Annotated in this window: 46 protein-coding genes and 1 tRNA gene (1 of these 47 cut by a window edge); 30 read left to right on the top strand and 17 right to left on the bottom strand. The window is 71.9% G+C overall.

What is annotated here, in order from left to right:
• Both ACWCRA_RS17080 and ACWCRA_RS17075 read left to right on the top strand, forming a co-directional pair.
• A protein-coding gene (locus tag ACWCRA_RS17080; protein WP_451067950.1) for a restriction endonuclease subunit S crosses the window boundary here: on the top strand, positions 1 to 232 show its 3' end. The gene continues 971 nt to the left of window position 1, outside the view; the window shows 232 of its 1203 coding nt (coding positions 972-1203); its start codon lies beyond the left edge, outside the window; its stop codon occupies positions 230 to 232.
• 61 nt (positions 233 to 293) lie between these two features.
• The gene (locus ACWCRA_RS17075) at positions 294 to 3905 is read left to right on the top strand and encodes a DEAD/DEAH box helicase family protein (protein ID WP_451067949.1); all 3612 of its coding nucleotides are present in this window, start codon (positions 294 to 296) and stop codon (positions 3903 to 3905) included.
• A gap of 157 nt (positions 3906 to 4062) precedes the next feature.
• Here the strand turns inward: ACWCRA_RS17075 and ACWCRA_RS17070 are convergent, their stop codons facing one another.
• Positions 4063 to 4548 carry an NUDIX hydrolase gene (locus ACWCRA_RS17070; RefSeq protein WP_451067948.1) on the bottom strand — a complete coding sequence of 162 codons (486 nt, stop codon included), beginning with the start codon at positions 4546 to 4548 and terminating at the stop codon, positions 4063 to 4065.
• 501 nt (positions 4549 to 5049) lie between these two features.
• On the opposite strand from ACWCRA_RS17070, the gene ACWCRA_RS17065 reads away from it, so the two are divergent.
• On the top strand, positions 5050 to 5181 hold the full coding sequence (locus tag ACWCRA_RS17065; protein ID WP_451067947.1) for a hypothetical protein: 132 nt from the start codon (positions 5050 to 5052) through the stop codon (positions 5179 to 5181).
• Here ACWCRA_RS17065 and ACWCRA_RS17060 read toward each other — a convergent pair.
• From ACWCRA_RS17060 to ACWCRA_RS17050, 3 genes are all read right to left on the bottom strand, one after another.
• Positions 5169 to 6026, bottom strand: a complete 858-nt coding sequence (locus tag ACWCRA_RS17060) for a hypothetical protein (RefSeq protein WP_451067946.1) — start codon at positions 6024 to 6026, stop codon at positions 5169 to 5171. The two genes, ACWCRA_RS17065 and ACWCRA_RS17060, sit on opposite strands and share 13 nt — an antisense overlap.
• Before the next feature lie 445 nt (positions 6027 to 6471).
• Positions 6472 to 6545 (bottom strand) — tRNA-Pro (locus ACWCRA_RS17055).
• A gap of 97 nt (positions 6546 to 6642) precedes the next feature.
• Entirely contained in the window at positions 6643 to 7569 is a 927-nt protein-coding gene (locus ACWCRA_RS17050; RefSeq protein ID WP_351548081.1) for a metallophosphoesterase, read from the bottom strand.
• Between the two features lie 164 nt (positions 7570 to 7733).
• Between ACWCRA_RS17050 and ACWCRA_RS17045 the strand changes: the two genes are divergently transcribed.
• The gene (locus tag ACWCRA_RS17045; protein WP_351548084.1) at positions 7734 to 8201 is read left to right on the top strand and encodes a GatB/YqeY domain-containing protein; all 468 of its coding nucleotides are present in this window, start codon (positions 7734 to 7736) and stop codon (positions 8199 to 8201) included.
• Positions 8202 to 8542: 341 nt separating this feature from the next.
• Here the strand turns inward: ACWCRA_RS17045 and ACWCRA_RS17040 are convergent, their stop codons facing one another.
• Entirely contained in the window at positions 8543 to 10885 is a 2343-nt protein-coding gene (locus ACWCRA_RS17040) for a transglycosylase domain-containing protein (protein ID WP_451067945.1), read from the bottom strand.
• Positions 10886 to 11378: 493 nt separating this feature from the next.
• Between ACWCRA_RS17040 and ACWCRA_RS17035 the strand changes: the two genes are divergently transcribed.
• Positions 11379 to 11723, top strand: coding sequence for a WhiB family transcriptional regulator (locus tag ACWCRA_RS17035; RefSeq protein ID WP_351548179.1), 345 nt, complete (start codon positions 11379 to 11381; stop codon positions 11721 to 11723).
• 208 nt (positions 11724 to 11931) lie between these two features.
• On the opposite strand, the gene ACWCRA_RS17030 is transcribed toward ACWCRA_RS17035, so the two are convergent.
• Together ACWCRA_RS17030 and ACWCRA_RS17025 are read right to left on the bottom strand one after the other, a co-directional pair.
• Positions 11932 to 13455, bottom strand: a complete 1524-nt coding sequence (locus ACWCRA_RS17030; protein ID WP_451067944.1) for an ArsA-related P-loop ATPase — start codon at positions 13453 to 13455, stop codon at positions 11932 to 11934.
• Positions 13452 to 14414, bottom strand: coding sequence for an ArsA family ATPase (locus ACWCRA_RS17025; RefSeq protein WP_351548093.1), 963 nt, complete (start codon positions 14412 to 14414; stop codon positions 13452 to 13454). The genes ACWCRA_RS17030 and ACWCRA_RS17025 overlap by 4 nt, the downstream gene beginning before the upstream one ends.
• A gap of 138 nt (positions 14415 to 14552) precedes the next feature.
• Between ACWCRA_RS17025 and ACWCRA_RS17020 the strand changes: the two genes are divergently transcribed.
• From ACWCRA_RS17020 to ACWCRA_RS16995, 6 genes are all read left to right on the top strand, one after another.
• The gene (locus tag ACWCRA_RS17020) at positions 14553 to 14717 is read left to right on the top strand and encodes a DUF4177 domain-containing protein (protein ID WP_190120869.1); all 165 of its coding nucleotides are present in this window, start codon (positions 14553 to 14555) and stop codon (positions 14715 to 14717) included.
• Positions 14714 to 15202, top strand: a complete 489-nt coding sequence (locus ACWCRA_RS17015) for a RidA family protein (RefSeq protein WP_451067943.1) — start codon at positions 14714 to 14716, stop codon at positions 15200 to 15202. Before ACWCRA_RS17020 ends, ACWCRA_RS17015 begins: the two co-directional genes overlap by 4 nt.
• Before the next feature lie 657 nt (positions 15203 to 15859).
• Positions 15860 to 18766, top strand: a complete 2907-nt coding sequence (locus ACWCRA_RS17010) for a PQQ-dependent sugar dehydrogenase (RefSeq protein WP_451067970.1) — start codon at positions 15860 to 15862, stop codon at positions 18764 to 18766.
• 333 nt (positions 18767 to 19099) lie between these two features.
• Positions 19100 to 19966, top strand: coding sequence for an NUDIX hydrolase (locus tag ACWCRA_RS17005; protein WP_351548101.1), 867 nt, complete (start codon positions 19100 to 19102; stop codon positions 19964 to 19966).
• A complete protein-coding gene (locus tag ACWCRA_RS17000; RefSeq protein ID WP_351548104.1) occupies positions 19963 to 20793 on the top strand; it encodes an MBL fold metallo-hydrolase in 831 nt (276 codons plus the stop codon). The genes ACWCRA_RS17005 and ACWCRA_RS17000 overlap by 4 nt, the downstream gene beginning before the upstream one ends.
• A gap of 272 nt (positions 20794 to 21065) precedes the next feature.
• Positions 21066 to 21956, top strand: a complete 891-nt coding sequence (locus tag ACWCRA_RS16995; protein ID WP_351548107.1) for an SPFH domain-containing protein — start codon at positions 21066 to 21068, stop codon at positions 21954 to 21956.
• Positions 21957 to 22049: 93 nt separating this feature from the next.
• Here ACWCRA_RS16995 and ACWCRA_RS16990 read toward each other — a convergent pair whose 3' ends face one another.
• Positions 22050 to 22724, bottom strand: a complete 675-nt coding sequence (locus ACWCRA_RS16990) for a Crp/Fnr family transcriptional regulator (protein ID WP_351548110.1) — start codon at positions 22722 to 22724, stop codon at positions 22050 to 22052.
• A gap of 314 nt (positions 22725 to 23038) precedes the next feature.
• Here ACWCRA_RS16990 and nth point away from each other — a divergent pair, with 314 nt between their 5' ends.
• The 3 genes from nth to ACWCRA_RS16975 all read left to right on the top strand — a co-directional run bounded on the left by nth (position 23039) and on the right by ACWCRA_RS16975 (position 26125).
• Positions 23039 to 23959, top strand: a complete 921-nt coding sequence (gene nth / locus ACWCRA_RS16985) for an endonuclease III (RefSeq protein WP_451067969.1) — start codon at positions 23039 to 23041, stop codon at positions 23957 to 23959.
• 46 nt (positions 23960 to 24005) lie between these two features.
• A complete protein-coding gene (locus ACWCRA_RS16980; RefSeq protein WP_451067942.1) occupies positions 24006 to 24800 on the top strand; it encodes an NUDIX hydrolase in 795 nt (264 codons plus the stop codon).
• A 125-nt stretch (positions 24801 to 24925) separates the two neighbouring features.
• Complete coding sequence (locus ACWCRA_RS16975) at positions 24926 to 26125, top strand: MarP family serine protease (RefSeq protein ID WP_351548182.1); 1200 nt, start codon at positions 24926 to 24928, stop codon at positions 26123 to 26125.
• Positions 26126 to 26233: 108 nt separating this feature from the next.
• Here the strand turns inward: ACWCRA_RS16975 and ACWCRA_RS16970 are convergent, their stop codons facing one another.
• The 6 genes from ACWCRA_RS16970 to ACWCRA_RS16945 form a co-directional block, all read right to left on the bottom strand.
• The gene (locus ACWCRA_RS16970) at positions 26234 to 26422 is read right to left on the bottom strand and encodes a hypothetical protein (RefSeq protein WP_351548117.1); all 189 of its coding nucleotides are present in this window, start codon (positions 26420 to 26422) and stop codon (positions 26234 to 26236) included.
• 128 nt (positions 26423 to 26550) lie between these two features.
• The gene (locus tag ACWCRA_RS16965) at positions 26551 to 27483 is read right to left on the bottom strand and encodes an alpha/beta fold hydrolase (protein ID WP_351548120.1); all 933 of its coding nucleotides are present in this window, start codon (positions 27481 to 27483) and stop codon (positions 26551 to 26553) included.
• A gap of 272 nt (positions 27484 to 27755) precedes the next feature.
• The gene (locus tag ACWCRA_RS16960) at positions 27756 to 28223 is read right to left on the bottom strand and encodes a phage holin family protein (RefSeq protein WP_351548122.1); all 468 of its coding nucleotides are present in this window, start codon (positions 28221 to 28223) and stop codon (positions 27756 to 27758) included.
• 78 nt (positions 28224 to 28301) lie between these two features.
• On the bottom strand, positions 28302 to 29696 hold the full coding sequence (nhaA, locus tag ACWCRA_RS16955; protein WP_351548125.1) for a Na+/H+ antiporter NhaA: 1395 nt from the start codon (positions 29694 to 29696) through the stop codon (positions 28302 to 28304).
• A 386-nt stretch (positions 29697 to 30082) separates the two neighbouring features.
• Positions 30083 to 32038 (bottom strand): acetate--CoA ligase, encoded by a 1956-nt coding sequence (gene acs / locus ACWCRA_RS16950; RefSeq protein ID WP_351548128.1) that lies wholly within the window; start codon positions 32036 to 32038, stop codon positions 30083 to 30085.
• Positions 32039 to 32413: 375 nt separating this feature from the next.
• The gene (locus tag ACWCRA_RS16945; protein ID WP_351548131.1) at positions 32414 to 34753 is read right to left on the bottom strand and encodes a bifunctional SulP family inorganic anion transporter/carbonic anhydrase; all 2340 of its coding nucleotides are present in this window, start codon (positions 34751 to 34753) and stop codon (positions 32414 to 32416) included.
• A gap of 288 nt (positions 34754 to 35041) precedes the next feature.
• Between ACWCRA_RS16945 and ACWCRA_RS16940 the strand changes: the two genes are divergently transcribed.
• On the top strand, positions 35042 to 36343 hold the full coding sequence (locus ACWCRA_RS16940) for a polysaccharide deacetylase family protein (RefSeq protein ID WP_351548134.1): 1302 nt from the start codon (positions 35042 to 35044) through the stop codon (positions 36341 to 36343).
• On the opposite strand, the gene ACWCRA_RS16935 is transcribed toward ACWCRA_RS16940, so the two are convergent.
• Positions 36321 to 37316, bottom strand: a complete 996-nt coding sequence (locus ACWCRA_RS16935; protein ID WP_351548137.1) for an ATP-binding protein — start codon at positions 37314 to 37316, stop codon at positions 36321 to 36323. The two genes, ACWCRA_RS16940 and ACWCRA_RS16935, sit on opposite strands and share 23 nt — an antisense overlap.
• A 101-nt stretch (positions 37317 to 37417) precedes the next feature.
• Between ACWCRA_RS16935 and ACWCRA_RS16930 the strand changes: the two genes are divergently transcribed.
• Positions 37418 to 38266 carry an oxidoreductase gene (locus ACWCRA_RS16930; protein ID WP_451067941.1) on the top strand — a complete coding sequence of 283 codons (849 nt, stop codon included), beginning with the start codon at positions 37418 to 37420 and terminating at the stop codon, positions 38264 to 38266.
• Between the two features lie 392 nt (positions 38267 to 38658).
• Here ACWCRA_RS16930 and ACWCRA_RS16925 read toward each other — a convergent pair whose 3' ends face one another.
• A complete protein-coding gene (locus tag ACWCRA_RS16925; protein ID WP_351548141.1) occupies positions 38659 to 39555 on the bottom strand; it encodes an HAD family hydrolase in 897 nt (298 codons plus the stop codon).
• A gap of 468 nt (positions 39556 to 40023) precedes the next feature.
• Between ACWCRA_RS16925 and ssd the strand changes: the two genes are divergently transcribed.
• From ssd to ACWCRA_RS16890, 7 genes are read left to right on the top strand one after another with little or no spacing between them, the layout of a single operon-like run.
• The gene (gene ssd / locus ACWCRA_RS16920; protein WP_451067940.1) at positions 40024 to 41124 is read left to right on the top strand and encodes a septum site-determining protein Ssd; all 1101 of its coding nucleotides are present in this window, start codon (positions 40024 to 40026) and stop codon (positions 41122 to 41124) included.
• On the top strand, positions 41121 to 42269 hold the full coding sequence (locus ACWCRA_RS16915; RefSeq protein ID WP_451067939.1) for a TadA family conjugal transfer-associated ATPase: 1149 nt from the start codon (positions 41121 to 41123) through the stop codon (positions 42267 to 42269). The genes ssd and ACWCRA_RS16915 overlap by 4 nt, the downstream gene beginning before the upstream one ends.
• 20 nt (positions 42270 to 42289) lie before the next feature.
• A complete protein-coding gene (locus tag ACWCRA_RS16910) occupies positions 42290 to 43117 on the top strand; it encodes a type II secretion system F family protein (protein ID WP_451067968.1) in 828 nt (275 codons plus the stop codon).
• On the top strand, positions 43114 to 43887 hold the full coding sequence (locus ACWCRA_RS16905; RefSeq protein WP_451067938.1) for a type II secretion system F family protein: 774 nt from the start codon (positions 43114 to 43116) through the stop codon (positions 43885 to 43887). Before ACWCRA_RS16910 ends, ACWCRA_RS16905 begins: the two co-directional genes overlap by 4 nt.
• Positions 43888 to 43920: 33 nt before the next feature.
• Positions 43921 to 44127 carry a DUF4244 domain-containing protein gene (locus tag ACWCRA_RS16900; protein WP_451067937.1) on the top strand — a complete coding sequence of 69 codons (207 nt, stop codon included), beginning with the start codon at positions 43921 to 43923 and terminating at the stop codon, positions 44125 to 44127.
• Positions 44114 to 44506, top strand: coding sequence for a TadE family type IV pilus minor pilin (locus tag ACWCRA_RS16895; RefSeq protein WP_451067936.1), 393 nt, complete (start codon positions 44114 to 44116; stop codon positions 44504 to 44506). Before ACWCRA_RS16900 ends, ACWCRA_RS16895 begins: the two co-directional genes overlap by 14 nt.
• Positions 44500 to 44871, top strand: coding sequence for an Rv3654c family TadE-like protein (locus ACWCRA_RS16890; RefSeq protein ID WP_451067935.1), 372 nt, complete (start codon positions 44500 to 44502; stop codon positions 44869 to 44871). Before ACWCRA_RS16895 ends, ACWCRA_RS16890 begins: the two co-directional genes overlap by 7 nt.
• A gap of 583 nt (positions 44872 to 45454) precedes the next feature.
• On the opposite strand, the gene ACWCRA_RS16885 is transcribed toward ACWCRA_RS16890, so the two are convergent.
• Positions 45455 to 47917, bottom strand: a complete 2463-nt coding sequence (locus ACWCRA_RS16885; protein WP_351559742.1) for a DEAD/DEAH box helicase — start codon at positions 47915 to 47917, stop codon at positions 45455 to 45457.
• A gap of 79 nt (positions 47918 to 47996) precedes the next feature.
• Between ACWCRA_RS16885 and bldG the strand changes: the two genes are divergently transcribed.
• The 7 genes from bldG to topA all read left to right on the top strand — a co-directional run bounded on the left by bldG (position 47997) and on the right by topA (position 57485).
• Positions 47997 to 48350 carry an anti-sigma factor antagonist BldG gene (gene bldG, locus ACWCRA_RS16880; protein WP_351559740.1) on the top strand — a complete coding sequence of 118 codons (354 nt, stop codon included), beginning with the start codon at positions 47997 to 47999 and terminating at the stop codon, positions 48348 to 48350.
• Between the two features lie 121 nt (positions 48351 to 48471).
• Positions 48472 to 48909: an ATP-binding protein gene (locus tag ACWCRA_RS16875; RefSeq protein WP_351559738.1), complete on the top strand. Its 438-nt coding sequence runs from the start codon at positions 48472 to 48474 to the stop codon at positions 48907 to 48909.
• 288 nt (positions 48910 to 49197) lie between these two features.
• The gene (locus ACWCRA_RS16870; RefSeq protein WP_351559736.1) at positions 49198 to 51606 is read left to right on the top strand and encodes a sodium-translocating pyrophosphatase; all 2409 of its coding nucleotides are present in this window, start codon (positions 49198 to 49200) and stop codon (positions 51604 to 51606) included.
• A gap of 232 nt (positions 51607 to 51838) precedes the next feature.
• Positions 51839 to 52411, top strand: coding sequence for a small secreted protein (locus ACWCRA_RS16865; RefSeq protein ID WP_351556815.1), 573 nt, complete (start codon positions 51839 to 51841; stop codon positions 52409 to 52411).
• A gap of 70 nt (positions 52412 to 52481) precedes the next feature.
• Positions 52482 to 54005, top strand: a complete 1524-nt coding sequence (locus ACWCRA_RS16860) for a DUF7059 domain-containing protein (protein ID WP_451067934.1) — start codon at positions 52482 to 52484, stop codon at positions 54003 to 54005.
• Between the two features lie 207 nt (positions 54006 to 54212).
• Positions 54213 to 54410 (top strand): hypothetical protein, encoded by a 198-nt coding sequence (locus ACWCRA_RS16855; RefSeq protein WP_351556809.1) that lies wholly within the window; start codon positions 54213 to 54215, stop codon positions 54408 to 54410.
• 258 nt (positions 54411 to 54668) lie between these two features.
• The gene (gene topA, locus ACWCRA_RS16850; protein ID WP_451067933.1) at positions 54669 to 57485 is read left to right on the top strand and encodes a type I DNA topoisomerase; all 2817 of its coding nucleotides are present in this window, start codon (positions 54669 to 54671) and stop codon (positions 57483 to 57485) included.
• Positions 57486 to 57671 lie beyond the last annotated feature (186 nt).

Genomic DNA, 57671 nt, shown 5'->3' with positions numbered 1-57671 from the left:
GAGCCAGGTCTCCCAGGCCGCGCACGGCACCACCCGGCTCGACGGGGACGGGCTCGCCCGGCTCAAGGTGCTGCTGCCGCCACCGGGGCTCCAGCGGGAGTTCGCCCGCAGGGTCGCCGGGATCGAGGCCGAACGGAAGATCCACGAGGAGCAGCTCGCCGCGCTCGATGACCTCTTCATCTCGCTCCAGCACCGTGCCTTCGCCGGCGCCCTCCTGGAGCCGACTGCCTAGCACGACCACGGGGGGAACCACCGACATGTCAGCGGAAATGTCAGCAGCAGGCGCTCCGGGCTTGCCCACCGGTCTCCCCGGCGGCCCCACCGGTCTCCCGGGCGGCCCCACCGGCGCCCCCACCGGTCTCCCCGGCGGCCCCACCGGCGGCCCCGGCGCCGCCCCGGGCGCGCCCGCGCCCGCCGCACCCCGCTCGCCCCGCCCACAGCCCCCCGCGAGCAACTTCGCCTTCCTCCTCGCCCCCTGGCCCGCCCTCCACGGCGAGGCCCTGCGCGCCGAGCGCCTCGCCCACGCCGACCCGCGCGCCTCCTGCTTCTACGCCCGCCGCGCCCTCGAACTGGCCGTCCACTGGATGTACGAGCACGACGCGGCCCTCACACCCCCGCACCGGAGCGACCTCGGCGCGCTCCTCCACGACCCGGGGCTGCGCGCCCTCGCCGGCCCCGCGGTCACCGCGAAGATGGACCTCGTCCGCCGCCAGGGCAACAACGCCGTGCACCGGGCGGCACCCGTCCCCGCCCGGGACGCGGTGCGGACCGCCGGCGAGCTGTTCCACATCCTGTACTGGTTCGCCCGCGCCTACACCGCCGACCCGGACCGGGCCCCCGCGCCGGGCGGCCGGTTCGACAGCGGGCTCATCCCCCGCCCCCACCCGGCCGGCGCACCGGCCAGCCGCCGGGCCGAGCTGGAGCGGGAAGGGGAGCGGGACCGCGCCCGCCGGGAACGGGAGGCCCGGGAACTGGCCGAGGCCCGCGCGCGGAGCAAGCGGCTCGAAGCGGAGCTGGCCGAGCTGCGCACCCGTACCGCCGCGCTCCGCACCGCCAACGAGACCCGCCCCGACACCCACGACTACGACGAGTCCGCCACCCGCGACCTCTTCGTCGACCTCCTCCTCAAGGAAGCGGGCTGGGACCTCGGCGACGACCGGGACCGAGAGTTCCCCGTCACCGGCGAGCCCGGCGGGATCAGCCCCTCCGGCAGGGGCCGTGTCGACTACGTCCTCTGGGGCGACGACGGGAAGCCCCTCGGCATCGTCGAGGCCAAACGCACCCGTACCGACGCCAGAAGCGGCCGGCGCCAGGCCGAGCTGTACGCGGACGCCCTGGAGGCGGTGTACCACCAGCGCCCGGTCATCCACTGCACCAACGGCTACGAGACCTGGCTCTGGGACGACGGCAACGGCTACCCGCCCCGCCGGGTCCAGGGCTTCCGCACCAAGGACGAGCTGCACTGGCTGATCCGCCAGCGGGCCGGGCGCCGCGCGCTCAAGGCGGCCAACGCCGACCGGGAGATCGCGGGCCGCCCCTACCAACTGCACGCCATCCAGCGCGTCGGCGAGACCTTCGAGCAGGAGAACCGGCGCAGGGCCCTGCTGGTGATGGCCACCGGCACCGGCAAGACCCGTACCACCGTCGCCCTGGCCGATCTGCTCCAGAAGGCCGGCTGGGCCCGCCGCATCCTCTTCCTCGCCGACCGCCAGGCCCTCGTCAACCAGGCCGTCCGCGCCTTCAACGAGCATCTGGAGCACACCCCGACGGTCAATCTGCTCACCGAGAAGCGGACCGACGGCCGGGTCTTCGTCTCCACCTACCCGACGATGATGAACCTGGTCGACGAGGTGACCGAGGACGGCCGGCGCCGCTTCGGCCCCGGCTTCTTCGACCTCGTCGTCATCGACGAGGCCCACCGCTCCGTGTACGACACCTACGGCCGCCTCTTCACGTACTTCGACGCGCTCCTCCTCGGCCTCACCGCCACCCCCAAGGACGATGTCGACCGCAACACCTACCAGCTCTTCCAGCTGGAGGACGGCGTCCCCACCGACTCCTACGGCCTGGAGGACGCCGCCAACGACGGCTTCCTGGTGCGCCCCACCGTCGTGGACGTCCCCTTCGACTCGCTGAAGCGCGGCTTCCGGTACGCCGACCTCACCGAGGAGCAGAAGGAGGCCTGGGACAGCCTGGAGTGGACCGAGGACGGCCGGATTCCCGACGAGGTCACCGCCGACCAGGTCAACCGCTTCCTCTTCAACGCACCCACCGTCGACAAGGCCCTTGAGGTCCTGATGACCCACGGTCTGCGGGTCGAGGGCGGCGACCGCATCGGCAAGACGATCGTCTTCGCCAAGAACAACGACCACGCCCACTTCATCGAGGAGCGCCTCAACCTCCACTACCCGCGGGGCGCGGGCCGGGACGCCCGTGTCATCACGTACCGCGAGAAGTACGCCCAGCAGCTCATCGACGACTTCTCGGACCCGGCGAAGGCCCCCGACATCGCCATCTCCGTCGACATGCTCGACACCGGCATCGATGTGCCCGAGGTGCTCAACCTCGTCCTGTTCAAGCCGGTCTACTCCCGTACCAAGTTCTGGCAGATGCTCGGCCGGGGCACCCGCCTCTGCGAGGACGTCCACGGCCCCGGCCGCCACAAGGACGGCTTCCATGTCCTCGACCTCTGCGGGAACGCCGATTTCTTCAACCAGGAACTGGACCGCGCCACCGCCCGCAGGTCACCCGCGCTCACCGAACGCATCCTCGCGCGCGAGCTGGAGCTGATCCGCGCCCTCGACCGCCGCCGGGCCCCCGACCCGGCCGACGACGCGGGTCCGGACGCCATCGACAGCGAGGCCGCCCTGCGCTGGTCCCTCGCCCACCGGCTGCACGCCACCGTGCGCGGCATGAACGCCGACAACTTCCTCGTACGCCCCCACCGCCGCGAGGTCGAGACCTGGGGCGGCGACTTCACCGCCTGGCACCGTGTCGACGACGCGTCGGCGGCCGTCCTCGGCGAGACCCTCCTCGGCCTGCCCTCCGACCACTGGCCGGCCGGCGAGGACCGGGGCGAGGAGGCCAGGCGCTTCGACCTCACCCTCCACACCCTCCAGCTCGCCGCCCTCGAAGGCGGCGCCGAGTACACCCGGCTGCGCGACCGCGTCCAGGACATCGCCCGCGACCTCCTCGGCAAGGCCGGAAGCATCCCGGCGGTCCGGGACCGCGCCGGCCTGCTGGAGTCGCTCACCGACGACACCTGGTGGCACGGTGTCACCGCCCCGGCCCTCGAACTGGTGCGCCGCCGGCTGCGCGGCCTGATCCGGCTGGTCGACGGCCCCGCCGCGCGCCGCATTGTCTACACCGACATAGCCGAGAACCACGGCCATCTCACCGAGGTCGAGGTCAGCGGCCTTCCCATCGGCACCGACGAGGAACGCTTCCACCGCCGCGCCCGCACCTTCCTCCAGCGCCACCGGGACCACCCGGTGCTCCACCGGCTCCACCACAACGTCCAGATCACCGCCCAGGACCTCACCGGTCTGGAGGCGCTCCTCCTCGCCGAGGCCGTCGCCTCCCCCGACGACCTCGCCCGGACCCGGAGCGCCCCCGGCGGCCTCGGCCTCTGCCTCCGCCGCATCGGCGGCCTGGACCGCCAGGCCGCCCGGTCCGCCCTCGCAGCCTTCCACGAAGGCCGCGACCTCAGCGCCCGCCAGCGCGACCTCGTCGCCCTGATGGTCCGCTACCTGGAGGCCAACGGCTCCATCGAGCTGCGCGACCTCTTCCGGAACCAGCTCTTCAACACCAAGGGCCGGATCGACACCCACTTCGACGACCCCGAACTCGACGCCCTCGAAGCGGTCTTCCGCACCGTGACCGCCCACGCGGTCCCGGCGCCCTGAGCGGGCCCCGGCCTCATCCGGGGGTGTGGACGGCGCGCGGCCCGCTCCGGAAGTGCTCCCCCGCATCACCCACCACATCGCCCCCTCCGCGAGATCCAGCGCGTGGCCCACCCGCGCCATGACTCCCTGTGCCGTAGTGCCCCGCCCCGCTCCGCGGTCAGGACCTCACATACCGGCGCAGAGCCTCCCGCCCTCCCGGAACGAAGCACCACGCATCGAGGACCGCGCGCAGTTCGTCCAGCGTCAGCCAGTCGTACCAGTCGATCTCACCCGAGTCCGGAACCACGGCCTCCGTCACGACGGCCTCATGCACCCCGAGCCATATGGGGCTGATCCCCTCCCGGAAGAGCAGTTTGAACAGAAACCGCACCGGCGCCCGGACACCCAGCTCCTCCCCCAACTCCCGTACCGCCGCCTCCTCATACGACTCGCCCACGTCCACGGCCCCACCGACCATCGCGTCGTAGTACCCCGGAAACCGCGCCAGCGCCCCGCTCCGCCGCAGCACCAGGATGCGGCCCTCGCGATCACGACAGATCGTCGCCGCGATGCGATGCAGCCGGTTCTCCCGCACCGCCTCGTCCCGCTCGATGACCCCCAGCACGCGGTCGTGCTCATCGACATGCTCAACCAGTTCGCCCATGACCGCACGATCCCATCCCACCCCGAAACCCGCCCCGACGCCCCGCGCGGCCCGGGACACGGCTTCGAGTCGCCGCTCCCGGCCGAAGGGGCCCCGATCGACGGGACCGGACACCTGGCCGGGCATTCCGGGTGGGCCGTCCCTGGCGGCGTGCGCCGCGCTGGACGACGCCACATCGAAGGGGCTGTGCGGCGCCTGGAGGGCCTCGTGGAACCCTTCGCCGCCGGTCGGCGTGGTCGATCCGACCACGCCGAAACCGCCGGTCCTCATGGCGCGAGCCGGCCTGCTGGTCGGTGCCGGAACACTCGACGCCGCCGAAGACTTCGCGGTGGCCCGGGCCCTCGAACGCAGTCGGCTGTGGTGCATGAGCCCCTTCGCTGATAGTCCGGGGACCCGGTACGGGATCGGATCGACCCCCGGGTCTTCCTTCGGGGCGGTGACGGATTCTCCCGTGTCCAGGCGGCCTTCCGGGCCTCGTACGGCCTCCCGGGTGTCGGGACCATGGCCGTGGGTATGGACGATCCGGCTCATCTGGGCGAACTGCCCGACGCCCTGGCCGCCGAGCCCGATGAGCGGACGATCCACGAGTACCGCACCCTCCTCCGGGAGCGGTCGATGGGTCAGCCGGTCTGAAGCTCCGCGATGACCTGCCGTGCCCTGTGCCGGGCGGGTTCGATCCGAGGGTCCTGCGGATGCGCGTCCGGTCCAAGGATCTTCGCGCACACGAAGAGCGTCATCAGCTTGCCGTCCCGGCTCTCGAAGTCGTGCCGCCGTTCGCGCCGTACACGGTCGGCCAGAGCGGGGACGGCGAGCGAGGCGGCCCAGAGGGTCGCGGAGTCGAGGCCTCGCGGGGCGTTTCCCCAGTCCTCCCAGTCGAAGAGGGAGAAGGCCGGCGCGCTCATGTTGGCCCAGTTCAGGTCGGCGTGAGCCGGAACCCATCGTTCAACGGTCGTGTCGATCATCCCGGGGAACACGCCCCGGATCGAATCGCCGACCAGCTCCTGCGTGATTGTGACGGTGTCCGGAGTGGCCACGCGCCTGGTCGTGTTCCGCGCGAGCGCGTCCAGGGAATCCCCGAAGGCCCGCCACCACTCCTCCGACAGCATCGGCTCCTCCGCCAGGACGGCGGTCCCGATCGGCGCCCCGGGAAGAAGGCCGGTCTCGTCGGCCCGCCACATCACCGGCTCGTCCGCGTCCTGCCACACCACACACCCCCGCCACGCGGGCTGGGTTACGCCTTCCAGCCGGGCGGCGCTCTCCGTACCGTTCCATCCCTGATCGGTGATCTTGTCGAGTGGGCGCCGCTCCACTCGTACCCAGGTGCCTCGGTCTGTGCGTGCCCCCACGGACCGGCGCTTGCGCACTGCCGCGCCCGGGTCCAGTCGGGTCTGAAGGGACCGCTCGACGCGGTCAAGAACCTTGTCGACCGGCTCGACTCGGAGGTCGACAGAGCGGACAGCGGAGACCGAGTGGGTCATGCGGGGACCGTAGCAGCGGGCTGCGCTGCCGCAGGGATGTCCGAGCCAATGGGGAGGGGTGCCCCGGGGCTCTCAGCACGGTTCGGAGACGCTGCGGGTCTCCTTCCCATGTGGTGAAGGAGACCCGCAGAGGTCGGCTCATCGGTGTGGACCGTGCCATCTCGTCGGACTCAGCGGTGCACGGGGACGGGATCACTCTGGAGCTTGGCCAGCGGCCCCGCTGTCGTGGTTGCGCAGGATGTCTGGCACGAGTCACTGGACGCACGCCTCGCGTCGCAGCTCCGCTTCCCGGTCCCGGTGCCGGACCGGCTGATCCGCAGCAGCATGCCGCCGATCCGTGAACCGCCGACCAAGATCACACCCAGCTGACATCCAGAATGCTCTCGGAACGCGATCAGGGCCGGTATCCGCAAGCGGATACCGGCCCTGATCTGCTGTTTCTCTGTCGGGGTGGCGGGATTTGAACCCACGACCTCTTCGTCCCGAACGAAGCGCGCTGCCAAGCTGCGCTACACCCCGATGTCACCACCGTGGCGGCGACATCGATTACTTTAGCCCACGGGCGCTCCCAGGCGAAATCCGGTTTCCCGGGCGCCGTCCCCGGCCTGGGGGCGGGTCAGGCGCGGGGGACCAGGGTCAGGAGGGTGGCCTCCGGGGGGCAGGCGAAGCGGACCGGGGTGTAGCGGCTGGTGCCGCAGCCCGCGGAGACGTGGAGGTGGGAGACGTTGCCGGCGGCCTCGTGGGTCGAGAGGCCCTTCACCCGGTCCGTGTCCAGGTCGCAGTTGGTCACCAGGGCGCCGTAGAAGGGGATGCACAGCTGGCCGCCGTGGGTGTGGCCCGCGAGGATCAGGGGGTAGCCGTCCTCGGTGAAGGCGTCCAGGGCGCGGAGATACGGGGCGTGGACGACCGCCAGGGACAGGTCCGCGTCCTTCTCGGGGCCGCCGGTGACCTCCTCGTACCGGTCGCGCCGGATGTGGGGGTCGTCCAGGCCGGTGAAGGCCACCTCGCCGGAGTCCAGCTTCAGCCGGCCGCGGGTGTTGGTCAGGTTCACCCAGCCCGCCTCGTCGAAGGCGTCCCGCAGCTCCTCCCAGGGGTTGTGGATCACCCCTGTCGCCGGGGCGTTGCCGTTGAGCCCGTGGCGGCCCTGGGACTTCTCGAAGAGATAGCGGACCGGGTTGCGGAGCGTGGGGCCGTAGTAGTCGTTGGAGCCGAAGACGTACACCCCCGGGAACTCCATCAGGGGGCCCAGCGCGTCCAGGACCTCCGGGACGCCCTCCGGGTCGGAGAGGTTGTCGCCGGTGTTGACCACGAAGTCGGGGCGCAGGCCCGCGAGCGACTGGAGCCATGCCCGCTTCTTGCGCTGGCCGCTGACCATATGGATGTCGGAGACCTGGAGGACCCGCAGCGGGCGCATGCCCTGCGGAAGCACCGGGACCGTCAGCCGCCTCAGACGGAAGGAGCGGGCCTCGATACCTGCTGCGTAGGCGATGCCGGCTGCGCCGACTGCCGTGATGGCCAGGGGTACTCCATAGCGTGCGCGCATACGTCCATCGTCGCAGACCCGGTTACCGGACCGGCGGGGTGGGCGGCTTTAACGATCTTCGGATGGACGGCGCGCGGGCTCACCGGTAACTCCCCGGACGCCTCCCGGAGCCCCCGGGGGAAATGGCGCGGCGCCCCCAGTCCCCACCTGACACACTTCTTCGTATGACCACGCTCAAGTCCAGGCTCCGGGAAGACCTCACCGCAGCGATCAGGGCGCGCGACGAACTGCGCTCCTCCACCCTCAGGCTCACCCTCGCCGCCGTCTCCACCGAGGAGGTCTCCGGCAAGACCTCCCGCGAGCTCTCCGACGACGAGGTGCAGAAGGTGATCGCCAAGGAGGCGAAGAAGCGCCGCGAGGCCGCCGACGCGTTCGCGAAGGGTGGCCGGCCCGAGCAGGCGGAGCGGGAGAAGGCCGAGGGCGTCATCCTCGACGAGTACCTGCCGCAGCAGCTGACGGACGACGAGCTCCAGCGGATCGTGGCGGCGGCCGTCGCGGAGGCGAAGGCCGGCGGCGCCGAGGGGCCCAGGGCCATGGGCGCCGTGATGAAGATCGTGAACCCGAAGGTGGCCGGGCGCGCCGAGGGAGGCCGGGTCGCCGCCGCGGTGAAGGGCCTCCTCGCCGCGAGCTGACCCCGCCCGGCTGGCGGGGACCTGACCCCGCCCGGCTGGCGGGGACCTGACCCCGCCCGGCCGGCGGGGACCTGACCCCGCCCGGCTGGCGGGGACCTGACCCCGCCCGGCTCTCCGGGAGCTGCCCCCCTCGCGAACACCTGCCCCCAGCCGGCCCCGCCCGGCAGCGCCCCCAGAAGCCCGCTCCCAGCGGACCACACCTGAGGAGCCCGGGCCGGAGGCGGAGGCGGCGGCGCCGGAAGGGCCCGGCGGCCGGGGATACGCCGGAAGGGCCCGGATCTCCTGGAGATCCGGGCCCTTCCGCCGCTCGCTGCGCCCCGGGCGCCGGGGCCGCGCCGGGATCAGCTCCAGTCGCCGTTCCCGTCACTGTTCCCGTCGCCGTTCCAGCCGCCCTCGCCCTCACCATCACCGTCGCCGCCACCGGTCCGGCCCTGGCTGTCGCCGCCACCGATCCCGCCGGGCTGCATGGAGATGCCGGGGATGCCCGGAACCTGCTCACCGGGGTCGCCGGGCTCGCCGTCGCCGGGCTTGCCGTCCTGCTGCCCGTCGCCGTCGCCGTCCCCATCGGAGTCGCCGTCGCTGTCGCCGTCACCGCTGCCCGGCCGCTCATCGGGCTTCGGCGCGTCCGGAATGGTGATGTTGTTGAAGGCCGGCGCTTCCTCGCCCTCCAGCGCGCCCGTCATCGCGTCCCGCCAGATCGGTCCGGGGACCTCACCGCCGAAGACCTTCTCGTGCCACTGGCCGCCGATGGTGATGTTCACCATGTCCACCTGCTGGCTCGGGCTGCCCACCCACACCGCTCCGGAGAGGTTCGGGGTGTAGCCGACGAACCAGGCGTTCTTCCGGCCGTCCGTCGTTCCGGTCTTGCCGGCGTTGGGACGGCTCTGGAGGCCGGCCTTCTGGCCCGTACCGGAGTCGACCACGCCACCGAGCAGGGTGTTGATCGTGTCCGCGGTCCGCTCCGTCATCGCCTTCGAGCAGGTGCTCTTCGGCACCGCCAGGCTCTTGCCGTCCGCCGTGCGGATGGACTCGATGACGGTCGGGGTGCAGTGGGTGCCCCGGTTGGCGAAGGTCGCGTACGCGCTGGCCATGACCAGCGGGGAGATACCCGTCGAGCCGAGCGTCAGCGGCGCGGGCGCCACCGGCAGCTTGGTCCCGTTGCCCTGCACGACGCCGAGCTTGTCGGCCATCTCCACGACCGGGCAGAGCCCTATGTCCTGGATCATCTGGACGAAGTAGGTGTTGACCGACTTCTCCATCGCCTCCTTCAAGGCGTACGGACCGACCTCCGCGGTGTTCTCGTTCTCCAGCTTGGCGGCCGAGTCGTTGACCCACGGGCTGCCGCTGCACGTCGTGATCGAGGACGGGTACGGCATGGTGTACGGGGACGAGTACGACTGGGTCGGCGGCCGGCCCTGCTCTATGGCCGCCGCGGCCACGAACGGCTTGAAGGTCGATCCGACCGGGAAGCCGTAGTTGGAGCCGCCGTCCTTCTTGTCGACCGAGTAGTTGATCGTCGTCTCGTTCTTGCCGAAGCCGTACGGACGGGACTGGCCCATCGCGACGACCTTGCCCGTCCCGGGCTGGACCATGGTCACCGCGGTGGCGACCCGGTCCGACTGGTTGACGTGATCCTTTATCGACTGCTGCGCCGACTCCTGGGCCTTCGGGTCCAGCGTCGTCCTGATCGTGAGACCGCCGCGGTTCCAGACCTTCGCCCGGTCCTCCTTGGTCTTGCCGAAGACCCGGTCGGAGAGGAAGACCTCGCGGACGTAGTCGCAGAAGAAGCCGGCGCCGTTGACCGCGGTGATGCAGCCGTTCTTGGGCTTGCTGACCTTGAGCTTGATCCCGGTCGCCTTGGCGCGGTCCGCCTCCGCCTGGGAGATGTCACCGACGGTGGCCATCCGCTGGAGGACGATGTTGCGGCGCTTGGCCGCCTCCTCCGTGTCGTTGACCGGGTCGTAGCGGCTGGGCGACTGGACGAGACCGGCGAGCATCGCGGCCTCCTCCAGCTTCAGGTCCTTGGCGGCCTTGGAGAAGTAGCGCTGGGAGGCCGCCTCGACGCCGTACGCCTGCTGGCCGAAGAAGGTGATGTTGAGGTAGTTCTCCAGGATCTTCTTCTTGCCCAGCTCCTCCTCGACCTGGATCGCGTACTTCAGCTCCTGGATCTTGCGGCCGAGGGTCTGCTGGGTGGCCTGGGCGACCTTGTCGGGGTCGTCGCCGGCCTCCTCCACGAAGACGTTCTTCACATACTGCTGGGTCAGGGTCGAGGCGCCCTCGGCCACACCGCCGCTCGTCGCGTTCTTGTTGAGCGCGCGGAGCACGCCCTTGAGGTCGATCGCACCGTGCTCGTAGAAGCGCGAGTCCTCGATCGCGATGATCGCCTTCTGCATGTACGGCGAGATGTCCTCCAGCGGCACCACCGTGCGGTCCCGGGAGTAGACCGTGGCGATCTGTCCGCCCTCGGAGTCCAGGATGGTGGTGCGCTGGCTGAGCGGCGGACGCTTGAGGTTGGCGGGGATCTCGTCGAATCCCTTGACCGTCCCCTTGGCCGCGAGCCCCAGCACCCCGGCGGCGGGCAGGGCGATGCCCGCGAGCACCGCTCCGGCGAGCACGCTGACACCGAGGAACTTGGCGGCTTGTTGGGTCCCGGTCAGACCGCCGCCCGAGCGCTTCTTTGGCATGGAGGCAGCCTACGTTCTCATTCGCCGGACACACGTATAGGCCTTGGCCTAAGCTGCTCTCAACTGTCACAGCAGTGTGGTTCCGTATCAAGGTATTACTGGAATCCACCGCAGGTCGCAGCGCGTTTGTAGCAATTTCGTAGCAACGCTTCCGGGGTCCGGCCCCAGCGCTCGTAGTCACTGCGGTGGCGGTGACCAGGGAAGCGGAATATGGCACTCCGTGTCCGTATTCCAGTGGAATCCGTCTTATGTGCCGTCCCGCGCCCACTCCACCTGGGGATATATGCCCCGGTTTGAGGAGTTCATCCTTTATGCCTTCAGGTCACTCCCCTGGGTGATCTGCCGCATACGCATAGTCCGTTCGGGCCATTCAAGATTGGGCCCGAAGGGGGTGTTGCGGTGTGTCCGCCTTCCGTAACGTCCTCAACTGGCAGCGGTGAATATGCCTCTGCCGCCGTGGGGGAGCCTCGATTCGGGAGAGGACGGCGCCGGGATGGGCTGGGTAACCGACTGGAGTGCGCAGGCAGCCTGCCGCACTACCGATCCGGATGAACTGTTCGTACAAGGGGCAGCGCAGAACAGGGCCAAGGCGGTGTGCACCGGTTGTCCGGTGCGGACCGAATGCCTGGCCGATGCCCTCGACAACCGAGTGGAGTTCGGCGTGTGGGGCGGAATGACCGAACGGGAGCGGCGCGCTCTGCTGCGCAGACGCCCCACGGTCACCTCCTGGCGCAGGCTCCTGGAGACAGCGCGTACGGAGTACGAGCGCAGCGCGGGCATCCTGCCCGTGGGCCTTGACGAGGACGAGACATACGAGACGTACGCGGCGGTGGGGTAGCGGTCGCGGGACTTCCGCGGCCTTCTCGCACCGGTACGGACCGTACGCCCCGGCGGCTGTCCTGCTGGCATGGGTGCACGTCCGTGCCGCTCAGGCGCACAGCCCAGGCCAGGAGGCCGGGCCGGCGCCGTGTCAGCGGCACCGTCAGCGCTGGTGCCGTCCCGTGCGTGTCCTGCCTGCCGTGCCGTGTCGCCGACCCCTTGTCCCGTCAGCGCGGCGCGTCGCTGCCCTCCGGGCCCTCCGGCGCGCCGCCGGATACGCCACCCGACGCGAGCCGGTCGCCGATGGCGCGGAGTCCTGCCAGGTCGTGTACGTCACCGGGCAGGGCGGCCACCTGGGCCACCGGTACCTCGGGGTGGAGCGCGGTGAAGCGGTCGCGCGTGCGCTGCTCGCGCGAGAGCACCTGCATCCGTTCGGCGTGCAGGCGCAGCAGACCGGCCGTCAGCTGCCCGGTGGTGGGGTGGTCCGCTGCCGCGGGGGTGCGTGGACCGGGGCGCGCGGGGGAGTGCGCGACCGGGTCGGTGGGCTGTGGTGTGGGCTCGGGGGCGTCGTGCTCGGGGGGGTGCGCCGGTGGGTCCGTGGGGGCGTGGTCCACGGACAGGGTTTCGGGAGAGGCGTCCGTGGCCTCACGAACACCAGTCTTCCCTCCCCCCTGATCGACAATGCCGGGGCCGTCAAGATTTTCTGATGTAATTTCCGAGGCAAGGATTTCCGAGGTGAGGATCTCCGCCGCCGTCAGGGCGCGCTCGGCTGAGAGCCGGTCGGCGCCGCTGCCGTGCACCCGGTTGAGGACCAGTCCGGCCAGCGGCATCCCCTCCTCCGCCAGCCGCTCCACGAAGTACGCCGCCTCCCGCAGCGCGTCCCGCTCCGGAGCCGCCACCACCAGGAACGCGGTCCCGGGGGCCTGGAGCAGCCGGTAGGTGGCGTCCGCCCGGGTGCGGAACCCGCCGAACATCGTGTCCATCGCGGCCACGAAGGTCTGTACGTCCCGCAGGAGCTGACTTCCCAGCAGCTTGCCGAGCGTCCCGGTCATCATCGACATACCGACGTTGAGGAACTTCATCCCCGCCCGGCCGCCCATCCGCGCCGGGGCCACCAGCAGCTTGATGAGCTTTCCGTCCAGGAACGATCCCAGCCGCTTGGGTGCGTCCAGGAAATCCAGCGCACTGCGCGACGGAGGAGTGTCGACCACGATCAGGTCCCACTCGTCCTGGGCCCGGAGCTGGCCCAGCTTCTCCATCGCCATGTACTCCTGGGTGCCGGCGAAACCGGCTGACAGGGACTGGTAGAAGGGGTTTTCCAGGATCGCGCGGGCGCGCTCGGCGTCCGTGTGGGTCTCCACGATCTCGTCGAAGGTCCGCTTCATGTCGAGCATCATGGCGTGCAGTTCCCCGCCGGTTCCGCCGCCGGTGCCCGCGCCGGACCCCGCGCCGGAACCGGAACCCGGCCCGGAACCGGAACCCGGCCCGGACCCGGAACCGCCCGCTATCCCCTTCACCCGCCGCGGCGTGTTGTCGAGCGAGTCGATCCCCAGCGACTGGGCGAGCCGGCGCGCCGGGTCGATGGTCAGCACGACCACCCGCCGGCCGCGCTCGGCCGCGCGCACCCCGAGCGCCGCCGCGGTCGTCGTCTTCCCGACGCCGCCAGAGCCGCAGCACACGATGATCCGGGTCTCCGGGTCGTCGATGAGCGGGTCGACTTCGAGAGGTGTCGCCGACGCGTCCAGGGTCATGAACCGGTCCCTTGCTTCCGCAGTTCCCTCGCCAGCTGATAGAGCCCGGCCAGGTCGACGCCCTCGCTCAGCAGCGGCAGTTCGTACGACGGCAGCTCCAGCCGGTTCAGCGCGGCGCGCTGCTCGCGCTCCAGCTCCACCCGCTGGGCATGGTCGGCCGCCTGTTCGAGCAGGGGGGTGACCAGGCTCGCCGCGTCGCTCACCCCGGCCGAGGCCAGCGTCTTCGCGATCTCCCCGCGCCGGTCGCCCGCCGCGCTGCGCACCGCCTCCTCGTCGAGGATGTGCGGGCGCACCATATTGACGATCACCTGGCCGACCGGGAGCCCCGCCGCCCGTAGCTCGGCGACGCCGTCGGCGGTCTCCTGGACCGGCATCTCCTCCAGCAGGGTCACCAGGTGCACCGCCGTCTGGGGGGATTTGAGCACCCGCATCACGGCCTGCGCCTGGTTGTGTATCGGGCCGAACTTGGCCAGCCCCGCGACCTCGTCGTTCACATGCAGGAAGCGGGTGATGCGCCCGGTGGGCGGGGCGTCCATGACGACATAGTCGTACGCGTACGCGCCCTGCTTCGTCCGGCGGCGCACGGCCTCGCAGGCCTTGCCGGTCAGCAGGACGTCCCGCACCCCGGGGGCGATGGTGGTGGCGAAGTCGATCGCGCCGAGCTTCTTGAGGGCGCGGCCCGCGCTGCCGAGCTTGTAGAACATCTGGAGGTAGTCCAGCAGCGCCCGCTCGGCGTCTATGGCCAGCGCGAAGACCTCGCCCCCTCCCGAGGCGACGGCGATCTTCCGCTCCTCGTACGGAAGTGCCTCCGTCTCGAAGAGCTGGGCGATGCCTTGCCTCCCCTCGACCTCGACGAGGAGAGTCCGCTTTCCCTCGGTCGCGAGGGCGAGCGCGAGGGCGGCGGCGACCGTCGTCTTACCGGTGCCACCCTTGCCGCTGACGACCTGGAGCCTGCTCACACATTCGAGCCTAACCAGTCGGGGCCCGCGCTACGCACGAGGCGTGTGCGTGCTGCGTCACGCCGGGGGCGGGCCGGGGCACCGGCACCCCGCCCGCTGGGCGCCGGGCCGCTCATCCGTGCGGCTACAGTCGGCGTCATGACCACTAAATTCGAGTACGCGACCGTGCCCCTCCTCGTGCACGCGACCAAGCAGATCCTGGACACCTGGGGCGAGGACGGCTGGGAGCTGGTCCAGGTCGTTCCCGGGCCGAACAACCCCGAGCAGCTCGTCGCGTATCTGAAGCGGGAGAAGTCCTCGTGACCCCTGCGCCCGCCCCCCCCGGCGCCGTCGAGGCCCGCCTCGCTGAGCTGGGGCTGACGCTGCCGGACGTGGTGCCGCCGCTGGCCGCGTACCAGCCGGCCGTCGTCTCGGGCCCCTATGTCTACACGGCGGGGCAGCTCCCGATGGTGGAGGGCAAGCTTCCGGTCACCGGGAAGGTGGGGGCCGAGGTCACCGCCGAGGAGGCCAAGGAGCTGGCCCGCACCTGTGCGCTGAACGCGCTGGCGGCGGTGAAGTCGGTCGTCGGCGATCTGGACCGTATCGCGCGTGTCGTGAAGGTTGTCGGCTTTGTGGCATCTGCCGCCGACTTCACCGGGCAGCCCGCGGTGCTGAACGGCGCCAGTGAACTGCTGGGGGAGGTGCTCGGCGAGCGGGGTGTGCACGCGCGCAGCGCGGTGGGTGTCGCGGTGCTGCCGCTGGACGCCCCGGTCGAGGTCGAGATCCAGGTGGAGCTCCGCCAGGACTGAGGACCGGACCGGCCCCCGGGCCCGGGTGCCCTCGCGGGTGGTACGGCCCCGGGGCCCCCGGCCGGATCGCGACCGCCGGGCGGATCGCGACCGCCGGGCGGTACGGGTCCGGCCCCGCCCGGGCGCCCCTGCCGGCCGGTACGCGTCCGCACCGGCCGGGCCCGGCCGGGTGCTGAACGGCCGGTCAGCCCCGGTGACGGCTCCGCCACTGCCCCGCGACGGCCCCGCACCCGCCGGATTCCCGGTGGGCGCGGGGCCGCCGCCGTCTTCAGCGAACGCTTGCATCTCTCTTGACGCGGACGCGCCGACGGGTGTCCTCTGTCCATGGTTAGGAACGTTTCCTATCCATATGAACGGCGCCGGGCGCGCCCCGGCGCCCGACCGCCCCTCTGGTGAACAGCGCGTACCTCCCGCCGACCTGCCCGATCGCCGGTCCGTCGCCCGTGCCCCCGGCCGTCCTCCGGCCGGTGCCGCTCCGACGGCGCCGCCCTGTCGACAGGCCGCGACAGAAGCCGGCACACACGGAGTGGCGGGAGCCCCCCAGTCGTCCCACGAACGTGGAGGGATCGATCCGTGGCATCAACCCCCCGCCGCCGCCCCCGTCGATCGCGCAGAGCGACCGGCGTCCTCGTGGCCCTGGCCACCGCGGTCTTGACCGTGGCCCTGCCGCCCCTCGGCCACGCCCAGCCGGGATCGCCCGGCGACCGGGACCGGGACCGGGCCGCACCCGTGCGGTACGAGGCCGAGTCCGCGACCGTCTCGCAGGGCGCGACCGAGTCCAACCACACCGGCTTCTCCGGTACCGGTTTCGTCAACTACACCAATGTCGCCGGCAGCTATGTCGAGTTCACCGTCAACGCCCCGGCAGCCGGGCCCGCCACCCTGGCCCTCGGCTTCGCCAACGGCACCACCGGCAACCGGCCCCTGAACATCAGCGTCAACGGCGGAGCCGCCACCAGCGCGGACTTCCAGCCCACCGGCGCCTGGACCACCTGGTCCGCCGTGAACACGACCGTCCAGCTCCGGGCGGGCGCCAACACGGTGCGGGCCACCGCCACCGCCGCCGAGGGCGGCCCCAACCTCGACTACCTCGATGTCACCGCCTCCGACGGCGGAACGGGCACCGACTACGAGGCCGAGGCGGGCACCGTCTCGCAGGGGGCCGTGGAGTCCAATCACGCCGGCCACTCCGGCACCGGTTTCGTCAACTTCCAGGTGGTGACCGGCGCCTATGTCGAGTTCACCGTCGAATCGGCGCGGGCGACGGCGGCGAAGCTCGACCTCCGCTACGCCCTGGGGGCCGCCGACGCCCGGGCCATGGACATCACCGTGAACGGCACCGCGGTCGCCGACGATCTCTCCTTCCCCGGTACCGGCGCCTGGACCACCTGGAAGGCCATCGGCGCCGAGGGCACGCTCCGGGCGGGCTCCAACAAGATCCGCGCCACCACCTCCTCCGGTGACGGGCCCAACCTGGACAAGCTCACCGTCACCCCCACCGGCCCGGCCGACACCGAGAAGCCGACCGCCCCCGGCAGTCTCCGCAAGGACCAGGAGCCCACGGCCTCCACCGTCTCCCTCGCCTGGGACGCGGCGTCCGACAACGTGGGGGTCACCGGATACGACATCTACCAGCACGGCCAGCTGATGAGGCAGGTCGGCGGCGACACCCTCGCCGCCACCGTCACCGGCCTCGAACCCGAGACGGCGTACGACTGGACCGTCTTCGCCCGGGACGCCGCGGCCAATGTCTCCGTCGCGAGCAACGCGGTCACCATCTCCACCCTGCCCGCCCCCGCGGACAGCGAGCCGCCGACCGCCCCCGCGAACCCGCGCTCCACCGGCAGGACCGCCACCAGCGTCGACCTGGCCTGGAACGCCTCGACGGACAATGTGAAGGTCACCGGCTACGAGGTCTTCCGCAACGGCACCCTCTCGGGCACCGCGGACGGCACCGCCTCCACCGTCGCGGGGCTGGCCGCGAGCACCGCGTACACCTTCAAGGTCAGGGCGTACGACCTCAAGGGCAACAAGTCCGCCTTCTCCCCGGAGATCACCGTCAGCACCAGCGGCACCCAGCCCGGCGGCACACCCGACCCGGGCTCCGTCTCCACCCTCGCCGGCGGGGTCGACGTCGCCTGGGGCCTGGCCTTCCTGCCGGACGGCGCGGGCATCTACACCGAGCGGAACACCTTCAATGTGTACCGGCTCACGAAGTCGGGCCAGAAGACCTCGCTCGGCAAGGTCCCCAACTCCCAGACCACGGGCGGTGAGGGCGGTCTGATGGGGGTCGAGGTCAGTCCGAGTTTCGCGTCGGACCACTATCTGTACTTCCTCCACACCTCGTCCGACGGCAACCGCATCGCCCGGATGAAACTGGAGAACAACGCGCTCAGCGGCTACACCGTCCTGCTCGACGGGATGGAGAAGAGCCGCTTCCACAACGGCGGGCGGCTGCGCTTCGGCCCCGACGGCAAGCTGTACGCCTCCATGGGCGACGCCCAGAGCAGCAGCAAGGCCCAGGACCGCAACTCGCTCAACGGCAAGATCCTCCGTATCAACCAGGACGGCAGCATCCCCTCGGACAACCCCTACGGGAACGCCGTCTGGTCGATGGGCCACCGCAACCCGCAGGGCATCGACTTCGACTCCAAGGGCCGGCTGTGGCAGGCCGAGTTCGGCAACAGCGTCATGGACGAGGTCAATCTGATCCAGAAGGGCGGCAACTACGGCTGGCCCAACTGCGAGGGCACCAGCGGCAGCTGCTCCGGCTATATCGCCCCCAAGAAGACCTGGTCGACCTCGGTGGGTTCGCCCAGCGGTCTGACCATCGTCAACGACCATGTCTTCGTCGCCACCACCCGGGGCGAGCGGGTCTACCGGATGAAGATCGACGCGAACTCCGCCCTGGTGGACCAGAAGACCTACTTCCAGGGCACCTACAGCCGGCTGCGCACCGTCGAGGTCGACCACGACGGCGACATCTGGCTCACCACCTCCACCGACAAGGACGGCACCAACGGCAACGACCGGGTGCTCCTGATCGATATCGCCTACTCCGGCGGGGCCGCCGAGTTCAAGCTGACCAGCGGCGCCTTCGGCGACAACGCCACCATCCCGGCCCGGTTCACCTGCGCCGGGGACGGGGCGGCGGGCCAGGACGCGTCACCGCCGCTGTCCTGGGGCGCCGGAACCACCGGGGCGAGCGGCTGGGCCATCGTCCTCGCCGACGTCGCCAACAGCGGCAACAAGCTCCACTGGGCCATCTGGGACATCCCCGCCGCCCGGCTCTCGCTGCCCGAGGGGCTGGGCTCCGGTTACACGGTCCCGGGCCAGGACGGGGCGAAACAGAAGGCCATGGGCAGCGGGGCGAACGCCCAGAAGTACTTCGGGCCCTGTCCGGGCGGCTCCAGCCATCCCTACACCTTCACCCTGTACGCGCTGAACACGGCGACCGTGCAGGGGCTCGGGTCGGGTTCCTCCATGGCCCAGATCGAAACAGCGATCAAGAGCGCCGCGACGGCGAGTGTGAAGCTGCGCGGCAACTCCAGCGCGGCGGCGTAGCCGGCCCCGCCCGGGCGCGCCGGAGACCGGCGCCACCCGGGGCCGTACCGCACGACGCCGTACCGCACGGGGCCGGCAGGTCCGGCCCCGTGCGCCCGGGCCGTCCCGTCCACCCGGGCCCGGGCCCGGGCGACGAGCGTCACCGGGCCCGGGCCCGCACGGGCGCGCCCCCAGGACCCGAGGGGCGGCCGGAATGCTCCCTCCGGCCGCCCCTCGGCCCGTGCCGGGCATGTTCCACGTGAAACCTCGCCAACGGGCCGGGAGCCCGCCCCCGGAGCCCCGCCCGCCGGCTGTGCCCTCGAACATCCGCGCGTGAGCGTTTAGCATCCGGCCATGCCCCATGGTCAGTGGTACCCACCGGAGTGGCCGGACCGGATTCGCGCTCTCACGCGCGGCGAACTCACCCCGGCTCCGCCCCGGCGGGCCGCCACCGTGATGCTGCTGCGCGATACGGCGGACGGCGGCCCCGTGGTGCACATGCTGCGCCGCCGCACCTCGATGGCCTTCGCGGCCGGCGCCTACGCCTACCCGGGCGGGGGAGTGGACGACCGGGACGCCCGCCCGGTCCGCTGGTCCGGCCCCGCACCCGAGGTCTGGGCGGCCAGGCTCGGGGTCGACGAGCCATCCGCGCGGGCCATCGTGTGCGCCGCGGTCCGGGAGACCTTCGAGGAGGCCGGGGTGCTGCTCGCCGGCCTCACCCCCGACACGGTGATCGGCGCGACCACCGACGACGGCTGGGAGGCCGACCGGCAGGCCCTCGTCGACCGGGAACTGGCCTTCGCCGACTTCCTCGACCGGCGCGGGCTGGTGCTGCGCTCGGATCTGCTGGGCGCGTGGGCGCGCTGGATCACGCCCGAGTTCGAGCCCCGCCGCTACGACACCTGGTTCTTCGTCGCCGCCCTACCGGAGGGGCAGCGCACCCGGAACGCCTCCACGGAGGCCGACCGCACGGTGTGGATCGGTCCCGCCGAGGCGACGGGGGGATACGACCGGGGCGAGCTGCTGATGATGCCGCCCACGGTCGCCACACTGCGGACCCTCCTCCCGTACGCCACGGCGGCCGAGGCCCTCGCGGCGGCCGGCGGCCAGGATCTGACCCCGGTCCTGGCCAGGGCCAGAATGGACGGTGACGAGCTGGTGCTCAGCTGGCCCGGACACGAGGAGTTCACCAAGCACATCCCGGCGGGAGGCGCGCGATGACCGAGGCGGCGGCACTGCCGGGACAGCCCCGGGGCCGGGTGGTCACCGGGCCCGCCACCGCGCGGGCGGTCAATGTCCTCGCGCCCAACCCGTCGGCCATGACGCTCGACGGCACCAACACCTGGATCGTCTCCGAACCGGACTCGGACCTGGCGGTGGTCATCGATCCGGGCCCCCTGGACGAGACCCATCTGCGCCGGGTCGTCACCACCGCCGAGCAGGCGGGCAAGCGCATAGCCCTGACCCTGCTCACCCATGGCCACCCCGACCACGCCGAGGGCGCCGGGCGCTTCGCCGAGCTGACCCGGACCCCGGTGCGGGCGCTCGACCCGGCGCTGCGCCTCGGCGACGAGGGGCTCGCGGCGGGCGAGGAGATATCCGTCGGCGGGCTGGAGCTGCGGGTCGTCGCCACCCCCGGCCACACCTCGGACTCGCTCAGCTTCCATCTGCCGGCCGACCGCGCGGTACTGACCGGGGACACCGTCCTGGGCCGGGGCACCACCGTCGTCGCCCATCCGGACGGGCGGCTCGGCGACTATCTGGACTCGCTGCGGCGGCTGCGCTCCCTGACGGCGGACGACGGGGTGCACACGGTCCTCCCGGGCCATGGGCCCGTGCTGGAGGACGCCCAGGGCGCCGTCGAGTTCTATCTCGCCCACCGCGCTCACCGGCTCGCCCAGGTGGAGACAGCGGTCGAGAACGGCCACCGCACGGCCGAGGCGGTCGTGGCACGGGTGTACGCGGACGTCGACCGCTCGCTCTGGCCGGCGGCGGAGCTGTCGGTGCGGGCGCAGCTGGAGTATCTGCGGGAGCACGGGCTCGTCTGAGGAGTGTCCCGTCCACGGTGAGGGGGGGGCAGGGCCCGGGGCGCCCTGGAGGCCCGGCGGGCGCGAGCGCGTCGTACGGCAGGCGCAGGCGCAGGCGCGGGCGCGGGCACGGGCGCGGGCAACAGGCCAGGGCGCAGGCCAGGGCGCGGGCACGGGCAACAGGCCACGGCGCGGGCGCGGCTCCGGAGAACCGGCGCGGACCCCCGCGCGTCCGAAGCTTTGGGGTGTGGCTTACGCTCCGCTTACTTCGGGCGTTTCCTGGGAGGTTCCGCGTGTTCGTCTTGTTTGTTCTGCTGGTCATCGCCGCAGTGGTGCTGTTCTTCGTCGGGCGCAGCCTTGAGCGCCCGGCGCTCAAGTTCGGCGCCCTGGGGGCGCTGATAGCGGGTCTCTTCTCCGGCGTCGCCAGCTGTGTGCATGTGATCAGCGCCTACGAGGTGGGAGTCCCGGTCACCTTCGGGAAGGTCGGCTCGCCCATGACCTCGGGCATGAATGTCACCTCCCCGTTCACCAACGTCACCACCTTCTCCACCCGGCCGGTGGACCTGAACCTCTCCGACAAGGACGTGGTCGAGGTCCGCTCCAAGCAGGGCGGTGTGATGTACGTGGAGGTGACCGTGAAGTGGGCGGTGACCCCCGCCAAGGCCGTCGAGCTGTACCGGCTCGCCGGGAGCGAGGACGCCATCCAGCAGCGGCTGGTCTTCCCGGACAGCCGGGAGATCATCCGCAATGTCTTCGCCCGCCACACCAGCGAGCAGGGCTACTCCTCCGCGCGCGAGAAGATCAACACCGAGATCGGTGATCTCATCAAGGAGCGTCTCGCCCCCCGGGGCATCGCCGTGACCACCGTCAATCTGCGCAATGTGAAGCCCTCCGACCAGCTCCAGGGCCAGATCGACCGCAAGATCCAGCAGCAGCAGTCCACCGAGCGGGCCACCGAGGCGGCGCGCACGGCGGAGGCGGAGGCCGAGCGCCGCCGGATCGAGGCCGAGGGCATCGCCAAGGCGAACCGCATCCTCAGCGACTCGCTCAGCGAGAAGGTCCTGATGAACCAGTGCATCGACGCCTTCAAGGAGGCGGCGGCCAAGAACCCGGTGTACGCGGTGCCGTGCGGCGGCGGCGGTGACAACGCGCTGATCGTGGACGGCAGCGGGCGCAAGAACTGAGCCCCCCGGTCCCGTGCCGGGACAGCGGAAGGGCCGCCCGGAACCATCCGGGCGGCCCTTCCGCTTGGGGCCCCGTCGCCGGGGCACCCGTGGTCAGCGGGAACGCTTGGCGAGGCGCTCCACGTCCAGCAGGATCACGGCCCGCGCCTCCAGTCGCAGCCAGCCGCGCTGCGCGAAGTCGGCCAGGGCCTTGTTCACGGTCTCGCGGGAGGCGCCGACGAGCTGGGCCAGCTCTTCCTGGGTCAGGTCGTGCACCACGTGGATGCCCTCCTCGGACTGCACGCCGAAGCGGCGCGACAGATCGAGGAGCGCCCGGGCGACCCGGCCCGGGACATCGGAGAAGACCAGGTCGGACATCTGGTCATTGGTCTTGCGCAGCCGCCGCGCGACCGCGCGCAGCAGTGCGGTGGCCACCTCGGGGCGGGCGTTCAGCCAGGGCTGGAGGTCGCCGTGGCCCAGGCCGAGGAGCTTGACCTCGGTGAGCGCGGTGGCGGTGGCGGTGCGCGGTCCCGGGTCGAAGAGGGACAGCTCGCCGATCAGCTCGCCCGGTCCGAGGACGGCGAGCATGTTCTCGCGGCCGTCCGGGGAGGTGCGGTGGAGCTTGACCTTGCCCTCGGTGACCACATAGAGCCGGTCACCGGGGTCGCCCTCGTGGAAGAGCGCATCGCCGCGGGCGAGCGTCACCTCACCCATCGAGCCGCGGAGCTCCGATGCCTGCTCATCATCGAGCGCCGCGAAGAGCGGGGCGCGCCGCAGAACGTCGTCCACGAATTCTCTCCTTGTCGACCTGCTCAGGGACCGTGGCCCCCATGATGCCGGACCGCACGGTGCCGGTCCGGGGGACACCGCGTAGGACAGTCTGTCCGCCGCGGACCCTTGGCAAGTAAATATTCGTGCGATCAATCACAACAAGTCTGACGCACGGGAGAGTCTGTTCGTGCGGCAGGGGCCCGATTGGGTCCGGATTGGCGGTGACCGGGGCGGATGTCAGTGGTGGACCGTAGGCTGGCCGGGTGTCCAACTCACCGGTGAGAGCGCAGGCCAAGGGGGCTGGGAGAGTGTCCGCCAAGCAGGATTCCGCTGTGGGCGAACAGTCGGAAGTCGGAGCCCAAAAAGCCGCAAATGGTGCCCAATCTTCATCGCGGGCGGCCTCCGGGGCGGCACCCCGTGCCACCTCGCGGGACACGCCCCGGCCGCGCGGGAGCCGTGCGCCGGAGTCGCGGCTCGCCATGGTCCGCCGCGCCCGCCGGATCAACCGCGAGCTCGCCGAGGTCTATCCGTACGCCCACCCCGAGCTGGACTTCCGCAACCCCTTCGAGCTGCTCGTCGCCACCGTGCTGTCGGCCCAGACCACCGACCTGCGGGTGAACCAGACGACGCCCGCGCTCTTCGCGAAGTACCCCACCCCCGAGGAGCTGGCCGCGGCCGTCCCCGAGGAGCTGGAGGCGATCATCCGGCCCACCGGCTTCTTCCGGGCCAAGGCCAGATCCCTGCTCGGGCTCTCCCAGGCCCTGCGGGACAATTTCGGCGGCAATGTCCCCGGCCGTCTCGACGACCTGGTGACGCTGCCCGGGGTGGGCCGCAAGACGGCCTTCGTGGTCCTCGGCAATGCCTTCGGGGTCCCCGGCATCACCGTGGACACCCACTTCGGCCGGCTGGTGCGCCGCTGGAAGTGGACCGAGCAGACGGACCCGGAGAAGGTCGAGGCGGAGATCGCGGAGATCTTCCCGAAGTCCGAGTGGACGATGCTCTCCCACCGGGTGATCTTCCACGGCCGCCGTATCTGCCACTCCCGCAGGCCCGCGTGCGGCGCCTGCCCGATCGCCGCCCTCTGCCCGTCCTACGGCGAGGGCGAGACGGACCCGGAGAAGGCCGGAAAGCTCCTGAAGTACGAGATGGGGGGCCGGCCGGGCCAGCGGCTCAGCCCGCCGCCCGGCTATCCGGGCGAACCGGCCCCGCCGGCCTCCCCGGCGGAGACTCCGGCCGCCGGGGAGGCCGGATGACGGAACGATCCGTGCGCCCCGGGGCGTTGTGAACGAGGGGGTGCCCATGCGCACAGGAGAAGAGACATCCGGACCCGCCGCGTCCGCGCGCGGCGGGACACCCGGACAGAGCCGCCGGGGCCCGGAGCCGGCGCCCGGCGCCGCGCGGGCGGGCCATGGCGGCCCGTACGACCCGGGGGTTCCGGTCACCACCGACGGCCTGCCCCCGTGGCTCGGCCCCGTCGCCCGCGCGGTCGACACCGTCGAGCCCGGCCAGCTCAGCGCCTTTCTGCCGCCCAAGAGCGGCCGGGGCCGCCAGTCCGCCGTGCTCATCCTCTTCGGCGAGGGGGCCACGGGCCCCGAGCTGCTGCTGATGGAGCGCGCCGGCAGTCTGCGGACCCACGCGGGCCAGCCCGCCTTCCCCGGCGGCTCGCTGGACCCGGAGGACGGCGATCCGGCGGGCGCGGGGCCGCTCCGGGCCGCCCTGCGCGAGGCCGAGGAGGAGACCGGGCTCGACCCCGCGGGCGTCCAGCTCTTCGGCGTGCTGCCGAAGCTCTACATCCCGGTGAGCGGCTTCGTCGTGACCCCGGTGGTGGGCTGGTGGCGCGCCCCCAGCCCCGTCGGGGCGGTCGACCTCGCCGAGACGGCACGGGTCTTCACCGTCCCCGTGGCGGATCTCACGGACCCCGCGAACCGTGCCACCGCCGTCCACCCCAGCGGCCACCTCGGCCCCGCGTTCACCGTCGAAGGGGCTCTGGTCTGGGGTTTCACGGCCGGTCTGATCGACCGTCTGCTGCACTTCGCGGGCTGGGAGCGGCCCTGGGACCGGGAGAAGCAGGTCCCGCTGGACTGGCGCTCATGACAGTCTGATTCCCCGAAACCACGGCCGGACCGACCGGGTGCCGGGCGGCACACCGGGCCGGGACCACCGGTGCGGGCCGGACACCCCGTCCGGTGACGAAGGCGATGACTGCGAGGCTAATGACGGTGAATGTGCTGGACATCCTGCTGCTGGTCGCCGCCGTGTGGTTCGCGATCGTCGGTTATCGCCAGGGCTTTGTGGTCGGCATCCTGTCCGTGATCGGATTCCTCGGCGGCGGACTGATCGCGGTCTATCTGCTCCCCGTGATCTGGGACGAACTGACGAACGACTCCCAGGTGTCCACCACCGCCGCGGTCGTCGCCGTCGTCATCGTGATCCTCTGCGCCTCGGTCGGCCAGGCCTTCACCACCCATCTCGGCAACAAGCTCCGCCGGTACATCACCTGGTCACCCGCCCGCGCCCTGGACGCCACCGGCGGCGCGCTGGTCAATGTGGTCGCCATGCTGCTGGTGGCCTGGCTGATCGGCTCCGCCCTCGCCGGGACGGCGCTGCCCACCATCGGCAAGGAGGTGCGCAGCTCCAAAGTGCTGCTGGGCGTCTCCCAGGTGATGCCGGAGCAGGCCTCCACCTGGTTCACGGACTTCTCCTCCGTCCTCGCGCAGAACGGCCTCCCCCAGGTCTTCAGCCCCTTCGCCAACGAGCCCATCACCGAGGTCAAGGCCCCGGACCCGGCGCTGGTGGGCAGCCCGGTCGCCGCCCGCGCCAAGAAGTCCATCGTCAAGGTCGTCGGCACCGCGCAGAGCTGCAACAAGGTCCTCGAAGGCACCGGATTCGTCTTCGGCGAGCGGCGGGTCATGACCAACGCGCACGTGGTGGGCGGGGTCGACGAGCCGACCGTGCAGATCGGCGGCGAGGGCCGGCTGTACGACGCGAAGGTCGTGCTCTACGACTGGCAGCGGGACATCGCCGTCCTGGACGTCCCCGATCTGCGGGCCGAGCCGCTGGAGTTCGCCGAGCCCGACGCGCGCACCGGCGACAGCGCCATCGTGGCCGGCTTCCCCGAGAACGGCGCGTACGACGTCCGCTCCGCCCGCGTCCGCGGCCGGATCAACGCCAACGGCCCCGACATCTACCACCGCGGCACCGTGGGCCGCGATGTCTACTCGCTCTTCACCACCGTCCGCCAGGGCAACTCCGGCGGCCCCCTCCTCACCCCCGAGGGCGAGGTGTACGGAGTCATCTTCGCCCGCTCGCTGGACGACCCGCAGACCGGCTACGCGCTCACGGTGGACGAGATCGCCGAGGACATCTCCGCGGGTCTCTCCGCCAACCAGCAGGTGGACAGCCAGGGGTGCGCGCTGTAGCGCTCCGGAGGCGGGCCCGGTGTCCCCCGGCTGCCGGCCCGGCCCCGGGCCGGCAGCCGGGGGACACCGGAAGCCCGGCAGCGGTCGGGTGCCGGGAGCCCGGGGCGGTCAGTGGCGGGTGTGGCGCAGTCGCGCGGAGACCCAGCGCGCTCGGCGCCGGAGAATGCGCGGGATACCGATCCCCTGTCCGGGATGATCATGGCCTCGGCCTTGCGGGCCCTCGCTCTTGTGGGTGCTCGGCGCGCTGGCCGAGCGACGGTTGCGTGCCGCGTCACCGTAGTCGTACGTCAAGCCCATACCGGGACGTGTGCCCGTGCCCCAAGGTCGGTAACCGTGTCAGGGGCGCCCAATTGGCGTATGCGCCAGGCAATTGGCTGTTCGTCGGACAGGCGTTCTCCGCCGGGTCCCGAAGCCCTCTCCGGCGGCTACGGACGGTCGGGTTCCGGGTCCTTCAGCCAGTTGATCAGCTCCGCCGAGAACGCCACCGGGTCCTCCTCGTGCGGGAAGTGCCCCAGACCGTCGAACAGCCGCCAGCGGTACGGCGCTTCCACGTACTCGCCCGAGCCCGCCGCGCTCCGGGTGCGCATCGCCGGGTCGAGGGACCCGTGCAGATGCAGGGTCGGGACCCGCACCGGGCGCTTCATCCGGCGGTTGAACTGGATGCCGTCCGGCCGGGCCAGCGACCGCACCATCCAGCGGTACGGCTCGATCGAGCAGTGCGCCGTCGAGGGAATGCGCATGGCCCGCTGATAGACGTCCAGCGCCGACTCCTCCGGCGGCTTGGGCCCCGACCACTCCCGGATCAGCTCGCCCACCAGGGCCCCGCCGTCCGCGACCAGCCGGCGCTCGGGCAGCCACGGCCGCTGGAACCCCCAGATGTACGACCCGGCGCGGCTCTGCGAGAAGTCCGAGACCATCGCCGAGCGCCAGCGGCGCGGATGCGGCATCGAGGAGACCGCGAGCCGGCGCACCAGCTTCGGACGCATCACGGCGGCCGTCCACGCCAGATATCCGCCCAGGTCATGACCGACGAGCGCGGCGTCCGGCTCGCCCAGGGAGCGGATCACCCCGGTGATGTCGAGCGCGAGGTTGGCGGGGTCGTACCCCCTCGGCGTACGGTCGCTGCCGCCCACTCCCCGCAGATCCATCGCCACCGCGCGGTACCCCGCGTCGGCGAGCGCCGGGAGCTGATGCCGCCAGGTCCACCAGAACTGCGGGAACCCGTGGAGGAGGAGGACCAGCGGCCCGTCGCCCATCTCGGCGATGTGGAAGCGCGCTCCATTGGCCGCCACATCGCGATGGGTCCACGGACCCTCCATGCGAATGGGGCTTCCACTACCGGTTTCAGGGGCCGTCATGCTGATGAGCGTGCCACAACCGCGCAGCCCGTGTGCGCCATGGCCGTCCGGCCGGGGGAGCGGGGCCGTCCCCGCCCCCCGGCACACGGAGCGCGCACCCGGACCCGGTCCGACATGCCGGGCCCCGACCAAGCGTCCTGCCCGGCCCGACCGAGCGTCCTGCCCGGCCCGACCGAGCGTCCTGCCCGGCCCGCCTGAGCGTCCTGCCCGGCCCGGCCGTGTCCGCCGGGCCGCGCCGCGGGCGGTCAGCCGGCCGGCCGGCCCTCCCGGGGTCAGGCCGAGATCCGCTCCCGCGGCACGGAGCCGGGGATCAGCTCGGGCTGGGACCTCGGCGAGCGCGGGTGGGGCTTGACGGTCTGGAGGACGGCGGCCGTCTCCTTGGCCGAGGCGATGGACCGCTCCGGCGGCTTGACCTTCTTGAACTTGGAGATCGCCAGCAGCGCCAGCAGCACCGCGAGCACCACGAACGCCCCGCCCACGATCAGGAACGACCAGGCGAGGCCGAGGCCCAGATTATGAATTCCGTACGCCGCGGCGAAACTGAACACCGGCAGCGAGAAGAGCGCGAACACCCCCGCGATGCCTATGGCCACCGAGCCGATCGCGCCGCGCCTGACGTCCTGCCGCAGCTCCGCCTTGGCCAGTGCGATCTCATCGTGCACAAGTGCGGACATCTCGGCGGTCGCCGAAGCGACCAGCTGGCCGAGACTGCGCTCGGCACTGGTGCCGGGGTCGCTCATCGCTGCTCCCTCTCTCCTGGGTCCGAGATCTACATTTCCTCTTCGGCGCCCGGAAAACTTCCCGGGTCCGACATCAGATCATGCCGGACTGTCGCCGTCGCCGCGCGACGCCCCCGCAACTTGGGCCAGCCGCCGGTGCTCGGCGGCCTTCTTCTCGTAGAGCTCCGCCATGCGGGCGTGGTACTCCGGGTCGTCCTGCTCGTAGATGTCGGGGATGCCGTCCTGGTCCTCGTCCCGCTCCTCCTCGTCGAAGAGGGCCCGGTACTTCTTCACCCGCAGCTTCAGCAGAATCGCGGCGAGCACGGCGGCGATTAGCGATCCGACCAGTACGGCGGCCTTGACCTCGTCGGCGAGCGCGGGGTCGTCGGCGAAGGCCAGTTCGCCGATCAGGAGCGAGACGGTGAAGCCGATTCCGGCGAGGGTCGCGACCGCGAAGACATCCGGCCAGGCCAGTTCCTCGTTCAGCTCCGCGCGGGTGAAGCGGGCGGCCAGCCAGGTGCCGCCGAAGATGCCCAGCGCCTTGCCGACGACGAGGCCGAGGACGACGCCCAGCGTCTCCGGCTGGGTGAAGACCCGGCCGATGGCGCCGCCGGAGACGGCGACGCCCGCCGAGAACAGCGCGAAGAGCGGGACCGCCAGCCCCGCCGAGAGGGGGCGCACCAGATGCTCGATGTGCTCGCCGGGGGAGTGCTCCTCGCCGTCCCGGCGGGTGCAGCGCAGCATCAGACCCATGGCGACACCGGCGATGGTGGCGTGGACACCGCTGTTGTACATCAGCCCCCAGACGACCAGGGCCAGCGGGACGTACACGTACCAGCCGCGCACGCCCTTGCGCAGCAGCAGCCAGAAGACGGCGAGGCCGACGACCGCGCCGCCGAGCGCGGCGAAGTTCAGTTCGCTGGTGAAGAAGACCGCGATGATCAGTATCGCGAAGAGGTCGTCCACCACGGCGAGGGTCAGCAGGAACGCCCGGAGCGCGGACGGCAGCGAGGTGCCGATGACCGCGAGCACGGCGAGCGCGAAGGCGATATCGGTGGCGGTGGGGACGGCCCAGCCGTCGGCGGAGCCGCCGCCGAGGGTGTTGACCAGGACATAGACGAGCGCGGGGGCCGCCATGCCGCAGAGCGCGGCGATGACGGGGAGGGCCGCGGCCTTGGGGTCGCGCAGTTCACCGGCGACCAGTTCCCGCTTCAGCTCGATCCCGGCCACGAAGAAGAAGATCGCGAGGAGTCCGTCGGCCGCCCAGTGCTGGATGGAGAGGTCCAGGCCGAGCGCCGACGGGCCTATGTGGAACGAGCGCAGTGAGTCGTAGCTGTCGCTGAGCGGGGTGTTCGCCCAGACCAGCGCGGCGATGGCGGCCAGCAGAAGGAGGACGCCGCCCACGGTCTCGGTGCGCAGGGCGTCGGTGACGAAGGTGCGCTCGGGCAGGGAGAGCCGGCCGAGGAATTTGCGCGGACTGGGGGAGGCGGCCATGGAGTTCCTTCGGTTGGTCGGGCAGCACGAATCACATGCCGACCAGACTTCCCGGCGCACCCAGATCTTCTTGTCGCGATTTTGACGCAGTCCTCACCATACCCAAGTGCCCGGGGCCCGGCACCTCAACCCGAAGCCCCAGGCCGGGGGCGGTGAGGCAGAGGAACGGTGGGACGGAGGAGCGCTGGGGCAGAGAGGCAGAGAGGCAGAGAGGCAGAGGAGCGGTGGGGCGGTGGGACAGACGGGCGATGGGGTGGTGGGGCGGTGGGCAGCACGACGGGCCCCCGGCGTGGTCCGCCGGGGGCCCGTCGTCTCCGCTGTTGTCCGTGTGCCGGTCCCCGCGCCGGTAGGGAGCGCCCTCGCGGTCCCGGGGGGCGCTCGGGGGATCAGTCCTCGGAGGCGGCGCTCGGCAGCCGCGTCTGGATCAGATCCATCACGGAGGAGTCGGTCAGCGTGGTGACATCACCCAGCTGCCGGTTCTCCGCGACATCGCGCAGCAGCCGGCGCATGATCTTGCCGGAACGGGTCTTCGGCAGCTCCGCCACCGGCAGTACCCGCTTGGGCTTGGCGATCGGGCCCAGCGTGGCCCCGACGTGGTTGCGCAGCTCCGCCACCAGGCCCTCGTCCTCGGTGGCCGTGCCGCGCAGGATGACAAAGGCGACGATTGCCTGGCCGGTCGTCTCGTCGGCCGCGCCGACGACCGCCGCCTCGGCGACCTTGGGGTGCGAGACGAGCGCCGACTCGACCTCGGTCGTCGAGATGTTGTGGCCGGAGACCAGCATCACGTCGTCGACCCGGCCCAGCAGCCAGATGTCGCCGTCCTCGTCCTTCTTGGCGCCGTCGCCCGCGAAGTACTTGCCCTCGAAGCGGGACCAGTAGGTGTCGATGAACCGCTGATCGTCACCCCAGATGGTGCGCAGCATCGACGGCCACGGCTCGGTGAGGACGAGATAGCCGCCCCCGCCGTTGGGCACCTCGTTGGCCTCGTCGTCCACGACGGTCGCCGCGATACCGGGCAGTGCCCGCTGCGCCGATCCGGGCTTGGTCTCGGTGACGCCGGGCAGCGGCGAGATCATCATCGCGCCGGTCTCGGTCTGCCACCAGGTGTCCACGATCGGGGTCTTCCCCGCGCCGATGTGCTCGCGGTACCAGATCCAGGCCTCGGGGTTGATCGGCTCGCCGACCGAGCCGAGCACCCGCAGGCTCGACAGGTCGAACTTGGCGGGGATGTCGTCGCCCCACTTCATGAACGTGCGGATCGCGGTGGGCGCCGTGTACAGGATGGTGACCCCGTACTTCTGGACGATCTCCCAGAACCGGCCCTGGTGCGGGGTGTCGGGCGTGCCCTCGTACATCACCTGGGTGGCGCCGTTGGCCAGCGGCCCGTACACGATGTAGGAGTGGCCGGTCACCCAGCCGATGTCCGCCGTACACCAGTAGACGTCCGACTCGGGCTTGAGGTCGAAGACGGCGTGGTGGGTGTAGGCCGCCTGGGTGAGGTAGCCGCCGGAGGTGTGCAGGATGCCCTTGGGCTTCCCGGTGGTTCCCGAGGTGTAGAGGATGAAGAGCGGGTGCTCCGCCTCGAAGGCCTCCGGGGTGTGCTCGGTGGACTGGCGGTCCACGATGTCGTGCCACCACACGTCACGGCCCTCGGTGAAGGCGGTGTCCTCGCCGGTGCGCCGGACCACCAGCACATGCTCGATCTGCGGGCACTTGGCGACGGCCTCGTCGATCGCGGGCTTGAGCGCGCTCGGCTTGCCGCGGCGGTAGCCGCCGTCGGCGGTGATGACGAGCTTGGCGTCCGCGTCCTGGATACGGGAGGCGACGGCGTCGGCCGAGAAGCCGCCGAAGACCACCGAGTGCGCGGCGCCGATACGGGCGCAGGCCAGCATCGCCACGGCGGCCTCGGGGATCATCGGCAGATAGACGGCGACCCGGTCGCCCTTGCGGACCCCCAGCTCGGTCAGGGCGTTCGCGGCGCGCGAGACCTCGTCCTTGAGCTGGGCGTAGGTCACGGCCCGGCTGTCCCCGGGCTCGCCCTCGAAGTGGATCGCCACCCGGTCGCCGTTTCCGGCCTCGACATGGCGGTCCACACAGTTGTACGCGACATTCAGCTTGCCGTCCGCGAACCACTTCGCGAAGGGCGGGTTGCTCCAGTCGAGGGTCTCGGTGGGCTCGGTGGCCCAGGTGAGCCTCCGCGCCTGCTCGGCCCAGAAGCCAAGCCTGTCCGCCTTGGCCTGCTCGTACGCGTCCGCCGTCACATTGGCGTTCGCGGCCAGCTCGGTCGGCGGCGCGAAGCGGCGCTCTTCCTTGAGCAGGTTGGCCAGGCTTTCGTTGCTCACGACATCTCCCTTTCCCAGGGCGTCCTCTGTGCGTATGTGTCCGAGGCCATAGCTCACCAGCCGGAGGGCCGGGTGACAAGAGCCTTCCGATAATTGGTTTAGACCTATTGAGGTCGTCGAAGGGATGGCCGGACCCCGGAGGGCGCATCGGGGCGGACGGTGCCGATGGTGCCATGTGGATGGGCCCCTCCTTCCCGGGCGGCGAGAAGGAGGGGCCCACCCCTACCCACGGCGGGGGCGGCCGGCCGGTTCAGATCTCCCCTGGACGGATGAACGGCCGGGGGCGGGCGGGGCCGTGGCCACGGATCGGATACGGGCCGGGCGGGATACGGGCCGGTGTGGGTACGGGGGTCAGGTGCGGGGTCAGGTGCGGGTTCAGGTGCGGGTCTTCGCCAGGGATGAGGAGGCGGGGGCGACCCGGTCGAAGACGACGTCATAGGGGTGTTCGTCGCCGCTCGCGAGCAGATAGGCCTGGGCCTCGCCGACGTGGAAGTACATTCCGTACAGCTTCAGCGTGCCCTCGGCGAGCCGCCGTGCCACCGCTTCATGGGCCCGCAGATGCTCCATCTGCTGCACCACATTGGTCAGGGACAACTGCTCCACGGCGTCGATCGGCAGCCGGCCGGAGATCCGGACCCAGGAGCGGTTCCGGCTCCGCATGCGCTCCAGGCTGGGCCGCCCGTGCCGCAGCCAGCGCCGCAGCGGGGTGTGGGCACCGATCGGGGGAGCGGAGAGCAGCGCCTGCATCGCACCGCAGCCGGAGTGTCCGCAGACGGTGATCGAGCCGACCTGGAGCACCTCCACGGCGTACTCGATCGCCGCCGCCACCGAGTCGTCGCCGCTCTCCGCGCCGGGCAGGGGCACCAGATTGCCCATATTGCGCACGGTGAAGAGATCCCCGGGACCGCTGGCCGTGATCATGCTGGTGACCACCCGGGAGTCGGCGCAGGTGAGGAAGAGCTGGGAGGGGCGCTGGCCCTCCCGCTCCAGCCGGGCCAGTTCGTCGCGGACCAGCGGGGCCGTGTCGCGCTGGAAGGAGCTGACGCCGTCGGCCAGCGGGTGCGCGGTGGCCCGGTCGGGCCGGCCGTCGCAGTGGTGGTTGCGCCAGGGGGTCCAGGGGCGGCAGCAGCCGTGGGTCTCCGACGCGGGTTCGCTGATCCGCGAGCCGGAGCGGCCGGTGAACTCCACCGTCCCGCCCTGGGCCACATGGGCGGTCTGCCAGTCGTGCAGCGCCTCGTGCGCCGCGTGGTCCATGAAGGAGCCGTCCAGCTCGACCACGCAGTCGCTGCCCGTGGGCACCTGGTTCAGCGCCCGGCTCAGCCGGGGCACCGCGAGGAAGGTCAGCTGGCCGCGGACCCGCACCCGGCGGCGCCCGTCCTGCTCCTCCTCGGTGATCCGGGTGCGGGTCAGCCGGTGGAGCGCGACCGCGACCGCCACCGCGATCCCGATCACCACCCCCTCCAGCACCCCGGTGGCGACCACGGAGGCCAGGGTCACCGCGTACACCAGCATTTCGCGGTTCCGCCGGACGCTGCGCAGATGGGTGATGTTGACCATCTGGACGCCGACGACCATCACCAGCGCGGCCAGCGCGGCCAGCGGGATCAGGTCGAGGACGGGAACCAGCAGCAGCGCGGCGAGCACCACCCACAGGCCGTGGAGCATCGTGGAGTTGCGGCTCACTGCTCCGGCCGCGACATTCGCCGAGCTGCGCACGGCCACTCCGGTGATGGGCAGCCCGCCGAGGGCGCCGGAGACCACATTGGCCGCTCCCTGCCCGGCCAGCTCCCGGTCGAGGTCGGCGCGCGGCACCCGGACGGAGGGTGTCTTGCGGGCCGCCGCCAGTTTGTCCACGGCCACCGCCGACAGCAGGGACTCCACACTGCCGACGAGGGTGATGGTCAGCACGGCGGCGATCAGTCCGAGCACGGGCCCGTCGGGCATCGCGGGCAGGGCGTGGCTGCTCCAGGAGGGCAGGTCGACCCGGGGCAGATGGAGCGAGGCGAGCGCGGCGGCCGTGGTGGCTCCCGCCACGGCGGCGAGCGCGGCCGGCATCTTCCGCATCAGCCGGCCCGTGCGCCCCGGAATCCGGGGCCAGGCCAGCAGGACGGCGATGGTCAGCGCGCTGACCGAGATGGCGGCGGGGTGCAGGGCGGCCAACTGGGCGGGCAGCGCCCGGACATTCTCGACGGCCGAGCTCTGCGGGGTGCCGCCGAGCACGATGTGGAGCTGTGCCAGCGCGATGGTGACGCCGATGCCGGCGAGCATGCCGTGGACGATCGCCGGGCTGACGGCGAGCGCCGAGCGGGCCACCCGCAGGGCGGCGAGGCCCAGTTGGGCGAAGCCGGCGAGCACGGTGATGGCGCAGGTGACGCGCCAGCCGTACTGCTGGATCAGATCGGCGGTGACGACGGTCAGCCCGGCAGCGGGGCCGCTGACCTGGAGCGGAGCCCCGCCGAACCGGCCGACGACGATGCCGCCGACGGCCGCCGCCACCAGCCCCGCCTGGAGCGGGGCGCCGGTGGCGAGTGCGATGCCCAGGGAGAGCGGCAGCGCGATCAGGAAAACGGAGATGGACGCGGACAGATCGGAGCCGGCGATACGGAATCGGTGGGGGGCTCCGCCGGACGGGGGAGCGCCGTCGGCGCCGGCCGGGCCGGGCTTCCGGGGCTGGTCCGAGGGATCGTCGGTGCGGGTGGGGACGCAGGCGGACATGGTTTCCCGTCTCCTCCGGGGCGGCGCGGTCGCGGAAAGTGGGGCGCGGCCGTGGGGCACGGCTTGCAGCGGCGGGATACTCAACTTTCAGTTTTCAGTAAATTGATCGTAATGCAGAGTAAAGACCTTGGCTAGATTTTCCGGGCAAATGGGGCAGTGTTTCACTCGATTCAGTGATTAGTGCGCTTAATGCGGCTCGTCGAACACCCCCTTTGACCACCCGATGTGACTTTGGCTCCGGCGACGCCAGTCCGAAAAGCACAAAGTCATATGAAAGTGGGTGGGCGGATGAAGGCCGCCGCGAAGAGGGTCGCCGTGGGTGTGGCAGCCACGGCCGTGATCGCAGGACTCGGGGGATGCGCCGACTCCGGCGGGGATGCCCGGGAAGGGGGCGCGCCGGGAGCGAAGAAGGCCGCCCCCGCCCCCAAGGCGGCGCCGAGGCTGATCGGCGACGGCTCCACCGCTTTCACCGGGGCCCAGCCCCGGCAGCTGCGGCCCGAGCGGCTGAAGCCCGGCGAGCGGCCGCCGCAGTTCGTCGTCTACTCCTGGGACGGCGCGGGGGAGGACAGCCAGCGGCTCTTCTCCCACTTCCGCAAGGTGGGCACCAAGTACGGCGCCACCATGACCTACTTCCTCAGCGGCGTCTATCTCCTCCCCGAGGAGAAGTCGTCCCTGTATCTGCCGCCGCAGCACTCCGCCGGGCGATCCGATATCGGATTCAATGATTCCGAGGGAATCCGGAACACCGTCCGCGAACTGCGCGGGGCCTGGCAGGAGGGCAATGAGGTGGGAACCCACTTCAATGGCCACTTCTGCGGTCCGGAGGGCGGAGTGGGCACCTGGTCGGTCGACGAGTGGAAGAGCGAGATCAGCCAGGCCAAGTCCTTTGTGAAGAACTGGAAGTCGAACTCCGGCCTGACGAAGGAGGAGCCCCTGCCCTTCGACTACGACAAGGAACTCGTCGGGGCGCGCACCCCCTGCCTGGAGGGGCGCGCCAACTTCGTCCGCGCGGCGGGCGAACTGGGCTTCCGCTACGACACCAGCGGCGTCAACGACCAGATCTGGCCGGAGAAGGACGAGGGTCTGTGGGACCTCTCGCTCCAGTTGGTCCCGTTCCCCGGCCGCGACTTCGAGACGCTCTCGATGGACTACAACTTCATGGTCAACCAGTCGGGCACGTCCCAGGGCGACCCCGCGTCGCACGAGTACTGGGGCGACCAGATGCGGGACGGTCTCATCCAGGCCTTCGAGCGGGCGTACGACGGCAACCGGGCGCCGCTGATCATCGGCAACCACTTCGAGTCCTGGAACGGCGGCACCTATATGCGCGCCATCGAGGAGTCGATCGCCTCGGTGTGCGTGCGGAAGGACGTGCGCTGCGTCTCCTTCAAGCAGCTCGCCGACTGGCTCGACGCCCAGGACCCGCGGGTGCTGGCGAAGCTGCGCACACTGGAGGTCGGCCAGGCGCCCAAGGACGGCTGGGCGGCCTTCCTCGCCGCCCAGCCCCCGGCCCCGGCCGGTCAGCCGGGGAAGCCCGCCAAGCGGGTCACGGCCGCCTCACCGGTGGTCAGGCCGGCAGCGGGTCATTGACGCCGGCGATCTCCTCACGGAGGACGAAGGAGGGGTCGACCTGCGCCGCCAGGTCGGCCCCTGTCCTCGCGTTTCCCCAGCTCTCCGCGTTCTTCAGATGGAAGTGCACCATCTGGCGGGTGTAGCGCTCCCAGTCGCGCTGCCCGTAGGAGTCCTCGGCCGCGTTCTGGAGGGTCTGGAGCGACATGCGGTTCTCCGCCTCCAGCAGCTCGAAGTGCTGGGGCCGGCCCTTCTCCATCGCCCGCACCCAGTTGGAGTGCCCGATCGTGACCAGCAGGTCCTCACCGACCTCCGTGCGCAGGAACTCCACATCGTCCCGGCCCTGCACCTTGTTCCCGACGACCTTCAGCGCGATGCCGAAGTCCCGCGCGTACTCCTTGTACTGGCGGTAGACGGAGACTCCCTTGAGGGTCGGCTCGGCCACCAGGAAGGTCATGTCGAAGCGGGTGAACATCCCGGACGCGAAGGAGTCCGACCCGGCGGTCATGTCGACCACCACGTACTCGTCGTCCCCGTCGACCAGGTGGTTGAGGCACAGCTCCACCGCGCCGACCTTGGAGTGGTAGCAGGCCACGCCGAGATCCGACTCGGTGAAGGGGCCGGTCGCCATCAGCCGGATGTCCCCGTCGTCGAGGTGGACCGTGCGCGCGCAGGCGTCGTAGACCGGGTTCTCCTCGCGCACCCGCAGCAGCCGGGAGCCCGTACCCGGGGGCGTTGTCTTGATCATGGTCTCGGCGGACGCGATCCGGGGGTTGGAACCCCGCAGATACTCCTTGATCAGCGGAAGCTGGGAGCCCATCGCGGGCAGCGCGGCGGCCTGCTCCTCGTCGAGACCGAGCGCGGTCCCCAGGTGCTGGTTGATGTCTGCGTCGACCGCGACAACCGATGCCTCGTTGGCGGCCAGATGACGGATGAAGAGCGAGGACAGCGTGGTCTTGCCGCTGCCGCCCTTCCCTACGAAAGCGATCTTCATGTTCACCTAGGGTAGTGGTTCGATCGCCCGGTGTGGACGCATAGGCGGAAGAAAGACCTCCGCGGTGGGGCGCGCGGGGGCGGCGCGTAGCCTCGCTGACCATGAGCGCGAATACGTCGTCCTCCTCATCGGTTCCGTCGTCCGACCCGCTGGCCGTTCTCGGCTCGCTGCCGGGAGTGGCCGGCTCCGTCGACGCGGTGCGCGCGGCGGTCGACCGGGTCTACGGGCACCGGGTGATGCGTCGGCGGAGCAACGAGATCACCGCGGAAGCGGCCCTGCGCGGGGCCCGGGGGTCCGCCGCGCTGTCCGGCGCGGACTGGGCGCTGGAGGAGGTCCGCAGAAGGACCGACTTCAGCGGCGAGCCCGAGTCCCGGACGGTCGGGGCGGCGCTGCGGCTGACCGCCGAGTCCGGTCAACTGCTCTCCGTCTGGCGGCAGTCACCGCTGCGGGTGCTGGCCAGACTGCATCTGCTCGCGGCGGGCGGGTCCGGCGACGACGAGAGCGCGGGCCGGCCTCGGCTGGCGGGTGAGCCGGTCGACGAGCCGCTGATCGAGGCCCCGCTTCCCGGCGCGGCGGAGGTGAGCGGCCGGCTGGACGGCCTGGCCGGGCTGATCCTCGCGGGCAGCTCCGCCCCGGCGCTGGTGCTGGCCGCCGTGGTCCACGGCGAACTGCTGGCCCTGCGCCCCTTCGGCTCGCACAACGGACTGGTGGCGCGGGCCGCCGAACGGGTGGTCCTGATCGGCAGCGGACTCGACCCGAAGTCGATCTGCCCGGCCGAGGTCGGCCACGCGGAGCAGGGGCGGGCGGCGTATGCGGCGGCTCTCGACGGATATCTGACCGGGACGCCGGAGGGCGTGGCGGGCTGGATCGCGCACTGCGGGCGCGCGGTGCAGCTGGGTGCCCGGGAGTCGACGGCGGTCTGCGAGGCGCTTCAGCGCGGCGCGGCCTGAGGTGAACCGGTCCGGACCCCGGCCGCCGGAGCCGGACGGGGGCTCCGGGAGGGATCGTGGCCGTGCTCCCGGGCCGGCCCGGGAGCCCTCCGGACAGGGTTGCGGCGGTACCGATCGCGGTACCGCCGCTGGCATGTGGGCCGGGTTACCAAGCGTCCTCGATGTGCTGCGCCCATCAGGCCGGAAACTTCTGTCCGTTTACCTGGTGCGGCTGGCCCGTATTCGACGGGTCGACGTCGCGTGGGTGCCCGGCTTCCATGCATCGGTCCGTGGGGCCTTACTGCGTGATAGGTGATCCTCTCGGATGTCCTTGGTCTCGCGGGCCGTTGACTCCTTTGTACTCCAGCGCCCGGAGAAGCGGAACCCTTTACCGCACTTCTTTACTTTCAGGTTCAAATACGGGCGAATCGGTTGGCGAGATCATCCAGGGCCGAGGCGGCCGTCCGGGCCGCCGCGCCGCGCCGGCGGCTGGCGTACCAGACCAGCCCGGCGGTGGCCGCAGCCGCGCCCACGGCCGCGGCTGCCACCAGGGCCGGCCGGGGAGGCATGGCGAAGGCGGGCAGCCGCTGCTTCAGCCGCACCGGGCGGTTGAAGACGAGAATCGGCCACTCCCGGGCGCTCGCCTCGCGGCGCAGCGCCCGGTCCGGATTCACCGCGTACGGATGGCCCACGGATTCCAGCATCGGCACATCGGTGGCGGAGTCGCTGTAGGCATAACAGCGGGAGAGGTCGTATCCCTCGGACTCGGCCAGTTCCCTGATGGCCTCCGCTTTGGTCGGTCCGTACGCGTAGTACTCCACTTCGCCGGTGAAGCAGCCGTCATCACCCACCACCATGCGGGTGGCGACCACCCGGTCGGCGCCGAGCAGCTCGCCGATGGGCTCGACGACCTCGGCTCCCGAGGTGGAGACAATGACCACATCGCGGCCCGCGGTGTGGTGCTCCTCGATGAGCGAGGCGGCCTCGTCGTAAATGATCGGGTCGATCAGATCGTGCAGGGTCTCGGCGACGAGCTCCTTCACCTGCTGGACGTTCCAGCCCTTGCAGAGGGCGGAGAGGTACTCCCGCATCCGCTCCATCTGGTCGTGGTCGGCACCGCCCGCGAGAAAAACGAACTGCACATAGGCGGTGCGCAGTACGGCCCGCCGGTTGATCAGGCCGCCTTGGTAGAAGGACTTGCTGAAGGTCAGCGTCGATGACTTCGCAATGACCGTCTTGTCCAGGTCAAAGAACGCGGCTGCGCGAGGCAAGGAGTGGTTTTCCACGAGCAGAGCATAGGTGCCCGCCATTCGGCGTAGCCTCCGGGCGTGTGGGTTTGCCTGAGAAGGCTCTCGGGTACACCATGGAAGTCACGGATCGTTCGCGACCGTGCTAACCCGGTCCGGCTCCTCCCCCCCCCGAGCCGGCCGGAGAGACGACCCCCGCTCTCCCCCCCGGCGGGGGTCGTCGCATGTCCGGATGCGTTTCACTGCTCCGTACGAGATCCACTTCGGCCCCTCCCCGCTTCTGGCGCCCTGGTCGGCACCGCTCTTCCCTCACTCTGCATCGTCACTGTGCGTAGCGGAAGAGGTGCGGCTGGGAGTCACCGGTATGGGCTACCGGGATATTCACAGGCGGCCGGTTGTCCACAGTTTTTCGGCAAGATCCACACCATTTTCGAGTGCATCGCACCGTGATTCCGGCCGCGCAGTTCGCGGGGCCCGGGAATCAGGGATCTCGTTTCGCGGCGGGATCGCGGTAAGCAGGGGGTGGAGATCGTGGCTGGAACCATCACATCGAAGGGGGCGCCGCCCGCGGAGGAGCGGCGGGCGGGGCCTCTGATCGTCACCGAGGATCTGGATCTGCTGGACGATCTGCTGCGGCTGTGCGCCGCCGCCGGGGTCGAGCCGGAAGTCCACCACGCGGTGCCGGAGTCCCGGGGGAGCTGGGAGGCCGCCCCGCTGGTGCTCGTCGGGGACGATGCCGCCGCCCGCTGCCGGGGAGCCGCCCGCCGAAGCGGTGTGCTGCTCGTCGGCCGGGACCGGGACGACCCGGATGTCTGGCGGCTCGCCGTGGAAATCGGGGCCGACACCGTGCTGCGGCTGCCCGAGGCGGAGCCCTGGCTGGTCGACCGGATCGCCGACGCGGCGGAGGGCGCGGGAGAGAGCGCGCTCACGGTCGCGGTGATCGGGGGCCGGGGCGGGGCCGGGGCCTCCACCCTGGCCTGCGCGCTCGCGGTGACGGCCGCGCGCGGCGGCCGGCGCACCATGCTGGTCGACGCCGATCCGCTCGGCGGAGGCATCGACGTCCTGCTCGGCGGGGAGCACGCCGAGGGCAGGAGATGGCCGGATTTCGCCGCTTCCAAGGGGCGGGTGGCGGGCGGCGCCCTGGAGGAGTCGCTGCCCGAACTGCATCAGTTGCGGGTGCTGAGCTGGGACCGGGGCGACGCGGTGGTGGTACCGCCCGAGGCGATGCGCTCGGTGCTGGCGGCGGCCCGCAGGCGGGGCGGGGTGGTCGTGGTCGATCTGCCGCGCCGGGTGGACGACGCGGTGGCGGAGGCGCTGGCCCAGACCGACCTCGGGCTGCTGGTGGTGCCGGGCGAGCTGAGGGCGGTCGCCGCGGCCGGCCGGGTGGCCGCGGCGGCGAGCCCGGTGGTGCGGGATCTGCGGGTGGTGGCGCGCGGCCCGTACACCTCGGGTCTCGACGACGGCTGGGTCGCCGCCTCGCTCGGCCTGCCGCTCGTCGGCGAACTGCCCTGGGAGCCCCAGTTGACCGCCGCCCTCGGGGAGGGGCGCCCGCCCGGCGCGGGCGCGGGCCCGCTGGCGAGGTTCTGCACCGCCTTCTGGGACCGGGCCCTGGCCGAGGGAGCCGGGTCGTGAGCGCCGGTCTGCTGGACGCCGTGCGGCAGCGGCTCGCGGAGAGCGGCGCCGAGCCCACTCCGGCGCGGGTCGCCGCGGCCCTCCGCGCGCAGGGCCGGCTGCTGGGCGACGCCGAGGTCCTCGGCGGCACCGAACGGCTCCGGTGCGAACTGGTGGGGACCGGGCCGCTGGAGCCGCTGCTCGCCGACCCGGAGGTCACGGATGTGCTGGTCTCCGCGCCCGACCGGGTGTGGGTGGACCGGGGGCACGGCCTGGAGTCCACAGGGGTGCGCTTCGCGGACGCGGCGGCGGTGCGCAGGCTGGCCCAGCGGCTCGCCGCGGTGGCCGGACGGCGGCTCGACGACGCCCGGCCCTGGGTGGACGCCCGGCTGCCCGACGGGACCCGGATGCACGCCGTCGTCCCTCCGGTGGCCGTCGGCTCCACCTGTCTGTCGCTGCGGGTGGTGCGCCCCCGGGCGTTCTCGATGGCGGAGCTGGTGGCGGCGGGCACGGTGCCGCCGGGAGGGGACCGGGTGCTGCGGGCCCTGGTGGACGCCCGGCTGTCGTATCTGATCAGCGGTGGCACGGGAAGCGGGAAGACCACCCTGCTCGCAGCGCTGCTCGGGCTCGTCGGCGAGCGGGAGCGGATCGTGCTCGCGGAGGACTCGGCGGAGCTGCGCCCCGGGCATCCCCATGTGGTGCGGCTGGAGTCGCGGCCGGCGAACCAGGAGGGCGCGGGCCGGGTCACCCTGCGGGACCTGGTGCGCCAGGCGCTGCGGATGCGGCCGGACCGGCTGGTCGTCGGGGAGGTCCGGGGCGCGGAGGTCACCGAGTTGCTGGCGGCTCTCAACACCGGCCACGAAGGGGGCTCGGGCACGGTCCACGCCAACGCGGCGGCGGATGTCCCGGCGCGGCTGGAGGCGCTCGGGACGGCCGCGGGTCTGGACCGGGCCGCGCTCCACAGCCAGCTGGCGGCGGCCCTCTCGGTCGTGATCCATCTCGCGCGGGACCGGGACGGCCGGCGGCGGCTCGCCGAGGTGCACGTCCTGGAGCGGGACGCGGCGGGGCTGGTGCGCACGGTGCCGGCGCTGCGGTGGGGCGCGGAGGCGTTCATCCGTGAGCGGGGCTGGGAGCGGCTGCGGCGGCTGGCGGGAGGTGCGCTGTGATCGCGGCGGATTCGCCGCACATGGCGGTGGTGTGCGCGGGAGCCGCGGCCCTGCTGGTGGCCGGCCGGGACCGGGGCGCGGCGCGGGCGCGGCTGCTGCTGGCGGGCGGCGGCACGGTGCGGCAGGCCCCCTGGTGGGCCCCGGAGAGGCTGCGGCCGGCCGCGCGGCTGCGGCGGGAGTGGCTGTGCCTGCCGGTGGCGCTGGTCCTCGCGGGTCTCGCGGAGTCGGTGCTGCCACTGATCGCCGGGGCCGGGGCGGTGCCGCTGGTGCGGCGCCGCCTCCGGGCCGGGGAGCGGCGGCGGGAGCGCGAGCGGCGGGCCCAGGCGGTCATCGCGCTGTGCGGCGCGGTCGCCGGTGAGCTGAGGGCGGGGCTCCAGCCGGGGCCGGCGCTGGTGTCCGCCGCCGGGGCCACCGGTGGCCTGGGCGGGGCGCGCACGGCGGTGACGGCGGCGGCCCGGTTCGGCGGCGATGTGCCGCGGGCGCTGCGGGAGGCGGCCGGGGAACCGGGCGCCGCCGGGCTGGCGGGGGTGGCGGCCTGCTGGCGGGTGGCCGTGGAGAGCGGCGCGGGTCTGGCGGCGGGGCTCGACCGGCTGGAGGCCGCGCTGCGGGCGGAGCGGGACCAGCGGGATGAGCTGAGGGCCCAGTTGGCGGGCGCGCGGTCCACCGTCGGGCTGCTGGCCCTGCTCCCCGTGGCCGCGCTGGCGATCGGGTGGGCCCTGGGGGCCGACCCGCTGAGGGTGCTGTTCCACACCCCCGAGGGCCTGGTGTGCCTGCTGGCCGGAGCCGTGCTGGAGGCGGCGGGGCTGTGCTGGGCCGCGCGGATCGTGCGCGGCGGGGAGGAACGGTGACGGGGGAGGCGGTCCGAGGGCCGGCGGTGGTGGTCGCGCTGCTCGCCGCGCTGGTCTGCCTGGTGCTCGTGGCAGCCGCTTACCGGGGCGGGCGCAGGGCGCGCGGGCGGGGCGAGGCGCTGCTCGGGCCGGTGCGGGCGGGCCGTCGGCGCCGGTGGCCGGCGGCCGGGGTGTGGGCCCGGGGGTGGGGTGCGCCGCTGGGTGTGGTGATCGTCTGCTGGGTCCTGGTCGAGGGGGTGCCCGGCCTGGCGGTGGGGCTCGCCGCGGGCTGGGGGACATGGCGCCGTCGGCGGGCCCGGTCGGCGGGGGCCGGTGAGTCCGGCCCGCCGGTGGAGCCCGGTCTGCCGCTGGCGGCCGATCTGCTGGCGGCCTGTGTCTCGGCCGGGGCGGCGCCGCGCGAGGCGGCCGAGGCGGTCGGTGAGGCCCTGGGCGGCCCGGCGGGGGAGCGGCTGACCCAGGTGGCGGCCGAGCTGCGGCTCGGCGGTGAACCGGCGCGGGCCTGGGGCTCCTTCGGTCTGCTCCCCGGTGCGGCGGAGCTGGCCCGCGCCCTGGAGCGGGCCGACTCCACGGGCGCCCCGGCCGCGAGGCCGGTGGCCCGGCTGGCGGAGCGGCTGCGTGCGGACCGGGCCCGTGCGGCCACGGCCCGGGGGCGCAGGGCACAGGTGCTGATCACCGCGCCGGTGGGGCTGTGCTTTCTGCCCGCGTTCCTGGCGGTTGGGGTGGCGCCGGTGCTGATCGGTCTCGCGCGAGGGCTGTTGAACGGTGGTTGAACGGTGACTGACAAGAACTCTCAGGAGGCTGACATGGGGAATCCGGTGCGGGCGCGGGTGCGGGCGCGGCTGTCGCGGGTGCGGCGGGGCGGGGACGCGGGCATGGCGACGTCCGAGTACGCGATGGCGACGCTGGCCGCGTGCGCCTTCGCGGCGGTGCTGTACAAGATCGTGACCAGTGGGGCGGTCGCGGGCGCGCTGGAGTCGCTGGTCGGAAGGGCGCTCGATGCGCAGTTCTGACGCCCGGGCGCCCGTGCGGGCCGTTCTGGCCGTTCGGGGCCGTCGGAGTGACCGGGGTTCGGTCACCGCGGAGGCGGCGGTGGCGCTGCCCGCGCTGGTGGTGTTCACACTGGCGCTGGTGTGGGCGCTGATGGCGGCCGCGGCCCAGATCCAGTGTGTGGACGCGGCCCGGGCCGGGGCCCGGGCGGCGGCCAGATCCGAATCCCGTGACGTGGTCGTCGCCGCCGCCCGCTCGGCCGCGCCGCCCGGTGCCGAGGTGGCGCTGCGGCGCGCGGGTGACCTCTGGCGGGTCCGGGTGGCGGCACCGGCCCCCGGGCCGGGGGCGCTCTCCCCGACCCTGAGCGCCGAGGCGGCGGCGTTCGCGGAGGACGCGTGGTGACCGGGCGGGCCCCCGGGTCCGATGAGGGCTCGGCGACCGTGTGGGTGGTGGTGGGGGTGGCGGCGCTCTGCGCGGTGTTCGCCGTGGTGCTGGCCCTCGGCCAGGCGGTGGCGACCCGTCACCGGGCGGGGGCGTCGGCGGACCTCGCGGCGCTGGCCGCGGCTGATCATGCTCTGCCGGGCCGGGATGTCGCTTGCGCGAAGGCGGGGGAGGTGGCGCGGGCTCAGGGGGCGGAGGTGGTGAGGTGTGTGCTGGTGGGGGAGATCGCCGAGGTGACCGCTCGGGTCCGGTTCGGCCCCTACGCCCCGGAGGTTCGCTCCCGGGCGGGCCCGCCCATGGCGGCCCTGGTCACGGTCGGGCGCTGAGGGGGTGTTCCGGGCCCTCGCGGCCGGGGCCGGCGCCCTGGGGCGCCGAGGGCAGTGGGGATGCTTCCGGAGCCTCTTGGGGGCCGAGGACGGCCCCGTGCGCGGACAGGGGCCCGGGCGGTCCCAGCCGCCCCCGGGGGAGTTCGAGGACGGACCCTGTGCCACAAGGTCCCGCACGGTGCGGGCCACGGTCGGGGGCCAGCCCCCGAACCCCCGCTCCTCAAACGGCGGAGGGGCTGGATTTCGTGCCTCGGCCCGGTGGGAGGGGCTGGAAGTCGTGGGCCCCAAACTCTGGCAGGGCTGGGTGGGCGCTCCTCAAACGGCGGAGGGGCTGGATTTCGAGCCTTGGCCCGATCGGAGGCGCTGGAACTGAGCCTCGGCCCGAACGGAGGGGCTGGATGAGCGCGCTTCGAACTCCGGGGGCTGGAAGTGGTGCCTCGGCCCTGCCGGCGGGGCCGGCCGGGTGGGCGTGCCCTAAACAGTGCTGTGCCTCAAATCCCGGCGGGGCCGGGTGGGCGTGCCACGAATTCCGACGGCCTGGGAGTGAGGCCCGGTTTGCTCGTCGGTCGTCGGTCGTCGGTCGTCAGTCGTCAGTCGTTGGTGGGGGAGGGCGGAGGAGTTCGGTGAGGAGGCGTACGGCGGCTCTTTTGTGGAGGGGCTCGTTGCCGTTGCCGCACTTCGGGGACTGGATGCAGGAGGGGCAGCCCGCCTCGCACTCGCAGGCGGCGATCGCCTCACGGGTCGCGGTGAGCCACTCGTGGGCCGTGTGGAAGGCCCGCTCGGCGAAGCCCGCCCCGCCGGGGTGGCCGTCGTAGACGAAGACCGTGGGGAGCAGCGTGTCCGGGTGGAGCGGCACCGAGACCCCGCCGATGTCCCAGCGGTCGCAGGTGGCGAAGAGCGGGAGCATCCCGATGGAGGCGTGCTCCGCGGCGTGCAGGGCCCCGGCCAGCTGCTCCGGGTTCACCCGGGCGGCGTCCAGCTGACCCTCGGTGACCGTCCACCACACGGCCCGGGTGCGCAGGGTGCGCGGCGGGAGGTCGAGCCGGGTCTCGCCGAGCACCTCCCCGGTGATCAGCTTGCGGCGCAGGAAGGAGACGACCTGATGGGTGACCTCGACGGAGCCGTAGCAGAGCCTCCCCTCGCCCCAGGGGATCTCGGTGTCGGTCTCCAGGACGGAGACGGAGGTCTGGTCGCGCGCGGTGGTGGAGTACGGCGGCGCCGCCTCCTCCACGAGCGCCGCCGAGTCCTCCAGGTCCAGCCGCCGGACCAGATAGGTGCGGCCCTGATGGAGGTGGACGGCCCCCTCGTGGACGCTGGTGTGCGCGGCGGACTCGTCGACCGTGCCCAGCAGCCGCCCGGTGCCGGCCTCCACGATCTGCACCGGGCGCCCGCCCCCGCCCCGGATGTCGGTGAGGTCGGCGGCCCGCTCCCGCCGGGTCCAGTGCCAGCCGGAGGTCCGCCGGCGCAGCAGCCCCGCGGCCTCCAGCTGGGGCATGAGACCGGGTGCCGCCGGGCCGAACAGCCCCAGACCCTCCTCGGTCAGCGGCAGCTCCGCCGCCGCCGCGCACAGGTGCGGGGCGAGCACATAGGGGTTGTCCGGGTCGAGGACGGTGGACTCCACCGGCTGCCGGAACAGCGCCTCGGGGTGGTGGACGAGGAAGGTGTCCAGCGGATCGTCCCGGGCGACGAGCACCGCCAGGGCGCCCTGGCCGGAGCGCCCGGCCCGGCCCGCCTGCTGCCAGAGCGAGGCCCGTGTCCCGGGGTAGCCGGAGATCAGGACCGCGTCGAGTCCGGCGACGTCCACGCCCAGCTCCAGGGCGGTGGTGGCGGCGAGCCCCAGCAGCTCGCCCGAGTGCAGGGCCCGCTCCAGCGCCCGGCGCTCCTCCGGCAGATATCCGCCCCGGTAGGCGGCCACCCGCCCCGGCAGCGCGCGGTCGACCTCCGCGAGGCGCTCCTTGGCGATCAGGGAGATCAGCTCGGCGCCTCTGCGGGAGCGGACGAAGGCCACCGTGCGCACGCCCTGCACGGTCAGATCGGTGAGGAGGTCGGCGGTCTCGGCGGTGGCGGTGCGGCGCACGGGGGCGCCCTTCTCGCCGTGCAGCTCGGTGAGCGGCGGCTCCCAGAGGGCGAAGACCAGCTCCCCGCGCGGCGAGGCGTCGTCGGAGACCTCCCGTACCGGCAGCCCGGTGAGCCGCCCGGCGGCCACGGACGGTTCCGCCGCGGTGGCGGAGGCCAGCAGGAAGACGGGGTTCGCACCGTAGCGGGCGCATATCCGGCGGAGCCGGCGCAGGACCTGGGCGACATGGGAGCCGAAGACACCCCGGTAGGTGTGGCACTCGTCGACGACGACATAGCGCAGCGCACGCAGAAAGGAGGACCAGCGGGGATGGGAGGGCAGGATGCCCCGGTGCAGCATGTCCGGGTTGGTCAGGACATAGGTGGCGTACTGCCGGACCCACTCCCGCTCCTCGACCGGGGTGTCCCCGTCGTAGACCGCCGGGCGGACCCGGTTGCCCAGCGGCGCGGCGAGCTCCTTCACCGCGCGGCACTGGTCGGCGGCGAGCGCCTTGGTGGGGCCGAGGTACAGGGCGGTCGCGCCGCGCCCGTTCGGCGCGTCGGACCCGTCCAGCAGGGTGCTGAGCACGGGCGCGAGATAGGCGAGCGACTTGCCGGAGGCTGTGCCGGTGGCGATGACGACCGATTCGCCGTCGAGGGCGTGCTCGGCGGCGTCCGCCTGGTGGGTCCAGGGGTGCTCGACACCCGCCAGTCGAATGGCGTTGATCACTTCTGGGCGGATGCGGTCGGGCCAGACGGCATGGCGGCCCGGCCTGGGGGGCAAGTGCTCCGTATGAGTGATGCGCGCGGCCCGGCCCGCCCCCGCGGCGAGCCGGTCCAGGACCGTACCGGGGGCAGGGCGGGTTTCCCCGCTCTCGGCGGGTCGTCTGGGACGGAGTTTCTTGGCCATCGGCACCGAGTGTGTCACTGGTGTGACGGACAATGGTCCCAAGGCGTCGTGCATGGCTGCTGGTAAGTGATTGAATGCCATCGCGGCTGGCGACCGTCCCCCGGCTCCGCCGGGGAGACCTCAGGGGGCGGGCGCTCGATAGCAAGGTGCTGGAGGATCCGTGGACCTGTCCCTGTCGACTCGCAATGTGTCCGGCCCAGTCGGCGACCGTACGGTCGTCGAGGTCGGTGGCGAGATTGATGTTTATACCGCGCCCAAGCTGCGCGAGCAGTTGGTCGAGTTGGTGAACGACGGCAGCTACCACCTGGTCGTCGACATGGAGGGTGTGGACTTCCTCGACTCGACCGGGCTCGGTGTGCTGGTGGGCGGCCTGAAGCGCGTACGCGCGCATGAGGGCTCACTGCGCCTGGTCTGCAACCAGGAGCGCATTCTCAAGATTTTCCGGATCACGGGCCTGACCAAGGTGTTCCCGATCCACACCACGGTAGAGGAAGCCGTCGCGGCCACCGACTGAGACCGGCCGCAGTCGCCGGAGGAAGAGAGGGGCACCGGGCATCCAGCCCGGGCCTCCCCGATGCACGCCCGTACGTCTGCACGCCGTACGTCTGCACGCCCGTACGTCCGAGGGGGATCGCATGGCCACCGTCGAGCTTCGCTTCAGTGCCCAGCCCGAGCACGTCAGGACCGCCAGGTTGGTGGCCGCTGCCGTGGCGCGCCGGGCCGGGGTCGACGAGGCCGTCCTCGACGAGGTCCGGCTCGCGGTGGGCGAGGCATGCAGCCGTGCCGTCGGGCTGCACCGCGGCCATGGGATCACCGCTCCCGTACGGGTGGTTCTGAACGACGAGGACAAGACCTTCGCCATCGAGGTCGGGGACGAGGTCCCCGCTCCGGGGGCCGACGGCCGGCCCGCCTCCGGTTCGCGCGGCGCGGCCGAGGACGAACCGGAGGGCGAGGACGAGATGGGCCTCGCCGTGATCAGAGGTCTTGTCGACGATCTGGAGGTCAGTTCCACCGACGAGGGCGGAGTGATCAGGATGAGCTGGCCGACGACACCGGTCTCCGTGCTCCCCTGACGGCTCCGCCGCCCCGGGGAAGCGCCCCGGTGTTCTCATAGTCTCAAAGTTGCGGAAGAGGCCCTGCTGAGCAGGGCCTCTTTTCTTTTCGGTAGATCGTTTATCGAGATCATCGATCAAGCGTCAATGCTTTCGCCCCATTACCGCTTTCGGGGGCAGTTTCCGGAGCCGATCATTTGCTGAGTAGCAACTGAAGGTCAATTCCATTTACCGCGCACTGTTTTGATCCGGTTCCGCTCCCTACAATCCGTCCACATCTTGAGCTCTGAACGACGTCAAGGAGGACGAATGGCGGGGCTCCTCAGCTCGCAACAAAATGATCACCCCACTTCTCTCGCGGCTGCGGTACTCACGGATGACAATCGGCTGATCGTGATTGTCATCGCCGTGGTGGCCCTGGCGGCGCTGGTCGTGGCCCAGGTGCTGGTGCGCCAGGTGCTGGCCGCCGGCGAGGGCACCGATTCCATGAAGAAGATCGCGGCGGCGGTCCAGGAAGGCGCGAATGCCTATCTGGCCCGACAGTTGCGCACCCTGGGCATCTTCGCTGTCGTGGTCTTCTTCCTGCTGCTGCTTCTCCCGGCCGACGACTGGTCCCAGCGTGCCGGCCGTTCCGTGTTCTTCCTGGTGGGCGCGGTCTTCTCGGCCGCCACCGGATACATCGGGATGCGGCTCGCCGTCCGGGCGAATGTGCGCGTGGCGGCGGCCGCGCGGGAAGCGACACCCGCGGAAGGAGAACCGCAAAAGGATCTGACCGCCGTCGCGCACAAGGCGATGAAGATCGCATTCCGTACGGGCGGTGTCGTCGGGATGTTCACCGTGGGCCTCGGCCTGCTCGGCGCGTCCTGTGTCGTCCTGGTCTACGCGGCCGACGCGCCCAAGGTGCTGGAGGGCTTCGGCCTGGGCGCCGCGCTCATCGCCATGTTCATGAGGGTCGGCGGCGGCATCTTCACCAAGGCCGCCGATGTCGGCGCCGACCTGGTCGGCAAGGTCGAACAGGGCATCCCCGAGGACGACCCGCGCAACGCCGCCACCATCGCCGACAACGTGGGCGACAACGTCGGCGACTGCGCGGGCATGGCCGCCGACCTCTTCGAGTCGTACGCCGTGACGCTGGTCGCGGCCCTCATCCTCGGCAAGGCGGCCTTCGGTGACGCCGGACTCGCCTTCCCGCTGATCGTCCCGGCGATCGGCGTGGTCACCGCGATGATCGGCATCTTCGCGGTCGCCCCGCGGCGCGCCGACCGCAGCGGAATGACCGCCATCAACCGCGGATTCTTCATCTCCGCGCTGATCTCGCTCGTCCTGGTCGCCACGGCGGTCTATCTCTATCTCCCGTCCACCTACGCCGACCTGGAGGGCGTCACCGAGGCCGCCATCAGCGGCCACGCCGGGGACCCGAGGGTCCTCGCCCTGGTCGCCGTCGCCATCGGCATCGTCCTCGCGGCCCTGATCCAGCAGCTCACGGGCTACTTCACCGAGACCAGCCGACGCCCCGTCAAGGACATCGGCAAGTCCTCGCTGACCGGCCCCGCCACCGTCATCCTCGCCGGAATCTCCATCGGCCTGGAGTCCGCCGTCTACACCGCGCTGCTGATCGGTCTCAGCGTGTACGGGGCGTTCCTGCTCGGCGGTACGTCGATCATGCTCGCGCTCTTCGCGGTGGCGCTGGCCGGCACCGGGCTGCTCACCACCGTCGGTGTCATCGTCGCCATGGACACCTTCGGACCCGTCTCCGACAACGCGCAGGGCATCGCCGAGATGTCCGGCGACGTCCAGGGCGCGGGCGCCCAGGTCCTCACCGACCTGGACGCCGTCGGCAACACCACCAAGGCCATCACCAAGGGCATCGCCATCGCCACCGCCGTCCTGGCGGCAGCCGCGCTCTTCGGCTCGTACCGCGACGCGATCGCGAGCGCCGCCGCCGACGTCGGCGAGAAGGTCGGCGACGGCGCGCCCATGAACCTGGTCATGGACATCTCCCAGCCCAACAACCTCGTCGGCCTGATCCTCGGCGCGGCGGTCGTCTTCCTCTTCTCGGGGCTGGCGATCAACGCGGTCTCCCGCTCGGCGGGGGCCGTGGTCTACGAGGTGCGGCGGCAGTTCCGCGAGCACCCCGGGATCATGGACTACACCGAGAAGCCCGAGTACGGGCGGGTGGTGGACATCTGCACCAAGGACGCGCTGCGGGAACTCGCCACCCCGGGCCTGCTCGCGGTGCTGACCCCGATCGCGGTCGGGTTCTCCCTCGGCGTCGGGGCGCTCGGCGCGTTCCTGGCCGGCGCGATCGGCACCGGCACCCTGATGGCCGTCTTCCTCGCCAACTCCGGCGGAGCCTGGGACAACGCCAAGAAACTCGTCGAGGACGGCCACCACGGCGGCAAGGGCAGCGAGGCCCACGCCGCGACCGTCATCGGCGACACCGTGGGCGACCCGTTCAAGGACACGGCGGGCCCCGCCATCAACCCGCTGCTCAAGGTGATGAACCTGGTGGCGCTGCTGATCGCCCCCGCGGTGATCCAGTTCAGCTATGGGGACGACGCCAGCGCCGGGGTACGGGCGGTGGTGGCCGTGCTCTCCATCGCGATCATCGTCGGATCGGTGTACATCTCCAAGCGCCGGGGCATCGCCGTCGGCGACGACGAGCCCAGCGTCGTCGAGCAGGGCGCCAAGTCCCCCGACCCCGCGGTGGTGTCATAACACCGGACCCGTCATCGGAAGGACCCGGGAACGGGCGGGCGGCGCGTGGTGACGCGCCGCCCGCCCGTGGTGTCCGCCCGTGGTGTCCACCCGCCCGCCGGACCGTTCCCGTGAGCCTTCTCTCCCTTGGTGCAAATGGCTTCAAATCCGATGAACCGGGTGGACGGCATGGGGCCGGTGCCCGGCTGACGTGTATGTTCCGGGCCGAGGAGCCTTGGAAGGGACCCATCCGGTGAAGAAGAAGCTTGCGGTCGCACTCTCCGGCGGTGCGGTACTGGTGCTCGCGCTGTCGGGATGCAGCGGCGACGAGGACACATTCACGGTCGACGACTGGGCCAAGAAGTACTGCGACGCCGCCAAGCCGCAGATCAAGAAGGAGGCGGACGCGGAGCAGCTCATCCGCGCGACCGCCTCGGACGGCAAGCCCGGGGACATCCAGACCGCCGACTCCAAGGCATTCCAGGACCTCTCGGACGTCTACAAGGGCTACGCGGCCGCCTTCAGATCGGCCGGCACCACTCCGGCCGAGGGCGGCGAGCAGCTCGTGAAGAACGCCGCCGCCGAGTACGACGCCAACGCCGCCTCGTACCTCGACCTGAAGAAGCAGGTCGACGAGTTGGACGTGGACGACCAGCAGAAGTTCGCGGACGGGCTCCAGCCCGTCGCCGACGGACTCGCGAAGATCGAGCAGAACAAGAACGCGCGGGAGAAGCTCCTGGCGAGCGAGACCGGCAAGGCGATGCTCAAGCAGCCGGGCTGCAAGCCCGTCGCCCAGGGCGCCGCAGCCGCCGACGCGCCCTCCTGAGCCGCCGCCCGGTGCCACGGCGCGGCGGACGCCCGTGGCGGCGGACGGATTGTCAGTGGCGGCGGGGAGAATGGTCCGTGTGAGTACGACCAGCACGGCCCCCGGCCTCCCCTCGCCCACCCACGCCCCCCGGCTGCGTGAGGCGCTGCTCGCCGGCGCCTTCACCGCCGACGGGCTGCTCGACCTGCTCGGCGCCTCCGCGTACGCGGCGCTCGCCCGCAGCGAGACCGTCCCCGCCCTGCGCGCCACCCGGGGCGACACCGTCCTCGACACCCTCGTCCGGCTCTTCCTGCTCCAGCGCCCCGTGGCGGCCGAGCGGGCCCGCGCCGCCCTGCCGCTCCAGGAGTGCCTGGACGACGGCTGGATCGTGCGGGACGGCGCCGGGGTCCGCGCCACCGTGGACATACGGCCGTACGGAGGACCCGGGGGCGAGGACTGGTTCATCGTCTCCGACCTCGGCTGCGCGGTCGGCGGCGCGGGCGGGGCCGACGGCCAGGACGAGCGGGTCGTGCTCGGTGTCGGCGGCGCGTCCACCACGCTCGCCGGCATCACCGTGCGCACGCCGGTGGCCTCCGCGCTCGACCTCGGCACCGGCTCCGGTCTCCAGGCGCTCCACGCCTCCCGGCACGCCACCCGGGTCACCGCGACCGACCTCAACCCGCGCGCGCTCCACTTCACCCGTCTCACCCTCGCGCTCTCCGGCGCCCCCGAGGCCGAGCTGAGCGAGGGCTCGCTCTTCGAGCCGGTCGGATCGCGCCGCTTCGACCTGATCGTCTCCAACCCGCCGTTCGTGATCTCCCCGGGCCCCCGGCTGACCTACCGGGACGGCGGGATGGCCGGCGACGACCTCTGCCGCACACTCGTCTCCCAGGCCGGCGCCCGGCTGAACGACGGGGGCCACGCCCACTTCCTCGCCAACTGGCAGCACGTCGAGGGCGAGGAGTGGCAGGAGCGGCTGCGCTCCTGGGTGCCGCCCGGCTGCGACGCCTGGATCGTCCAGCGCGAGGTCCAGGACATCACGCAGTACGCGGAGCTGTGGCTGCGCGACAGCGGCGACCACCACGGCGACCCCGAGCGGTACCGGCGGCGGTACGAGGAGTGGCTCGACGCCTTCGAGGCGAGCGGCACCAGGGCCGTCGGCTTCGGCTGGATCACCCTGCGCAGAACGGCGGCGGAGCGTCCCTCGATCGTCGTCGAGGAGTGGCCGCACCCCGTGGAGCAGCCGCTCGGCGCCGCGGTGCTCGCCCACTTCGACCGCCAGGACTATCTCCGCACCCACGACGACGCGGCGCTCCTCGCCGACCACTTCACCCTCGCCCCCGAGGTGGTGCAGGAGCAGGTCGGCCTGCCGGGCGAGGAGCACCCCGAGCATGTGGTGCTCCGGCAGAACCGGGGCATGCGCCGGGCCACGGAGGTCGACACCGTGGGCGCCGGCTTCGCCGGGGCGTGCGACGGCACGCTGAGCGCCGGGCGCATTCTCGACGCCATCGCCCAGTTGATCGAGGAGGACCCGGTGCTGCTGCGGGACCGCACCCCGCGGGCGCTCCGGCTGCTGGTGGAGGAGGGGTTCCTGGAACCGGTCCGCACTCCCTAGCCCCCGGCCTCCGGGGCGGGATTCCCGCCGCTTCACGGGGGCAGATCGGCCAATGTTCGGTTTGCGGCCGGTGCGCCCCGCCCCCGCCCGGGTGAACCCACGCGTCGTTCACCCCGATGTCGCGCCCCCGACGCCCAGAGGTGCCAGCCTCGGCCCCGGGGTCGGTCCCCAACCATCCGGGCGTGGGAATCAGGACGGGGTACGGGCATGGAGAGTGGTCCAGCGATCTTCGCGGGAGCGGCGTTCACGCTGTTCGGGGCCGGGCTGCTGCTGTGGACGGCGGTACGGGTCGCCCAGCGCGCGCCCGTGGCCCACGGGGTGGCGGCGGGCCGCGCCGCCGCCTTCACCGGCGGCGCCGGCGTGGTGGCTCTCGCCCTCGGGGTGTGGTGCTTCGGACGGCTCTGAGAAGCGCCGGAGGAAGCGCCCCGCACACTGTCGTGCCGGTCCGGGCGGCAGGAATGCCCGGAGTCGGGTTACCGTTCGAGTGGCCGTTGCGGGCTTTTGCCGTTTGACACAGGGGCGGGTTGTACCGTCACACTCCGCAGCGGCAGGAGCACCACGCACCAGCACCACGCAGCAGCACCGCAGCGCCACAGCAGCGCGCCACCCAGCGCAGACCGCTGTGTCCGCCCACCGAGCGCCGACCCGGAGAGAAGAGCGAAGTTGTCCCCGACCAGCGAGACCGCACAGGGCGGCCGACGCCTCGTGATCGTCGAGTCGCCCGCCAAGGCGAAGACGATCAAGGGTTACCTCGGCCCCGGCTATGTCGTCGAGGCGAGCGTCGGGCACATCCGCGACCTCCCGAACGGCGCGGCCGAAGTTCCCGAGAAGTACACCGGTGAGGTCCGCCGCCTCGGTGTCGACGTCGACCACGACTTCCAGCCGGTCTATGTCGTCAACGCCGACAAGAAGGCTCAGGTCCGGAAGCTCAAGGAGCAGCTCGCCGAATCCGACGAGCTCTACCTCGCCACCGATGAGGACCGCGAGGGCGAGGCCATCGCCTGGCACCTCCTCGAAGTCCTCAAGCCCAAGGTCCCCGTCCACCGGATGGTCTTCCACGAGATCACCAAGGACGCGATCCGCGATGCCGTCGCCAACCCGCGCGAGCTGAACCAGCGCATGGTCGACGCCCAGGAGACCCGCCGCATCCTCGACCGCCTCTACGGCTACGAGGTGTCGCCGGTCCTGTGGAAGAAGGTCATGCCCCGGCTCTCGGCCGGCCGGGTCCAGTCCGTCGCCACCCGTCTGGTCGTCGAGCGGGAGCGGGAGCGCCGGGCGTTCTCCTCCGCCGAGTACTGGGATCTGACCGGCACCTTCTCCACCGGCCGCGCCGGGGACGCCTCCGACCCCTCCTCGCTGCTCGCCCGGCTGAACACCGTCGACGGACAGCGTGTCGCCCAGGGCCGCGACTTCGGCTCCGACGGCCTGCTCAAGCCCGGCCAGACCCGGGTGCTCCACCTGGACGAGGCCGCCGCCCGCGCCCTGGCCGCCGCGCTGGAGAACGTCTCGTTCGCGGTGCGCTCGGTCGAGTCGAAGCCGTACCGCCGCTCCCCGTACGCCCCGTTCCGTACGACGACGCTCCAGCAGGAGGCCTCCCGCAAGCTGGGCTTCGGGGCCAAGGCGACCATGCAGGTGGCGCAGAAGCTGTACGAGAACGGCTTCATCACCTATATGCGTACGGACTCCACCACGCTCTCGGAGACCGCCGTCGCGGCGGCCCGTGCGCAGGTCACCCAGTTGTACGGGGCGAACTACCTGCCCGAGAAGCCGCGGGTGTACGCCGGGAAGGTCAAGAACGCGCAGGAGGCGCACGAGGCGATCCGGCCCTCGGGCGACCGTTTCCGCACCCCCGCCGAGACCGGTCTCAGCGGTGACCAGTTCAAGCTCTACGAGCTGATCTGGAAGCGGACCGTCGCCTCCCAGATGAAGGACGCCACCGGGAACTCGGTCACCGTCCGCATCGGCGGCACGGCCGCCGACGGCCGGGACGTGGAGTTCACCGCCTCCGGCAAGACCATCACCTTCCACGGCTTCATGAAGGCGTACGTCGAGGGCGCCGACGACCCCAACGCCGAGCTGGACGACCGCGAGCGCAGGCTCCCGCAGGTCGCCGAGGGGGACGCGCTCGCCGCCGAGGAGATCTCGGTCGACGGCCACGCCACCAAGCCGCCCGCCCGCTACACCGAGGCGTCCCTGGTCAAGGAGCTGGAGGAGCGCGAGATCGGCCGCCCCTCCACGTACGCCTCGATCATCGGCACCATCCTCGACCGCGGGTACGTCTTCAAGAAGGGGACGGCGCTCGTGCCGTCGTTCCTGAGCTTCGCCGTGGTCAATCTGCTGGAGAAGCACTTCGGCCGGCTGGTGGACTACGACTTCACCGCCAAGATGGAGGACGACCTCGACTGCATCGCCCGGGGCGAGGCCCAGGCGGTGCCGTGGCTGCGGCGCTTCTACTTCGGCGAGGGCGAGGACCGGGGGGCCGCCTCCGGCGCGGGCAATGGCGACGGCGACCACCTCGGCGGTCTGAAGGCGCTGGTCACCGACCTCGGGGCCATCGACGCCCGGGAGATCTCCAGCTTCCCCGTCGGCGACGGGATCGTGCTGCGCGTCGGCCGGTACGGCCCGTACATCGAGCGCGGCGAGAAGGACACCGAGGGCCACCAGCGCGCCGATGTGCCGGAGGACCTGGCGCCCGACGAGCTGACCGTGGCGTACGCGGAGGAGCTGCTGGCCAAGCCGAGCGGCGACTTCGCGCTGGGCACCGACCCGGTCTCCGGGAACGAGATCGTGGCGAAGGACGGCCGGTACGGCCCCTATGTCACCGAGATCCTCCCCGAGGGCACCCCGAAGACGGGGAAGAACGCGGTCAAGCCGCGGACGGCCTCCCTCTTCAAGTCGATGACCCTGGACACGGTCACCCTGGACGACGCGCTGAAGCTGATGTCCCTGCCGAGGGTCGTCGGCGCCGACGCCGAGGGTGTGGAGATCACCGCGCAGAACGGCCGGTACGGCCCGTACCTGAAGAAGGGCACGGACTCGCGCTCGCTGGAGAGCGAGGACCAGCTCTTCACCATCACGCTGGAGCAGGCGCTCGCGATCTACGCCCAGCCCAAGCAGCGCGGCCGGGCCGCCGCCAAGCCGCCGCTGAAGGAGCTGGGCACCGATCCGGTGAGCGACCGTCCCGTGGTCGTCAAGGACGGCCGCTTCGGTCCGTATGTCACCGACGGCGAGACCAACGCGACCCTGCGGACCGGCGACAGCGTGGAGGAGATCACTCCGGAGCGCGGCTATGAGCTGCTCGCGGAGAAGCGGGCGAAGGGCCCCGCCAAGAAGACGGCGAAGAAGGCTCCCGCGAAGAAGGCGACGGCGGCGAAGAAGACCGCCGCGAAGAAGACGACCGCCTCGGCGGCGAAGAAGACGGCCGCGAAGAAGGCTCCGGCGAAGAAGACGGCGTCCTCGGCGAAGGCGTCCGAGGCGTAGGGGCCCCGGGCCCGGGGGCCCGAGGCCCTCGGGGGCTCCGCACCCCCGGGCCCCCGGAGCGCGCGCCCGGACCGGGCGCGCGCCGGGTCTGGGTCTGGGTCTGGGCCTGGGCCTCAAGGGTGGGTGTCCGGTCCGGGGGCTGTGGTCTGCGGGCTCGGCCGCTCGCGCGGGTGCGACGCGGGGCGC

Source organism: Streptomyces sp. NPDC001889 (assembly GCF_053594535.1).
The sequence above is the reverse complement of the archived record's forward strand: the minus strand, read 5'-3'. Positions and strand labels throughout refer to the sequence as shown.

Coding starts and splice junctions, on each gene's coding strand:
- ACWCRA_RS17070 (WP_451067948.1), bottom strand. CDS start 4,548: ATGGGCGAACTGGTTGAGCATGTCGATGAGCACGACCGCGTGCTGGGG.
- ACWCRA_RS17065 (WP_451067947.1), top strand. CDS start 5,050: ATGGCCGTGGGTATGGACGATCCGGCTCATCTGGGCGAACTGCCCGAC.
- ACWCRA_RS17060 (WP_451067946.1), bottom strand. CDS start 6,026: ATGACCCACTCGGTCTCCGCTGTCCGCTCTGTCGACCTCCGAGTCGAG.
- ACWCRA_RS17050 (WP_351548081.1), bottom strand. CDS start 7,569: ATGCGCGCACGCTATGGAGTACCCCTGGCCATCACGGCAGTCGGCGCA.
- ACWCRA_RS17045 (WP_351548084.1), top strand. CDS start 7,734: ATGACCACGCTCAAGTCCAGGCTCCGGGAAGACCTCACCGCAGCGATC.
- ACWCRA_RS17040 (WP_451067945.1), bottom strand. CDS start 10,885: ATGCCAAAGAAGCGCTCGGGCGGCGGTCTGACCGGGACCCAACAAGCC.
- ACWCRA_RS17035 (WP_351548179.1), top strand. CDS start 11,379: ATGGGCTGGGTAACCGACTGGAGTGCGCAGGCAGCCTGCCGCACTACC.
- ACWCRA_RS17030 (WP_451067944.1), bottom strand. CDS start 13,455: ATGACCCTGGACGCGTCGGCGACACCTCTCGAAGTCGACCCGCTCATC.
- ACWCRA_RS17020 (WP_190120869.1), top strand. CDS start 14,553: ATGACCACTAAATTCGAGTACGCGACCGTGCCCCTCCTCGTGCACGCG.
- ACWCRA_RS17005 (WP_351548101.1), top strand. CDS start 19,100: ATGCCCCATGGTCAGTGGTACCCACCGGAGTGGCCGGACCGGATTCGC.
- ACWCRA_RS17000 (WP_351548104.1), top strand. CDS start 19,963: ATGACCGAGGCGGCGGCACTGCCGGGACAGCCCCGGGGCCGGGTGGTC.
- ACWCRA_RS16980 (WP_451067942.1), top strand. CDS start 24,006: ATGCGCACAGGAGAAGAGACATCCGGACCCGCCGCGTCCGCGCGCGGC.
- ACWCRA_RS16970 (WP_351548117.1), bottom strand. CDS start 26,422: ATGGGCTTGACGTACGACTACGGTGACGCGGCACGCAACCGTCGCTCG.
- ACWCRA_RS16965 (WP_351548120.1), bottom strand. CDS start 27,483: ATGACGGCCCCTGAAACCGGTAGTGGAAGCCCCATTCGCATGGAGGGT.
- ACWCRA_RS16960 (WP_351548122.1), bottom strand. CDS start 28,223: ATGAGCGACCCCGGCACCAGTGCCGAGCGCAGTCTCGGCCAGCTGGTC.
- nhaA (WP_351548125.1), bottom strand. CDS start 29,696: ATGGCCGCCTCCCCCAGTCCGCGCAAATTCCTCGGCCGGCTCTCCCTG.
- ACWCRA_RS16945 (WP_351548131.1), bottom strand. CDS start 34,753: ATGTCCGCCTGCGTCCCCACCCGCACCGACGATCCCTCGGACCAGCCC.
- ACWCRA_RS16940 (WP_351548134.1), top strand. CDS start 35,042: ATGAAGGCCGCCGCGAAGAGGGTCGCCGTGGGTGTGGCAGCCACGGCC.
- ACWCRA_RS16935 (WP_351548137.1), bottom strand. CDS start 37,316: ATGAAGATCGCTTTCGTAGGGAAGGGCGGCAGCGGCAAGACCACGCTG.
- ACWCRA_RS16930 (WP_451067941.1), top strand. CDS start 37,418: ATGAGCGCGAATACGTCGTCCTCCTCATCGGTTCCGTCGTCCGACCCG.
- ACWCRA_RS16925 (WP_351548141.1), bottom strand. CDS start 39,555: ATGGCGGGCACCTATGCTCTGCTCGTGGAAAACCACTCCTTGCCTCGC.
- ACWCRA_RS16910 (WP_451067968.1), top strand. CDS start 42,290: ATGGCGGTGGTGTGCGCGGGAGCCGCGGCCCTGCTGGTGGCCGGCCGG.
- ACWCRA_RS16900 (WP_451067937.1), top strand. CDS start 43,921: ATGGGGAATCCGGTGCGGGCGCGGGTGCGGGCGCGGCTGTCGCGGGTG.
- ACWCRA_RS16895 (WP_451067936.1), top strand. CDS start 44,114: ATGCGCAGTTCTGACGCCCGGGCGCCCGTGCGGGCCGTTCTGGCCGTT.
- ACWCRA_RS16885 (WP_351559742.1), bottom strand. CDS start 47,917: ATGGCATTCAATCACTTACCAGCAGCCATGCACGACGCCTTGGGACCA.
- ACWCRA_RS16875 (WP_351559738.1), top strand. CDS start 48,472: ATGGCCACCGTCGAGCTTCGCTTCAGTGCCCAGCCCGAGCACGTCAGG.
- ACWCRA_RS16870 (WP_351559736.1), top strand. CDS start 49,198: ATGGCGGGGCTCCTCAGCTCGCAACAAAATGATCACCCCACTTCTCTC.
- ACWCRA_RS16860 (WP_451067934.1), top strand. CDS start 52,482: ATGGTCCGTGTGAGTACGACCAGCACGGCCCCCGGCCTCCCCTCGCCC.
- ACWCRA_RS16855 (WP_351556809.1), top strand. CDS start 54,213: ATGGAGAGTGGTCCAGCGATCTTCGCGGGAGCGGCGTTCACGCTGTTC.